General features: G+C 71.9%; 54 protein-coding genes (2 of these 54 cut by a window edge). 33 read left to right on the forward strand and 21 right to left on the reverse strand.

The features are described 5' to 3' along the window. The 8 genes from ACZ63F_RS14035 to ACZ63F_RS14070 form a co-directional block, all read left to right on the forward strand. A protein-coding gene (locus tag ACZ63F_RS14035) for a PhoH family protein (RefSeq protein WP_469710876.1) crosses the window boundary here: on the forward strand, positions 1-320 show its 3' portion. It extends 748 nt beyond the left edge of the window; only the last 320 of its 1068 coding nucleotides appear in the window; the start codon falls outside the window, past its left edge; it ends in the stop codon at positions 318-320. Positions 321-334: 14 nt separating this feature from the next. Continuing rightward, positions 335-832 (forward strand): rRNA maturation RNase YbeY, encoded by a 498-nt coding sequence (gene ybeY, locus ACZ63F_RS14040; protein WP_351954969.1) that lies wholly within the window; start codon positions 335-337, stop codon positions 830-832. A gap of 19 nt (positions 833-851) precedes the next feature. Continuing rightward, the gene (locus ACZ63F_RS14045) at positions 852-2153 is read left to right on the forward strand and encodes a hemolysin family protein (RefSeq protein ID WP_469710879.1); all 1302 of its coding nucleotides are present in this window, start codon (positions 852-854) and stop codon (positions 2151-2153) included. Then, entirely contained in the window at positions 2150-2509 is a 360-nt protein-coding gene (locus ACZ63F_RS14050; protein ID WP_469710881.1) for an MmcQ/YjbR family DNA-binding protein, read from the forward strand. The genes ACZ63F_RS14045 and ACZ63F_RS14050 overlap by 4 nt, the downstream gene beginning before the upstream one ends. Positions 2510-2552: 43 nt before the next feature. Then, a complete protein-coding gene (locus ACZ63F_RS14055) occupies positions 2553-2903 on the forward strand; it encodes a cytidine deaminase (RefSeq protein WP_469710884.1) in 351 nt (116 codons plus the stop codon). A gap of 438 nt (positions 2904-3341) precedes the next feature. Then, on the forward strand, positions 3342-3812 hold the full coding sequence (locus ACZ63F_RS14060) for a hypothetical protein (protein WP_469710886.1): 471 nt from the start codon (positions 3342-3344) through the stop codon (positions 3810-3812). A 155-nt stretch (positions 3813-3967) separates the two neighbouring features. After that, entirely contained in the window at positions 3968-5302 is a 1335-nt protein-coding gene (locus ACZ63F_RS14065; protein WP_469710888.1) for a beta-xylosidase, read from the forward strand. A gap of 95 nt (positions 5303-5397) precedes the next feature. Continuing rightward, complete coding sequence (locus ACZ63F_RS14070; RefSeq protein ID WP_469710890.1) at positions 5398-6462, forward strand: DUF916 domain-containing protein; 1065 nt, start codon at positions 5398-5400, stop codon at positions 6460-6462. On the opposite strand, the gene ACZ63F_RS14075 is transcribed toward ACZ63F_RS14070, so the two are convergent. Together ACZ63F_RS14075 and ACZ63F_RS14080 are read right to left on the reverse strand one after the other, a co-directional pair. Further along, the gene (locus ACZ63F_RS14075) at positions 6356-6694 is read right to left on the reverse strand and encodes a P-II family nitrogen regulator (RefSeq protein WP_093503192.1); all 339 of its coding nucleotides are present in this window, start codon (positions 6692-6694) and stop codon (positions 6356-6358) included. The genes ACZ63F_RS14070 and ACZ63F_RS14075 overlap by 107 nt on opposite strands. Continuing rightward, complete coding sequence (locus ACZ63F_RS14080) at positions 6691-8001, reverse strand: ammonium transporter (protein WP_469710892.1); 1311 nt, start codon at positions 7999-8001, stop codon at positions 6691-6693. Before ACZ63F_RS14080 ends, ACZ63F_RS14075 begins: the two co-directional genes overlap by 4 nt. Positions 8002-8144: 143 nt before the next feature. Here ACZ63F_RS14080 and era point away from each other — a divergent pair, with 143 nt between their 5' ends. Together era and ACZ63F_RS14090 are read left to right on the forward strand one after the other, a co-directional pair. Continuing rightward, positions 8145-9113: a GTPase Era gene (gene era, locus ACZ63F_RS14085; protein WP_469710894.1), complete on the forward strand. Its 969-nt coding sequence runs from the start codon at positions 8145-8147 to the stop codon at positions 9111-9113. 125 nt (positions 9114-9238) lie between these two features. Next, a complete protein-coding gene (locus ACZ63F_RS14090; protein ID WP_469711390.1) occupies positions 9239-9778 on the forward strand; it encodes an AMIN-like domain-containing (lipo)protein in 540 nt (179 codons plus the stop codon). Here ACZ63F_RS14090 and ACZ63F_RS14095 read toward each other — a convergent pair. Further along, entirely contained in the window at positions 9766-10626 is an 861-nt protein-coding gene (locus ACZ63F_RS14095) for a helix-turn-helix transcriptional regulator (protein WP_469710897.1), read from the reverse strand. The genes ACZ63F_RS14090 and ACZ63F_RS14095 overlap by 13 nt on opposite strands. A 122-nt stretch (positions 10627-10748) precedes the next feature. Here ACZ63F_RS14095 and ACZ63F_RS14100 point away from each other — a divergent pair, with 122 nt between their 5' ends. Further along, positions 10749-11606 (forward strand): NAD-dependent epimerase/dehydratase family protein, encoded by an 858-nt coding sequence (locus ACZ63F_RS14100; protein ID WP_469710899.1) that lies wholly within the window; start codon positions 10749-10751, stop codon positions 11604-11606. 242 nt (positions 11607-11848) lie between these two features. Here ACZ63F_RS14100 and ACZ63F_RS14105 read toward each other — a convergent pair whose 3' ends face one another. The 4 genes from ACZ63F_RS14105 to ACZ63F_RS14120 form a co-directional block, all read right to left on the reverse strand. Next, a complete protein-coding gene (locus ACZ63F_RS14105; protein ID WP_469710901.1) occupies positions 11849-13105 on the reverse strand; it encodes an MFS transporter in 1257 nt (418 codons plus the stop codon). Beyond that, on the reverse strand, positions 13102-14436 hold the full coding sequence (locus ACZ63F_RS14110; protein WP_469710903.1) for a GH1 family beta-glucosidase: 1335 nt from the start codon (positions 14434-14436) through the stop codon (positions 13102-13104). Before ACZ63F_RS14110 ends, ACZ63F_RS14105 begins: the two co-directional genes overlap by 4 nt. Before the next feature lie 71 nt (positions 14437-14507). Then, positions 14508-14774 carry a protealysin inhibitor emfourin gene (locus tag ACZ63F_RS14115; protein WP_469710905.1) on the reverse strand — a complete coding sequence of 89 codons (267 nt, stop codon included), beginning with the start codon at positions 14772-14774 and terminating at the stop codon, positions 14508-14510. 52 nt (positions 14775-14826) lie between these two features. Then, a complete protein-coding gene (locus tag ACZ63F_RS14120) occupies positions 14827-15912 on the reverse strand; it encodes a M4 family metallopeptidase (RefSeq protein WP_469710908.1) in 1086 nt (361 codons plus the stop codon). A gap of 320 nt (positions 15913-16232) precedes the next feature. Here ACZ63F_RS14120 and leuA point away from each other — a divergent pair, with 320 nt between their 5' ends. The 5 genes from leuA to ACZ63F_RS14145 all read left to right on the forward strand — a co-directional run bounded on the left by leuA (position 16233) and on the right by ACZ63F_RS14145 (position 21900). After that, positions 16233-17954 (forward strand): 2-isopropylmalate synthase, encoded by a 1722-nt coding sequence (gene leuA, locus ACZ63F_RS14125; protein ID WP_469710910.1) that lies wholly within the window; start codon positions 16233-16235, stop codon positions 17952-17954. 185 nt (positions 17955-18139) lie between these two features. Continuing rightward, positions 18140-18835 (forward strand): TerB family tellurite resistance protein, encoded by a 696-nt coding sequence (locus ACZ63F_RS14130; protein WP_469710912.1) that lies wholly within the window; start codon positions 18140-18142, stop codon positions 18833-18835. Positions 18836-19070: 235 nt separating this feature from the next. Then, on the forward strand, positions 19071-20276 hold the full coding sequence (locus tag ACZ63F_RS14135; RefSeq protein ID WP_469710914.1) for a sialidase family protein: 1206 nt from the start codon (positions 19071-19073) through the stop codon (positions 20274-20276). A 71-nt stretch (positions 20277-20347) separates the two neighbouring features. Next, complete coding sequence (locus tag ACZ63F_RS14140) at positions 20348-20881, forward strand: SigE family RNA polymerase sigma factor (protein ID WP_351954952.1); 534 nt, start codon at positions 20348-20350, stop codon at positions 20879-20881. After that, on the forward strand, positions 20878-21900 hold the full coding sequence (locus ACZ63F_RS14145; protein WP_469710917.1) for a hypothetical protein: 1023 nt from the start codon (positions 20878-20880) through the stop codon (positions 21898-21900). Before ACZ63F_RS14140 ends, ACZ63F_RS14145 begins: the two co-directional genes overlap by 4 nt. A 7-nt stretch (positions 21901-21907) precedes the next feature. Here ACZ63F_RS14145 and ACZ63F_RS14150 read toward each other — a convergent pair whose 3' ends face one another. Next, complete coding sequence (locus ACZ63F_RS14150; RefSeq protein WP_352353621.1) at positions 21908-22516, reverse strand: TetR/AcrR family transcriptional regulator; 609 nt, start codon at positions 22514-22516, stop codon at positions 21908-21910. Positions 22517-22830: 314 nt separating this feature from the next. On the opposite strand from ACZ63F_RS14150, the gene ACZ63F_RS14155 reads away from it, so the two are divergent. From ACZ63F_RS14155 to ACZ63F_RS14200, 10 genes are all read left to right on the forward strand, one after another. After that, positions 22831-24435 (forward strand): ABC transporter substrate-binding protein, encoded by a 1605-nt coding sequence (locus tag ACZ63F_RS14155; protein ID WP_469710920.1) that lies wholly within the window; start codon positions 22831-22833, stop codon positions 24433-24435. A gap of 4 nt (positions 24436-24439) precedes the next feature. Next, positions 24440-25399, forward strand: a complete 960-nt coding sequence (locus tag ACZ63F_RS14160; protein ID WP_469710922.1) for an ABC transporter permease — start codon at positions 24440-24442, stop codon at positions 25397-25399. Continuing rightward, the gene (locus ACZ63F_RS14165; RefSeq protein WP_469710924.1) at positions 25396-27411 is read left to right on the forward strand and encodes a dipeptide/oligopeptide/nickel ABC transporter permease/ATP-binding protein; all 2016 of its coding nucleotides are present in this window, start codon (positions 25396-25398) and stop codon (positions 27409-27411) included. The genes ACZ63F_RS14160 and ACZ63F_RS14165 overlap by 4 nt, the downstream gene beginning before the upstream one ends. Then, positions 27408-28415, forward strand: coding sequence for an oligopeptide/dipeptide ABC transporter ATP-binding protein (locus tag ACZ63F_RS14170; protein WP_469710926.1), 1008 nt, complete (start codon positions 27408-27410; stop codon positions 28413-28415). Before ACZ63F_RS14165 ends, ACZ63F_RS14170 begins: the two co-directional genes overlap by 4 nt. Then, positions 28415-29341, forward strand: coding sequence for a dihydrodipicolinate synthase family protein (locus tag ACZ63F_RS14175; RefSeq protein WP_469710928.1), 927 nt, complete (start codon positions 28415-28417; stop codon positions 29339-29341). The genes ACZ63F_RS14170 and ACZ63F_RS14175 overlap by 1 nt, the downstream gene beginning before the upstream one ends. Positions 29342-29454: 113 nt before the next feature. After that, positions 29455-29670, forward strand: a complete 216-nt coding sequence (locus ACZ63F_RS14180; protein ID WP_351954944.1) for a hypothetical protein — start codon at positions 29455-29457, stop codon at positions 29668-29670. Positions 29671-29719: 49 nt separating this feature from the next. Next, positions 29720-30469, forward strand: coding sequence for a DNA repair protein RecO (gene recO / locus ACZ63F_RS14185; protein WP_469710930.1), 750 nt, complete (start codon positions 29720-29722; stop codon positions 30467-30469). 43 nt (positions 30470-30512) lie between these two features. Then, the gene (locus ACZ63F_RS14190) at positions 30513-31364 is read left to right on the forward strand and encodes an isoprenyl transferase (protein ID WP_469710932.1); all 852 of its coding nucleotides are present in this window, start codon (positions 30513-30515) and stop codon (positions 31362-31364) included. Positions 31365-31452: 88 nt separating this feature from the next. After that, positions 31453-32805: a histidine-type phosphatase gene (locus ACZ63F_RS14195; RefSeq protein ID WP_469710934.1), complete on the forward strand. Its 1353-nt coding sequence runs from the start codon at positions 31453-31455 to the stop codon at positions 32803-32805. A gap of 23 nt (positions 32806-32828) precedes the next feature. Further along, positions 32829-33365, forward strand: coding sequence for a YcxB family protein (locus tag ACZ63F_RS14200; RefSeq protein WP_469710936.1), 537 nt, complete (start codon positions 32829-32831; stop codon positions 33363-33365). Position 33366: 1 nt separating this feature from the next. Here the strand turns inward: ACZ63F_RS14200 and ACZ63F_RS14205 are convergent, their stop codons facing one another. The 4 genes from ACZ63F_RS14205 to ACZ63F_RS14220 form a co-directional block, all read right to left on the reverse strand. After that, entirely contained in the window at positions 33367-33789 is a 423-nt protein-coding gene (locus ACZ63F_RS14205; protein WP_351954940.1) for a Fur family transcriptional regulator, read from the reverse strand. Between the two features lie 61 nt (positions 33790-33850). Next, entirely contained in the window at positions 33851-34753 is a 903-nt protein-coding gene (locus tag ACZ63F_RS14210) for a metal ABC transporter permease (RefSeq protein ID WP_469710938.1), read from the reverse strand. Next, entirely contained in the window at positions 34753-35517 is a 765-nt protein-coding gene (locus tag ACZ63F_RS14215) for a metal ABC transporter ATP-binding protein (RefSeq protein ID WP_469710940.1), read from the reverse strand. Before ACZ63F_RS14215 ends, ACZ63F_RS14210 begins: the two co-directional genes overlap by 1 nt. 26 nt (positions 35518-35543) lie before the next feature. Further along, entirely contained in the window at positions 35544-36500 is a 957-nt protein-coding gene (locus tag ACZ63F_RS14220; protein ID WP_469710942.1) for a metal ABC transporter substrate-binding protein, read from the reverse strand. Positions 36501-36663: 163 nt separating this feature from the next. Here ACZ63F_RS14220 and ACZ63F_RS14225 point away from each other — a divergent pair, with 163 nt between their 5' ends. Beyond that, on the forward strand, positions 36664-38046 hold the full coding sequence (locus ACZ63F_RS14225; RefSeq protein WP_469710944.1) for a glycine--tRNA ligase: 1383 nt from the start codon (positions 36664-36666) through the stop codon (positions 38044-38046). A gap of 211 nt (positions 38047-38257) precedes the next feature. Here ACZ63F_RS14225 and ACZ63F_RS14230 read toward each other — a convergent pair whose 3' ends face one another. Next, positions 38258-39304 (reverse strand): chitinase, encoded by a 1047-nt coding sequence (locus ACZ63F_RS14230; RefSeq protein ID WP_469710946.1) that lies wholly within the window; start codon positions 39302-39304, stop codon positions 38258-38260. Between the two features lie 169 nt (positions 39305-39473). On the opposite strand from ACZ63F_RS14230, the gene ACZ63F_RS14235 reads away from it, so the two are divergent. Next, a complete protein-coding gene (locus tag ACZ63F_RS14235) occupies positions 39474-40484 on the forward strand; it encodes an aldo/keto reductase (protein ID WP_469710947.1) in 1011 nt (336 codons plus the stop codon). Between the two features lie 26 nt (positions 40485-40510). Then, positions 40511-41113, forward strand: coding sequence for a TetR/AcrR family transcriptional regulator (locus ACZ63F_RS14240; RefSeq protein WP_469710950.1), 603 nt, complete (start codon positions 40511-40513; stop codon positions 41111-41113). Here the strand turns inward: ACZ63F_RS14240 and ACZ63F_RS14245 are convergent. The 3 genes from ACZ63F_RS14245 to ACZ63F_RS14255 form a co-directional block, all read right to left on the reverse strand. After that, on the reverse strand, positions 41100-41546 hold the full coding sequence (locus ACZ63F_RS14245; protein WP_469710952.1) for a hypothetical protein: 447 nt from the start codon (positions 41544-41546) through the stop codon (positions 41100-41102). The genes ACZ63F_RS14240 and ACZ63F_RS14245 overlap by 14 nt on opposite strands. Positions 41547-41735: 189 nt before the next feature. After that, complete coding sequence (locus tag ACZ63F_RS14250; protein ID WP_469710954.1) at positions 41736-42884, reverse strand: serine hydrolase domain-containing protein; 1149 nt, start codon at positions 42882-42884, stop codon at positions 41736-41738. A gap of 126 nt (positions 42885-43010) precedes the next feature. Beyond that, positions 43011-43229 carry a hypothetical protein gene (locus tag ACZ63F_RS14255; protein WP_294010988.1) on the reverse strand — a complete coding sequence of 73 codons (219 nt, stop codon included), beginning with the start codon at positions 43227-43229 and terminating at the stop codon, positions 43011-43013. Positions 43230-43559: 330 nt separating this feature from the next. On the opposite strand from ACZ63F_RS14255, the gene ACZ63F_RS14260 reads away from it, so the two are divergent. Further along, complete coding sequence (locus tag ACZ63F_RS14260) at positions 43560-45815, forward strand: SpoIIE family protein phosphatase (protein ID WP_469710955.1); 2256 nt, start codon at positions 43560-43562, stop codon at positions 45813-45815. A gap of 108 nt (positions 45816-45923) precedes the next feature. Here the strand turns inward: ACZ63F_RS14260 and ACZ63F_RS14265 are convergent, their stop codons facing one another. After that, positions 45924-47351 (reverse strand): MFS transporter, encoded by a 1428-nt coding sequence (locus ACZ63F_RS14265; protein WP_469710957.1) that lies wholly within the window; start codon positions 47349-47351, stop codon positions 45924-45926. A 101-nt stretch (positions 47352-47452) separates the two neighbouring features. Between ACZ63F_RS14265 and ACZ63F_RS14270 the strand changes: the two genes are divergently transcribed. Together ACZ63F_RS14270 and ACZ63F_RS14275 are read left to right on the forward strand one after the other, a co-directional pair. After that, a complete protein-coding gene (locus tag ACZ63F_RS14270) occupies positions 47453-48364 on the forward strand; it encodes a helix-turn-helix transcriptional regulator (protein ID WP_469710958.1) in 912 nt (303 codons plus the stop codon). 148 nt (positions 48365-48512) lie between these two features. Next, positions 48513-48857, forward strand: coding sequence for an SCO4225 family membrane protein (locus tag ACZ63F_RS14275; RefSeq protein WP_469710960.1), 345 nt, complete (start codon positions 48513-48515; stop codon positions 48855-48857). 13 nt (positions 48858-48870) lie between these two features. Here the strand turns inward: ACZ63F_RS14275 and ACZ63F_RS14280 are convergent, their stop codons facing one another. Beyond that, positions 48871-50322, reverse strand: a complete 1452-nt coding sequence (locus tag ACZ63F_RS14280) for an MFS transporter (RefSeq protein ID WP_469710962.1) — start codon at positions 50320-50322, stop codon at positions 48871-48873. Between the two features lie 132 nt (positions 50323-50454). Between ACZ63F_RS14280 and dusB the strand changes: the two genes are divergently transcribed. Beyond that, a complete protein-coding gene (gene dusB, locus ACZ63F_RS14285; protein WP_469710963.1) occupies positions 50455-51597 on the forward strand; it encodes a tRNA dihydrouridine synthase DusB in 1143 nt (380 codons plus the stop codon). Positions 51598-51714: 117 nt separating this feature from the next. Here the strand turns inward: dusB and ACZ63F_RS14290 are convergent, their stop codons facing one another. The 3 genes from ACZ63F_RS14290 to ACZ63F_RS14300 all read right to left on the reverse strand — a co-directional run. Next, positions 51715-53829 (reverse strand): sulfatase-like hydrolase/transferase, encoded by a 2115-nt coding sequence (locus ACZ63F_RS14290; protein WP_469710965.1) that lies wholly within the window; start codon positions 53827-53829, stop codon positions 51715-51717. Between the two features lie 273 nt (positions 53830-54102). Further along, positions 54103-56040 (reverse strand): amylo-alpha-1,6-glucosidase, encoded by a 1938-nt coding sequence (locus tag ACZ63F_RS14295; RefSeq protein WP_469710967.1) that lies wholly within the window; start codon positions 56038-56040, stop codon positions 54103-54105. Positions 56041-56104: 64 nt separating this feature from the next. Then, positions 56105-56256 carry the 3' portion of an MGH1-like glycoside hydrolase domain-containing protein gene (locus ACZ63F_RS14300; RefSeq protein WP_469710969.1) on the reverse strand. 1303 nt of this gene lie beyond the right edge of the window, so 152 of the gene's 1455 nt are visible here — the last part of the coding sequence; the start codon falls outside the window, past its right edge; its stop codon occupies positions 56105-56107.

Consider the following 56256-nt stretch of genomic DNA (forward strand, 5'->3'; position numbering starts at 1 on the left):
TCGACGAGGCCCAGAACACCTCCCCCGAGCAGATGAAGATGTTCCTCACCCGGCTCGGTTTCGACTCGAAGATCGTGATCACCGGTGACGTGACGCAGGTCGACCTGCCCAACGGCACCAAGTCCGGTCTGCGCCAGGTGCAGGACATCCTGGACGGCGTGGACGACGTGCACTTCTCCCGGCTGACGTCCCACGATGTCGTACGGCACAAGCTGGTGGGCCGTATCGTCGACGCGTACGAGAAGTACGACAGCTCGCACGGCACCGAGAACGGCACGCACAAGGGCGGCCGTCCGAAGTCCGCGCACAAGGGGAAGTAGACAAGCACAGCGCCATGTCGATCGACGTCAACAACGAGTCCGGAACCGAGGTCGACGAGCAGGCGATCCTCGACATCGCCCGCTACGCGCTCGCACGGATGCGCATCCACCCGCTCTCCGAGCTCTCGGTGATCGTCGTGGACGCCGACGCCATGGAGCAGTTGCACATCCAGTGGATGGACCTGCCGGGTCCGACGGACGTCATGTCCTTCCCGATGGACGAGCTGCGGCCGCCGTCGAAGGACGAGGACGAGCCGCCGCAGGGGCTGCTCGGCGACATCGTGCTCTGCCCGGAGGTCGCCGCCAAGCAGGGGGCCGAGGCCGAGACCCAGCACTCCATGGACGAGGAGCTCCAGCTGCTCACCGTCCACGGCGTGCTGCACCTGCTCGGCTACGACCACGAGGAGCCCGACGAGAAGGCCGAGATGTTCGGCCTGCAGGCGGCCATCGTGGACGGCTGGCGCGGGGAGCGGGGCCTGACCGGGCCCTCGCCGGCGCCGACGGTCTCGTAGCCGGGCGGGTCGTCGTCGTATGAGTCCGCAGATCGTCCTCGGCGCGGTCGCGCTGGTCGTCGTCGCCTGGCTGGCCGCCTGCGCCGAGGCCGGCATCGCCCGCGTCTCCAGCTTCCGGGCCGAGGAGGCGGTGAAGTCCGGGCGGCGCGGCAGCGCCAAGCTCGCCCAGGTCGCCGCCGACCCCACCCGCTACCTCAACGTGGCGCTGCTGGTCCGCGTCGCCTGCGAGATGGCGGCCGCGGCCCTGGTCACCTACGCCTGCCTCCAGGAGTTCCCCGCCACCTGGCAGGCGCTGCTCGTCGCGATCGGCGTGATGGTGCTCGTGTCGTACGTCGCCGTCGGCGTCTCCCCGCGCACCATCGGCCGCCAGCACCCGCTGAACACGGCGACGGCCGCCGCGTACGTGCTGCTGCCGCTCGCCCGGATCATGGGCCCGGTCCCGTACCTCCTCATCCTCATCGGCAACGCGCTCACCCCCGGCAAGGGCTTCAGGCGCGGCCCGTTCGCCTCCGAGGCCGAACTGCGGGCGCTGGTCGACCTCGCCGAGAAGGAGTCACTGATCGAGGACGAGGAGCGCCGCATGGTGCACTCGGTCTTCGAGCTCGGCGACACCCTGGTGCGGGAGGTCATGGTCCCGCGCACCGACCTCGTCGTCATCGAGCGGTACAAGACCATCCGCCAGGCCCTGACCCTCGCCCTGCGCTCGGGTTTCTCGCGCATCCCGGTCACCGGGGAGAGCGAGGACGACATCGTCGGCATCGTGTATCTCAAGGACCTGGTCCGCAAGACGCACATCAGCCGGGAGTCCGAGTCCGACCTGGTCTCCACCGCGATGCGGCCCGCGTTCTTCGTGCCCGACACCAAGAACGCCGGCGACCTGCTGCGCGAGATGCAGAAGGAACGCAACCACGTCGCCGTCGTCATCGACGAGTACGGCGGCACGGCCGGGATCGTCACCATCGAGGACATCCTGGAGGAGATCGTCGGCGAGATCACCGACGAGTACGACCGTGAACTCCCGCCCGTCACCGACCTCGGCGACGACCGCTACCGGGTCACCGCCCGCCTCGACATCACCGACCTCGGCGAGCTGTACGGCCTGGAGGAGTACGACGACGAGGACGTGGAGACCGTCGGCGGCCTGCTCGCGAAGGCCCTCGGCAGGGTGCCGATCGCCGGCGCGTCCGCCCAGGTCGAACTCCCCGACGGCCGCAGGCTGGCCCTCACCGCCGAATCGGCCGCCGGCCGCCGCAACAAGATCGTGACGGTACTGGTGGAGCCGGTGCCGGTACCCGACACCGCGGAGGACGACCCCGAGTGACCCCGGACCGGCTCCGCGCCTTCTGCCTCTCCTTCAACGCGGCCGAGGAGGACTTCCCCTTCAACCCGGACATCTCGGTCTTCAAGGTGCTCGGCAAGATGTTCGCGCTGAGCTGGATGGACGCGAAGCCTCTCAAGGTCAACCTCAAGTGCGACCCCGATGACGCGGTGCGGCTGCGCACCGACCACGAGGGGCTGATCGCGCCCGGCTATCACATGAACAAGCGGCACTGGAACACCGTGACCGTGGACGGCGGCCTCCCCGACCGGCTCGTGAAGGAGCTGATCGAGGACTCGTACGACCTCGTCGTCGCCGGCCTGCCGAGAGCGGAGCGGCTGCGGCTGGACCGGCCGTGAGCCGGGTTGACCGAGTCAAGCGCGGGGTTCGTATGCTCGGGGCATGACCGACAGCAACGCGCTCGATGCCGAGGACCGCAAGATCGTCACCCTGGCCCGCTCGGCCCGGGCCCGCAACGGGGTGCCCGAGGGGGCGGCCGTGCGGGACTCCACGGGCCGTACGTATGTGGCGGGGACCGTGGAGCTGGCCTCGCTGAAGCTGAGCGCGCTGCGGACGGCGGTGGCGATGGCGGTGGCGTCGGGGGCGGAGTCGCTCGAGGCGGCGGCGGTGGTTTCCGGGGCCGACGGGGTTTCGGCGGAGGATCTGGCGGCGGTGCGGGATCTCGGGGGGCCGGGGACGCCGGTGCTGCTCGCGGGGGCCGACGGGGAGGTGTGGCTCACCGTCCCTGCCTAGTCCTTGGCCCACCCGCCCACCCGACTCGCTCCGCTGAGAAGCGAGGTCTTCTCTGACTCCGTCGGGGGAGGGGCGGGGGCTGGTTGACCGAGGGTGGCTCAGGTGTGGGGGCGAGTGCGGGTGGTGTGTGGCTGGTCGCGCCGTTCCCCGCGCCCCTTTGTGGCGCGCCTGTGCTGGTCCCACCTGAACGGGCGCGGGGAACTGCGCGAGCAACCCCCCGTGCGCCCGCACTCGCCCACGTCGCCGAGCCACCCCTCTTCGCCGCACCCCGAGTCGGCCAGATTTCAACCTTGTCGGTCTGTGTCGCTGGCGTATCAATGGGACCGTACGTTCCGACGGACCGTCAGATTCGGCCCCGCGGTGTGTCCGCACCCACCCGGACCGGGGTCGCCATCCCCACATGGCATTCCCACGCAACGGGAAGGGAGCCCGATCCCCATGAAACGAACAGCCACCGGTGCGGCACTCGCGGCGGGGGCCCTCGCCGTCACGGCGCTGGCCTTCGCGCCCTCGGCCGCCGCCGTCACCCCGACCACCGCCACCGTCACCGCCAGCTGCGGCATCTTCGGCGGCGGCTCGGCCACGCTCACCGCGACCCAGAGCGGTACCTCGTCCACCATCACCCTCACCTCCAGCGCGATCACCGCCCCGCTCGCCCTGTCGGCGAACTCGATCACCTCCACGCTCACCATGGCCAACTCCACCGGCAGCGCCCGCGTGTTCAGCGGGACCGTGAACCCGGCCATGGCCGCCGGCGACCCGGTCACCGTCGGCCCGCTCCCCGGCACCGTGGCCTCGGGCGACAGCCTCGACTTCCACGGCGGCTCGCTGAAGATGGTCATCTTCGGCATCACCGTCACCTGTACGTCGAGCGCCGCCCAGTCGCCCGGACCGTTCGTCATGGACTGAGCCCGGCCGACGGGTTCGTTCCGGATGCCGCAGAAGCTGATGAACCGTCAGGTTTCTGCGGCATCTCCATTGACTTCTCACGCGGCCTCCACATCAATGGCCCCCTGTCGGCGCAGAGGAGCCGCTGCGCCCGCAACCCTCAGGAGGGGGCTTCCATGGGTTCACCCCCAAGATCACGAAGATCCCGACGGTGGCGCTGGATCTCACTGTTCGGGGCGACCGCCCTCGCGGTCACGGCGGGCGGCGCGCTGGCCTGTCCGGCCGGTGCCGCCGGGACGAACGTCGACTTCGCCACGCACTGCATCCCGCCCGCCGTCGCGGGCCTCCCGCCGATCGACGGCACCACCACCGCCGCCGTCTCGGTGGACAACACCAGCCCCAAGGTCGGCGACACGGTCACCGTGACCTACACCGTGGTCACGCCCGCCGCCAACAACCCCACCGCCCTCGCCCTGCCGGCCGACATCATGACGCCGACCGGGAAGGTGACGCTGGGCGGCGCGCAGACCGGGGACGTGACGGTGACCGGGCCGAAGAAGAACGATCCGGTACCCGGGTACGGGACCTTCCCGTCGTTCTCCATGACGGGCACGTTCACCGTGACCTCGCCGGGTGCCATCACCCTCTCGCCCGGCGACTACAACATCCACACCAGCTACATCCTGGAGCTGGACACCCCGTGCACGGTCACCAACCCGCCCGCCCCGGTGTCGGAGACCGTCACGGCGACCTCGACCACTCCGGTCAACAACCGTGCCATCAGCCTGAGTTCGGCCTCCGGGAACCCTGGTGACAGCGTGACCGTCAGCGGGCGGAACTTCACGCCAGGGGCCGCCGTGACCCTGGCCGGGCGGTCCGGGAGCAGCCAGACCGCCGACACGGCGACGGCCACCGCGGGCTCCGACGGTTCCTTCAGCGCTCCCCTCGTCGTCAACGACAGGACGACGACCGGGATCGTGGCGTACGAGGGGAGCGCGTGGAGCGACGGCACGGGGGCGGGACCCGCCGCCTACGTCGTCAACGACACCACGCCGGTGCCGCCGGGCAGCCAGAAGCTGACCACCACCGTCAAGGCGGGGACCCTGTCCATGTCCCAGGCCGGGGACTCCGTCGCGCTGTCGGCGGTCGACTTCGGGCAGGGCGGGGCGTCCACGGGCAGCCTGCAGACCGTCACCGTCAAGGACTTCCGTGGCGGGCCGGCCGGCTGGTCGCTCACCGGCAAGGTCACCGACTTCACCGGTCCCGGCGCCAAGATCGACGCCGGGAAGCTGAGCTGGACGCCGAGCTGCGCGACCAAGGCGGGCAGCCCCAGCACCTGTGCGGCCGGTTCGGCGGGCACCGTCGGCAGCTCCGGGGCGACCCTCGCCTCGACGCCGGACGCCACGCTCACCGGCGGTGAGTTCACGGTCGGCGCCGGACTCTCCATGGACGTGCCGGCGTTCACGCCCCCGGGGTCGTACTCCGGGGTCCTGACCCTGACGCTCACCTGAGCCGGCTGAGGTCAACTCCCTTGTGGCGGCCGGGCTTTCGAGGAACGAGAGACCCGGTCGCCGTCCGTCCCGCTTCCGACCGGGGGTCCGCACCCATGCGTCGCGTCAAGCCGTATGTCCTCCTCCTGAGCCTGATCCTCGGCGTCCTGTGCACGGCGGGTCCCGCGCGCGCCGCCGACAACGGAAGCTGGTCCGTCTACCCGGTCGCCTCGAAGATCGCGGCGCGGCCGTACTTCTACCTCTCCCTCGACCCCGGGCAGGCGATCACCGACAAGGTGGCCGTCGCGAACAAGACCGGCGAGCCGCTGACCTTCCGGCTGTACGCGGCCGACGCCTACAACACCGCGCGGGACGGCGGCTTCGCCGTGCGGACGGTCAAGGAGAAGATGCGGGGGGTGGGGGCCTGGGCCCGGATCGGGAAGGCGCGGGTCACCGTCCCGCCGCACAGGACGGTCACCGTGCCGTTCACCCTGCACGTGCCGAAGGGCGCCGAGCCCGGTGACCATCCCGGGGCGATCGTCGCGCTGGACGAGAAGGTCGATCCGGGCGCCGGTTCCCTGGCGCTCGGCGTGCAGCGGGCGGTCGGCGCGCGGGTCTACCTGCGGGTGAGCGGGCCGACGCTCCCGGCCCTCGCCGTCGAGAACGTGCACATCAGCCACCATCAGCCGCTCGTGCCCGGCCTCGGCGCCAGCACGGCGACCATCTCCTACACCCTGCACAACACCGGGAACGTCACCCTGGACCCGAAGGTGCGGCTGCGTGCCGAGGGCCTGTTCGGCCGGACGCTGCTCAGCCGCGACCTCACCGGGGTCCCGTCCGAGCTGCTGCCGGGGGAGCGGGCCGCGCTCACCGCGCGCTGGCGGGACGCGCCCCAGCTGGACTGGGGCAACGTGACGGTCACGGCCAGCGCGACCGGCACCAGGCAGTCGGCGAGCGCGTCGTTCCTCGCCCTGCCGTGGCTGGTCCTGGCCGTGGTGTTCGCCGCCGGGGCGGCGGCCGGCGCGCTGTTCGCCCGGTCGCGCCGCAGGGGCCGCAGACCGTTCGCCGGGTGGTTCAGAGGGCGTCGGGGCCGCGTTCGCCCGTCCGCACCCGTACGACCGTCTCCACCGGCAGCGCCCACACCTTCCCGTCCCCGATCTTCCCCGTCTGCGCGGCCTTGACGATCGCCTCGATCGCGGGCTCGGCGTCGGCGTCCTCGACGACCACCTCGATGCGGACCTTGGGGACCAGGTCGACGCGGTACTCGGCGCCCCGGTAGACCTCGGTGTGGCCGTGCTGCCTGCCGTAGCCGCTGGCCTCGGTCACGGTCAGGCCGTGCACGCCGAGCTCCTGGAGCGCGGTCTTCACCGCGTCGAGGCGGTAGGGCTTCACGATCGCGGTGATGAGCTTCATGGCTGGCTCTTGACCTTCTGGGCGGTGGGGAGGACGGAGTGGGCGACCGGGGCGCCGTGGCCCAGGACCCCGTGATCGTAAGCGGTCTCGGCGTGCACCGTAAGGTCCAGGCCGGTGTGCTCCTGGTCCTCGGCCGCCCGGAAGCCCATCGCCTTGTCGAGCAGCTTGCCGATGCCGTACGTCGCGGCGAACGCGTACGCCGCGACGGCCACGACCGCCACCGCCTGCTTGCCGAGCTGGGCGGGGCCGCCGCCGTAGAAGAGGCCCTCGGCGCCGCCGGTCATGGCCTTCTCGGCGAACAGGCCGATCAGCAGGGTGCCGATGATTCCGCCGACCAGGTGAACGCCGACGACGTCGAGGGAGTCGTCGTAGTCCAGCCTGAACTTCCAGCCCACCGCGTACGAGCAGACCACGCCCGCGGCGAGGCCGACGACGAGGGCGCCGAGCAGGGAGACCGAGCCGCAGGACGGGGTGATGGCGACCAGGCCGGCGACCGCGCCGGAGGCCGCGCCCAGGGTGGTCGGGTGGCCGTCGCGCTTCTGCTCGACGAAGAGCCAGCCCAGCAGGCCGGTGCAGCCCGCGGCGAGGGTGTTCAGGAAGACGGCGGCGGCCAGGCCGTTGGCGCCGAGCGCGCTGCCCGCGTTGAAGCCGAACCAGCCGAACCACAGCAGGCCGGCGCCGAGGATCACCATCGGCAGGTTGTGCGGCCGCATGGCGTCCTTCTTGAAGCCGAGCCGGGGGCCGAGGACCAGGCAGAGGGCGAGACCGGAGGCGCCGGAGGTGATCTCGACGGGCAGGCCGCCCGCGAAGTCGAGGGCGCCGAGGCGGTGCGCGATCCAGCCACCCGGGCCCCACACCCAGTGCGCGACGGGAACGTATACGAGCAGCGCCCAGACCGGTACGAAGACCAGCCAGGCCCCGAATTTCGCCCGGTCCGCGATGGCTCCGCTGATCAGAGCGGCCGTGATGATCGCGAAGGTGAGCTGGAAGGTGGCGAAGAGGAGGGTCGGGACGGTGCCCTGGACGCTGTCCGGGCCGAGGCCGCTCATGCCCGCGTGGGCGAGGTCCCCGAGGAGACCGGCCCCGAGGTCGTCGCCGAAGGCGAGCGAGTAGCCGCCCGCCAGCCACACCACCGTCACCAGGGCGATCGACACGAAGCTCATCATCAGCATGTTGAGGACGCTCTTCGTGCGGACCATGCCGCCGTAGAACAGGGCCAGGCCCGGGGTCATCAGCAGGACCAGGGCGGTCGCGGCGAGCAGCCAGGCGGTGTCACCGGTGTCGGCGTGCGCGGCGGACAGGTACACGGGCGTCTCCAACGTCGGTCGGGGCTCGTCAGAGGGTCACCGGTCCCCGTTTCCGGTTGCGTACGGCTGTGTTTCCGTGACGTTTCGTTGCGCCGGGGTTACCGAAATCTCACGGTGCGGCGGCGCCCCGACGATCAGGGAGAATGGGGGCCATGAGCGTTCGCAGCCAGTCAACCGAGCCGTCGGAATCGTCGGAGGCCGTCCACCGGGCGGGCTTCGCCTGTTTCGTGGGCCGCCCCAACGCGGGCAAGTCCACCCTCACGAACGCTCTGGTCGGGCAGAAGGTGGCGATCACCGCGAACCAGCCGCAGACGACGCGGCACACGGTACGCGGCATCGTGCACCGGGAGGACGCCCAGCTGATCCTGGTCGACACCCCCGGCCTGCACAAGCCGCGCACCCTGCTCGGCGAGCGCCTCAACGACGTCGTCCGCACCACCTGGGCCGAGGTGGACGTGATCGGCTTCTGTCTCCCGGCGAACGAGAAGATCGGCCCCGGCGACCGCTTCATCGCCAAGGAGCTGGCCGGGATCCGCAAGACCCCGAAGGTCGCGATCGTCACCAAGACCGACCTGGTCGACTCCAAGACCCTCGCCGAGCAGCTGATCGCCATCGACCAGCTCGGCAAGGAACTGGGCTTCGAGTGGGCCGAGATCGTGCCGGTCTCCGCGGTCGGCGACAAGCAGGTGAACCTGCTGGCCGACCTCCTCGTCCCGCTGCTGCCCGAGGGCCCGGCGCTCTACCCCGAGGGCGACCTCACCGACGAGCCCGAACAGGTCATGATCGCCGAGCTGATCCGCGAGGCGGCCCTGGAGGGCGTCCGCGACGAGCTGCCGCACTCCATCGCCGTCGTCGTCGAGGAGATGCTCCCGCGCGAGGACCGCCCCGCCGACAAGCCCCTCCTGGACATCCACGCCAACCTTTTCATCGAGCGCCCCAGCCAGAAGGGCATCATCATCGGCCCCAAGGGCAAGCGCCTGAAGGACGTCGGCATCAAGAGCCGCAAGCAGATCGAGGCCCTGCTCGGCACCCCTGTCTTCCTGGACCTGCACGTGAAGGTCGCCAAGGACTGGCAGCGGGACCCGAAGCAGCTGCGGCGGCTGGGGTTCTGAGGAGGCGGCGCCGGGAGTTGCCCCCGCGCCGCGATGGACTGCCCCCTGCGTACAACCTTCCGGACGGCCACCGGTCTGAACAGGTACACACCTGCGCGAACTACCGGGGGGTAGTCATGCGACGCATACGACGCATAGGGACGGCAGTGGCCGCGATGACGCTGGCGGGCGGAGGTCTGCTGGCCGGCACGGTTCCGGCGGTGGCCGCGCCGACGGCCGTGGACTGTGCCGTGACGTGGGGAAGCCTCGACAAGACCGCTGACGCCGCTGCCTCCAGGCGGCTGACCGACGTGCGGGCCGGCGAGCACGACTGCTACGACCGGCTGGTCTTCGACGCCCAGGGCACCTCGGCCGCCCCGGTCGGCTACTCCGTCCACTACGTCGACGTCCTGCACCAGGACCCGTCCGACGTCGTCGTTCCCATCAAGGGCGGCGCCGTTCTGGAGATCTCGCTGTTCGCCCCGCGCTACGACCCGGCGACCGGACAGCCCTACCCGGCGCTGCCGTCCGTCGACGTCACCGGGTACCGGACCTTCCGGGAGTTCAAGGTCACCGGCGGCTCCGAGGGCTACACCCAGGCGGGCCTCGGCGTCCGGGCCCGGCTGCCGTTCCGGGTCTTCCAGACGGCCAACCACCTCGTGGTGGACGTGGCTCACACCTGGTGACCCGGCAGAGCCCCGGTCATGTCCTGGAGCCCCACCACCCTGAGCAGTTGCAGCCGTTCGTACGACTCGGTGCCCGGACGGGCCGTGTGCACGACGAGGTGCTGGTGGGTGTCGGTGTTGACGAGGACCTCGCAGTCCAGCTCCAGGAGGCCGACGGCGGGATGCAGGAAGCGCTTGGTGGTGGCGCGGCGTACCGCCACCTCGTGTTCGGCCCACAGGCGGGCGAACTCCTCGCTGCCCGCGAGGAGTTCGGCCACCAGGGCGGCCGGGACCGGGTCGGTGGGGCGGGCCGCCGCCACCGCGCGCAGGTTCGCCACGTGCTCCCGGGCGCGTGCCGGGCGGTCCTCCGGCGGGAAGGGGCCGTGCTCCGACGGGTCCAGGAAGTAGCGGCGGAGCAGGTTGCGTTCGCGCGCCGGGCGGGCCAGGACGTCGCCGCTCAGCGCCCGTGACATGGCGTTCTGGGCGAGGACCTCGCCGCAGTCGGTGGTGACCAGCGCGGGGGTGTCGTGCAGCCGGTCCAGGACCAGCAGCAGCCCCGGGCCGACGTGGGTGCCGGTCGCCCCCCGGCGCGGGGGTTCCTCGCCGGCCAGGTGGAACAGATGGTCCCGTTCGTCGTCCGTCAGGCGCAGTGCGCGGGCCAGTGCCGTCAGCATCTGGCGGGACGGGTGCGGGCCCCGGGACTGTTCGAGGCGCGTGTAGTAGTCGGCGGACATGCCGGCCAGGGACGCCACCTCCTCGCGCCGCAGCCCCGGCGTGCGCCGCCGGGCACCGCAGGGCAGGCCGACGTCGGAGGGGTCCAGGCGGCTGCGGGCGTGCCGCAGGAAGTCGGCGAGTTCGGGGCGGTCCATGCCTCCAGGGTGGCCGCGGGCGCCCGGCTTATCCAGGGACTGCCGGTCCCCCGATCGGGAGGTCTCTCCCGGCGGTGCAGGTCCGGGGCGAGGGTGAGGGGACCAGAGCGAAGGAGAAGGTCATGATCACTCTTGTCACGGGTACGACCGGACAGGTCGGCCGGCGGTTCGCGCCGCGCCTCATCCAGCAGGCCCGGGCCGGTGAGCGGGTACGGGTCCTGGTGCGGGACGCGGCCCGTGGGGAGCCGTTCGCGGAGCTGGGCGCCGAGGTCGTCGTCGGCGACCTGCGCGACGAGGAGGCGCTCGGCAAGGCCGTCGCCGGGGTGGACGCCGTCGTGAACGTCGCCGCCGCCTTCCGCGGGGTGCCGGACGACGAGGCCCGCGCCGTCAACCGGGACGCGGCCGTCGCCCTGGGCAGGGCCGCGGTCTCGGCCGGAGTACGGCGGTTCGTACAGGTCAGCACCGGGCTCGTGTACGGCACGGGGCGGGGCCGCCCGCTGACCGAGGACGACGAGAGCCGGCCCGGCGGGGAGATGTGGGGCGCCTACCCCGAGTCCAAGGCGGCCGCCGAGCGGGAGCTGCTCGCGCTGGAGGGTGGCATGGAGGTGCGCGTCGGGCGGCTGCCCTTCGTCTACGGCGAGGGTGACCCGCACCTCGCCGACGTCATGCGCTGGGCGGCGCACTGGGCACCGGTGCAGCGGCTGCACATGGGGCACCACGCCGACGTCGGGCAGGGGCTGCTGCGTCTCCTGTACGCGCCGGCGGTGAACGGGCCGGTGTACAACATCGCCGACGACTCGCCCGTCACGGCCGTGGACCTGCACCAGATCAACGGCGTCGAGCTGCCCGAGGACATGGGCACCCGCAGCGACCCCGACCCCTGGCTCGGGATCATGTCCACCGGGAAGATCCGCCGGGATCTCGGCTTCCGGCCGATTTATCCGAGCGTCTGGACGGCCCGGGACGCCGGGGCGCTGTAGGGGGGCGGGCCCAGTGCGGCGTCGGGGGTGCCGGGGTGCGTCGTGTGCCGTCTGCGGCGCCGTTGTGGCTGGTCGCGCAGTTCCTCGCGCCCCTTACGGGGCGCTGCATGCCGGGGCGCTGTAGGGGTGCCCAGTGCGGCGTGGGGGGTGCCGGGGTGCGTCGTGTGCCGTCTGCGGCGCCGTTGTGGCTGGTCGCGCAGTTCCCCGCGCCCCTTACGGGGCGCTGACGCCGTCGGAGACGCTCAGTCGACCCCTCTGATGCGTCCCACCAGCCATGCGCCCGCCAGGCCGATCGCCGCCGAGACCAGGTACAGGGCGCGGTAGCCGCCGAGGTAGGTGACGATCGGGGCGGCGAGGGCGGGGGCGGCGACCTGGGGCAGGGCGTTGGCGACGTTGATGACGCCGAGGTCCTTGCCGCGGTCGAGGGCCTTCGGCAGGACGTCGGTCATCAGCGCGAAGTCCACGGAGGTGAACACCCCGAAGCCGACGCCCAGCACCGCCGCGGCCACGAGCGCCCCGGGCCAGGTCTGCCACACCGCCAGCAGGGCCGTCGCCACCGCCATCAGCATCCCCGACCAGATGACGAACGGCTTGCGGCGGCCCACCCGGTCCGACCAGAGCCCGCCGACCACGACCGTCGCCATCAGCGTCAGCCCGTTGACGGCGGTCAGGATCAGCACGCCCTGGTCGGGGTCGGAGTAGTGGAGGCGGTCGCGCAGGTAGTAGAGCAGGTAGAGCAGCACCAGCGCGTTGCTGAGGTTGATCAGGAAGCGGGTCAGCCAGGCCCAGCCCAGGTCCGGGTGGCGGCGCGGGCTCAGCCGGAAACCGGCCAGGAAGCCCCGCCAGGACCAGGGCGGCCGGTCCTCGGCCGCCAGCCGCAGGTCCGGGTGGCGCAGCACGTACGGCAGCACCCCCAGCGCCGTGAACACCGCGCACGCCACATAGCCCGCCCCGACGCCCCCGGCGGCCGTCGCGAGCCCGGTGCCGCCGACCACGCCGAGGATCTGCGCGGCCCCCAGCCAGCCGCCCACCGAGCCCCGCTGCAGCCGCGGCACCCGGTCCGGGACCGCCGCCGTGACCGCCGCGAACGCCGCGTTGAGGGTGAGCTGGACCAGGCACCAGCCCAGCATCATCGTCCCCATGCCGCCGGCGCCCGCGAGCAGCAGCAGGGACAGCGCCCCGCCCGCCGTACCGGCGACGATCCACGGGGTACGGCGGCCCCAGCGGGACGTCGTACGGTCCGACAGCGCGCCGAAGACGGGGTTCGCGGCCAGCGACACCACCGCGCCGACGCCGGTCACCCACGCCAGCATCGTCTCCTTCGACATCCCGGAACCGGGCGCGAAGTCCTTGGCCTGGGAGGCGAGCAGGATCTGCAGCGGACCGTACCAGCCCACCCAGATCGCCCCGTTGGCCAGCGAGAGCGCCGACGTCCAGCCCCGGCCGACCCGTTCGACCGGTTCCGCCAGGGCGGCGGCGGGTTCCCCGAGCGTCGTCATCTCTGGGCCCGCAGGAGGTCCCGGTACCAGGCGTACGACGACTTCGGCGTCCGCACCTGCGTCGCGTAGTCGACGTGGACCAGGCCGAAGCGGCGCGCGTACCCCTCGGCCCACTCGAAGTTGTCGAGGAGCGACCAGACGAAGTAGCCGCGCACGTCCACGCCGGCCTCGACCGCCCGGTGCAGCGCCCGGACGTGGCCGTCGAGGTAGGCGATGCGGTCCTGGTCGTCGAGCCCCTCGTAGGAGCAGCCGTTCTCGGTGATGACGACCGGCGGGAGGCGGTCGCCGTAGCGGTCGCGGAAGCCGGTGAGGAGTTCGGTGAGGCCCTCGGGGACGACCGGCCAGCCGAAGTCCGTCACCGGGACGCCCTCGATGTCCTGGACGGAGAAGGGGAGGTCGGCGGGGAGGGTGAGCCCGCCGAACTCGATCTCGGTGCCGTGCGGGGCGCCGACCTTGGTGGGGGCGTAGTAGTTGATCCCGTACCAGTCGAGCGGTTCGGCGATCACCTTCAGGTCGGCGGCGACGTCGCCGGGCATCAGGTCGCCCATGCCGTCCGGGTACTCGCCGAGCAGGACCGGCTCGGCGAACAGGCGGTTGAGCAGCAGGTCGTAGAAGGCGGCCGCCTCCAGGTCCGGCTGCTCCCGGGAGGCCGGCCAGGTCGGGCCGTGCGAGTTGGCGATGCCGATGTCTGCGACGCCGGCCGCGCGCAGCGCCCGAACCGCCAGGCCGTGCGCGAGGAGCTGGTGGTGGGCCACCGGGAGGGCGTCGAACATGAGCTGCTCGCCGGGGGCGTGGGCGCCCAGGGCGTAGCCGAACAGGGTCTGCTCAGCGGGCTCGTTGAGGGTGATCCACTTCGTGACCCGGTCGCCGAGCCGGTCGGCGACCGTGGCGACGTGGTCGGCGAAGTGCGCCGCCGTGTCGCGGTCCAGCCAGCCGCCCTTGTCCTGAAGGGCCGCCGGCAGGTCCCAGTGGAAGAGGGTCGGGACCGGGCGGACGCCGGCCGCGCACAGCTCGTCCACCAGCCGGTCGTAGAAGTCCAGGCCGCCCGCCGAGCGGACCCGCGGCCAGGAGACGGAGAAGCGGTAGGCGTCCACGCCGAGGCCGGCCAGGAGCGCCACGTCCTCGCGGTGGCGGTGGTAGTGGTCGCAGGCCACCGCCGCCGTCGAGCCGTCCTTGATCCGGCCAGGCTCCGCCTCGAACACGTCCCACACGGACGGCTCGCGCAGGTCGGCCGCGCCCTCGATCTGATGGGCCGAGGTGGAGACGCCCCAGAGGAAGCCGTCGGGGAACCGGGGGAAGGGGGGCACCGGATGGACCGCGTCTGTCGCCATGGCCGGGATCATCCTTACCCGCGGTAACATAAGTCAACGCCCGGGCGTGAACTACCCGTTACGGGTCCCGGTCACGCCCCTTCCTTCAACACCCTCGAGATCAGTTTGCGTTGCTCCTCCGACAGGCTCGGGTCGGCCGCGTACACCGTCCGTCCGTCCACCGTGATCTCGTACGCGAACCCGTCCGGCACGCCGGGTGGCGGGGCGCCCCGGCCGGCCGCGAGCGCGCGCTCGGCCAGCGCCTGCCACTCGACGGCGTCGGGCCGGCCCGAGGTGTCCACCTCGGCCCGGCGCTCGATGCCCGCGAACCCGCCCGTGCGCCTCACCTGAATACGCATGGGTCCCTGTGTAGTACGGAACCGGGGGGTGCGCACCCCCGCCTCCGCGCGGTCAGGAGGCCTGCACGCCCACCTGGGCCCAGGCCTTGAGGGCCGCCTCGCTCTCCTCGCCCGCCTGGTAGCGGGCCTTGGCCGCGGCGACCGTGAGCTTCGCGAAGTCGACGAACGTGGCCTCCGACCGCAGTTCGCCGCCGGTGAGGACGTCGTACCAGATCTGCCCGGCCCGCTCCCAGGCGTTGCCGCCGAGGGCGGTGGCGAGCAGGTAGAAGGCGTGGTTGGGGATGCCGGAGTTGATGTGCACACCGCCGTTGTCCCGGCTGGTCTTCACGTAGTGCTGCATGGTCGCCGGCTGCGGGTCCTTGCCGAGGCGGGTGTCGTCGTACGCCGTGCCCGGGGCCTTCATCGAGCGCAGCGCCACGCCGTGCACGCCGGGGGCGAGCAGGCCCTCGCCGATCAGCCAGTCGGCCTGGTCGGCGGTCTGGCCGAGGGAGTACTGCTTGATGAGCGAGCCGAAGACGTCGGAGACCGACTCGTTCAGGGCGCCGGACTGGCCGTAGTACTCCAGGTTGGCGGTGTACTGGGTGACACCGTGCGTGAGCTCGTGGCCGATGACGTCGACGGAGGTGGTGAAGTCGACGAAGATCTCGCCGTCGCCGTCCCCGAACACCATCTGGTCGCCGTTCCAGAAGGCGTTGTCGTAGTTGACGTCGTAGTGGACGCTCGCGTTCAGCGGCAGCCCGTTGCCGTCGATGGAGTCGCGCTCGTACGCCTTCAGGTACAGGTCGAAGGTGGCGCCGAGGCCGGCGTAGGCGCGGTTGACGGTGGCGTCCCGGCCGGGCTCGGTCCCCTCCGCGCGGACCTCGGTGCCGGGCAGGTCGGTGCGGTGCCCGGCGTCGTAGATCGTGCGGCGGGGCTGTGCCGTCGCGGGCGTCGGGCCGGCCACGGCGGTCGCGGTGCGGACCGCGGTCACGCGGCGGCGGGTGCGCTGGGCCGAGTCGTGCTGGAGGGTGCGCAGCGCGGAGTCGGCGAGTGCCTGGTCCTCGTGGGCGGCGAGGTGGTCGAGGATGTGCGGCGGCACGATCGTGCAGAAGACGGGCGTGCGGTGGATGACGGGCTCAGGGCCCCCGTTGGTCGTCATGCACCGCACCATCGCACCCAGTCACGATGCTGTCACCACCTGCAACCTTGATTGGTGAAATACCGTGACAATTGACCACCCTCCGTGACGGGGAGTGGTATGCCGCACGTTTTGTCCCTTTCCTCCCCGTGGTCCCGCATACTGATACGGCGCCCCGCCGCCGAAGGGGCTCGGCTAGCATGCGGAGCATCATGCGTTTCGGGCTGCTTCTTCTTAGCTGCCGCGGCGAGGGCCTGTAGTCCAGGTCGACTCCCTCCCCGCGGAGCTTCGCGTTGCGTCGTCGGCCGTCCTTCCGGACACCCACTAGGAGCCCCGCAATCATGGCCAACCGCCAGCAGCCCAGTTCCATGCCGGTCCACAAGTACGGCACGTACGAGCAGGTCGACATTCCCGACCGCACCTGGCCCGGGAAGCGGATCACCGAAGCCCCCCGCTGGCTCTCCACCGACCTGCGCGACGGCAACCAGGCCCTGATCGACCCGATGTCGCCCGAGCGCAAGCGCCGGATGTTCGACCAGCTGGTCAAGATGGGCTACAAGGAGATCGAGGTCGGCTTCCCCGCCTCCGGCCAGACCGACTTCGACTTCGTGCGCTCGATCATCGAGGAAGAGGGCGCGATCCCGGACGACGTGACGATCTCCGTACTGACCCAGGCCCGCGAGGACCTGATCGAGCGGACCGTCGAGTCGCTGAAGGGCGCCAGGCGGGCCACCGTCCACCTGTACAACGCGACCGCCCCCGTCTTCCGGCGCGTGGTGTTCCGCGGCTCCAAGGACGACATCAAGCAGATCGCCGTCGACGGCACACGCCTGGTGATGGAGTACGCCGAGAAGCTGCTGGGCCCGGAGACGGAGTTCGGCTACCAGTACTCGCCGGAGATCTTCACCGACACCGAGCTGGACTTCGCGCTGGAGGTCTGCGAGGCGGTGATGGACGTCTACCAGCCGGGTCCGGGCCGCGAGATCATCCTCAACCTGCCGGCCACCGTGGAGCGTTCCACGCCGTCCACGCACGCGGACCGCTTCGAGTGGATGCACCGCAACCTGTCCCGGCGCGAGCACGTCGTCCTGTCGGTCCACCCCCACAACGACCGCGGTACCGCCGTCGCCGCCGCCGAACTGGCGCTGATGGCCGGCGCCGACCGCGTCGAGGGCTGCCTGTTCGGGCAGGGCGAGCGCACCGGCAACGTCGACCTGGTCACCCTGGGCATGAACCTGTTCTCGCAGGGCGTCGACCCGCAGATCGACTTCTCCGACATCGACGAGATCCGTCGCGTGTGGGAGTACTGCAACCAGATGGAGGTCCACCCGCGCCACCCGTACGTGGGCGACCTGGTCTACACGTCCTTCTCCGGCTCCCACCAGGACGCCATCAAGAAGGGCTTCGACGCCATGGAGGCCGACGCGGCCGCGCAGGGTGTCACCGTCGACGACCTCGAGTGGGCGGTGCCGTACCTGCCGATCGACCCGAAGGACGTCGGCCGCTCCTACGAGGCGGTCATCCGGGTCAACTCGCAGTCCGGCAAGGGCGGTATCGCCTACGTCCTGAAGAACGACCACAAGCTGGACCTGCCGCGCCGGATGCAGATCGAGTTCTCCAAGCTCATCCAGGCCAAGACGGACGCCGAGGGCGGCGAGGTCACCGGCGCCGACATCTGGGCGGTCTTCCAGGACGAGTACCTGCCCAACCCGGAGAACCCCTGGGGCCGCATCCAGGTGAAGACGGGCCAGTCGACCACCGACACCGACGGCGTGGACACCCTCACCGTCGAGGCCACCGTCGACGGCGAGGACACCGTCCTGACCGGCTCCGGCAACGGCCCGATCTCCGCGTTCTTCGACGCGCTGCAGGGCCTGGGCATCGACGTACGTCTCCTGGACTACCAGGAGCACACGATGAGCGAGGGCGCCTCCGCGCAGGCCGCCTCCTACATCGAATGTGCGATCGACGGCAAGATCCTGTGGGGTATCGGCATCGACGCGAACACGACGCGTGCGTCGCTGAAGGCGGTCGTCTCCGCCGTCAACCGCGCTACGCGATAACCCCTCTGACCGGCGGTTTCGGGGCCCTGATCAGCTCTCGTGGCGATCAGGGTCCCGTCGTTTCCCGGCCATCTCGATGTGCAGGTCACGGACTGGTCTCGTACGGGGTACTGACTCCGGCTCCTCCATGTGGCTAACATCACGCCAGCGGTGGCGATGTTGCCACGGCGTTACGGAGGTGCGACGTGCTGCCAGTACGGGGACGAGACTGCCGAACCGCCAGGCCTGCCCGGATTCTGGGCACCCGCACCGCCTGGACACCCGTCGGCGACGGGGAGTTCTTCTGCCCCGGCTGCGGCGGTGACCGCAACTACCAGCGGCTCACCGGCCGACGCCGCTTCACCCTGCTCGGCGTGCCCGTGCTGCCGCGCGGCACCACCGGTCCGGTCGTGGAGTGCGCCGCCTGCCGCCACCACTACGGCACCGACGTCCTCGACCACCCCACCACCTCCCGCTTCTCGGCGATGCTCCGCGACGCCGTGCACACCGTCGCCCTCGCCGTCCTGGCGGCGGGCGGCACCTGCGCCCGTACGGCCCTGGAGGCGGCGGTGGGCGCGGTCCGCGCGGCCGGTTTCGAGGAGGTCACGGAGGACCAGCTGGGCGCGCTGGTCGAGGCCCTCGTCGCCGACACCGGGCGGGTCTTCGAGCAGCCGTACCGGGCGAGCCTGGCGATAGAGCTGCACGAGGCCCTGGACCCGCTCGCCCCGCACCTCGCCCCCGCCGGACGGGAGGAACTGCTCCTCCAGGGCGCCCGGATCGCGCTCGCCGACGGCCCTTACACCAACGCCGAACGCGAGGTCCTCGGCACGGTCGGCGCGGCCCTGACCATCTGCGCCGACGACGTGAGCCGGCTCCTGGCGGCGGCCCGCACACCGTCGTGAGCCCGGGGTGTCCGGCGCGCGGCGACCGGGACGGCCGTTCACCCGGGTGGCCGTACGGGCCCTGGCGGATCGTCACCGACCCGGGCCCCGGCCGCCGTTGACGCCCCGCGTCGCATTGCACGACGTCAGCCCGGTGCGCGGCGGCCCGACGTGATTTGCTCCACGGCCTGACGGCACGCCGGACCGTCCGTCCGGCCGGACGTCGCAGGAGTGCGGTGCGGGCGGCCGGAGCACCATGAGAAGCGTGAGTCATGTGTCTCCAGCGACCCGTGCGAGCCGGTTCTCGCTCGCCGCCGCTCTGCTGCTCGGGGCGTTCACCGCCGGGCCCAGGGCCTGGGCGGCGGCCGGCTGCGAGTCCTCCGTGCCGTATGTCTCCGGTGAGGGCGGCTACGTCCAGTTCCGCATTCCGGCCGTCGTCCGCAGCGGGCGCGGCACCCTGCTCGCGTTCGCCGAGGGCCGGCACTCCAGCACCGGGGACAGCGGCGACATCGACGTCGTGCTGAGACGCTCCGCCGACGGCGGCTGCACCTGGGGCCCGCTCCGGGTGGTGGCCGCCGGCGACGGGGACACCCGCGGCAACCCGGCGCCGGTGGTGGACCCGCGCAGCGGCCAGATCGTCCTGGTGACCTCGTACAACGACGGGTCGGTGAACGAGGACCAGATCATGCGCGGCCAGGTCACCGGGGCGCAGAGCCGCCGGGTGTACGTGCAGCGCAGCAGCGACGACGGCCGCCACTTCACCCGCCCGCACGAGATCACCGCCCAGGTGAAACCTTCCGGTTGGCGCTGGTACGCCACCGGTCCCGGGCACGCCGTCGCGCTCACCCGGGGACCGCACCGCGGCCGGCTGGTCGTCGCCGCCGACCACTCCGCCGCCCCGCGCCCCGGTTCCGCCGACACCGGCCGGGAGGCCAGGTACTACGGCGGCCACGCGATCTACAGCGACGACGGCGGCCACAGCTGGCACCTCGGCTTCGTCGACGACTCCTACACCGGCCACGACAACGCCAACGAGACGACCGCCGCCCAACTCCCCGACGGCCGTCTCTACTTCAACGCCCGCGACCAGAACGGCTCCAGCCCCGGCAACCGGCTGGAGGCCTGGTCGAGCGACGGCGGCGTGACCCTGGACGCCCCCTACTCGGTCCAGCCGACCCTGTCCAGGGTCCCCGTGGTCGAGGGCTCCGTCCTCCAGCTCCCGGGCGGCGAGGGCCCGCTGCTCTTCTCCGCCCCCTCGGTCCCCACGGCCCGCCGGGCCATGGCCCTGTGGACCAGCACGGACCAGGGCATCACCTTCGAGAAGTACCTCACCCTGTCCGACCTGAAGGCCGGCTACTCCGACCTGGTCCAGGTCGACAGGCGCACGGTGGGGGTGCTGTACGAGACGGGCACCAGGACGGCGTACGACACGATCGAGTTCCGGCGGGTCGCGGCCCCCTGAGCGCAACGGCCTTCGTCCGCCGGGCAACCGAATCCACGGATCCGGCGGTCTGGAGGGCGAGGGGGTGGCTGATGCAGGCCGAACTTGAGGCCCAGTTCCAGGAATTCGTCAGAGCACGGTGGTCGCAGCTGGTCCGGACCGCCTATCTGCTCACCGGTGACCCGCACCATGCGGAGGACCTGACGCAGACCGCGCTGGCGAAGGCCTACCGGTCCTGGCGGCGCGTCTCCCGGACCGACCATCCGGAGGCGTACGTCCGCCGCATGCTGGTCAGCTGCAACAGCGACCGGTTCCGCAAGCGCCGGGTCGCCGAGTCGCTGACCGACGCACCGCCGGAGCGCGCGGGGTACGACGACGCGGTGTCCCGGGCCGACGAGCGCGGCACGCTGCTCGCGGCCCTGGCCGGGCTGCCGCCGCGGCAGCGCGCGGTGGTGGTGCTGCGGTACTGGGAGGACCTGTCCGAGGGCGAGGTCGCCGAGGTGCTCGGCTGCTCCCCGGGCACGGTCAAGAGCCAGGCGTCCAAGGGCCTGGCGAAGTTGCGTACGGTTCCGGGGCTCGCGCAGGCCATGAGCCACGCGGCACCCGTGCAGGGAGGCAGCAGGTGAGCGGTCAGAAGCAGGGCGGGGCGGCCGAGCCGGAGTTCGAGGCGCGGGTGCGGGCGCTGCTGGCCGGGGACGCGTCCCTGGTCCGGCCGTCCCCGGTGCCGTACCCGGAGATCCGGCGCCGGGGCGTGCGGGAGCGGCGGCGGCGCCTGGCCGTGGGCGGCGCGGCGCTGGCGGCGCTCGCGGTGGTGCCGGTCGGGGCGTACGCGCTGGGCGGCACCACCACGACGAGCCCGGCCGGGCCCAGCCCCACGGTGCTGGCCAGCGAGCACCCGGCCCCGACGCCCACGGGGCCGACGAGTCCGACGGGCCCGGCCAGCGCGTCCGCCCCGGCATCGTCCGGGACCCCGTCGGCACCCGCGACGGCCTCGGCACCGTCCACGGCGCCGACGGCTCCGGGGCGCCCGGCGTCCGCCGCGCGGCAGCTGCTGGACGGGATCACCTTCGACCAGGCCGCCACCGGACTCGGCAAGTGCCTCGACTACAACAAGGCGCAACGCCTCACCAAGGATCCGAGCTACACCGACCTCGGCAGGCCGGCCGACTACCGGATCGTCCTGGCGATGCGCAGCACCGGGGACTCCAACGCACCGGGCGACGGCTACTTCGTGGTCGCGGTGCGGGAGAAGCCGGTGCCGGCCCGGCTCATCTGCACCGTCAAGGACGGCGCGGCCTCCGGCCTGAACACCAGCATCGGGGACCCCTTCGGCGGCGCGAAGACGCCCGTGGTCCCGGACATGAACAGCGGCAAGCTGTACCAGCAGACGGTCCTCGACAAGGGCGCCTGGAAGCTCCCGTTCCGCTGGGGGATCATCGGCGGCTACCGGCCGTCGGTGGCCACGATGACGGTCTCCTACGGCGGCGGCGCGGGCGAGGTGGTCCTCGACCACGGCTGGTTCGTCGCCACCGGCACCCTGCACAAGCAGGTCACCGCGGCCCCGCACCTGAAGGGCTACGACGCGGCGGGCAAGCTCGTCTACGACTCCGACCACGACGCGTCGTACGAGAAGACGCTGCCGTAGCGGCGGCTCAGCCGGTGCCGACCCCGTGCAGCAGGTTGGCGACCAGCCGGTCCGCGAACTCCTCGGTGAGGGGTTCGTCGGGCAGCAGCAGGCGGTGGTAGCAGGCCCCCCAGAGCTGGTCGACCAGGACCTGGGGGTCGGCGTCGGCGCGCAGCTGGCCGCGGTCCTGTGCGCGCCGCATCGCCGTCACGGCCAGTTCGCGGCGCGGCCCCGTGTAGCGCTGGAGCAGGGCGGCGGACAGGTCGGGGTCGGTCTGCGCCTGGCCGATGAGCCCGCCGATGACCCGGCCGGCCGGCGTCCCGGTGAGCAGCCGGACGAACGCGCGGACCTGGGACGTCAGATCGGCCGCGATGTCGCCGGTGTCGGGGAAGGCGAGGGCGGACTCGACGGCGTGGAAGTAGCCGTCGAGCGCGAGCGTGCCGCGCGAGGGCCACCACTTGTGGAGGGTCGTCTTGCTGACCCCGGCCTCCTGGGCGACCCGCTCGAAGGTGAAGGCCGCCAGGCCGTCGCGCAGGAGCAGCGCGCCCGCGGCGGCGAGCACGTCGGCCCGCACCTCGTCCGCGGGCCGCCGCCCGCGCCCCCGCCGCACCGGCGTTCCTTCCGTCCGCTGCTCCATGCGCTGCCTCCCGACCGCGTTCTCGCTTATATGGACTCAGCGTACATTAATTCCTTCGCGGGACACCGGGGCCGTGATGTGCCGCCGGCCGCCGGCCGCCGGCCGCTGGTCGGCTGCGGCGCCGTCGTGGCTGGTCGCGCAGGTGCGCGCGCCCCTTCGGGGGCGCCTGGCAACCCGGCGCCGCGGCGCCATTGGTCCCACCTCTGACGGTTTACGCCATTCGCGCTCCTTGCCTTGACCGTCCCCGAAGCCTTTTTTATGGTCGCGCTAACACCGGACGTCCGACGTCTCCTTTCCCCCACGCTGGAGGCACCGTGCGCGACGAGGCGACCCACGGCCGCAGGACGTTCCTGAAACACGCCGGGGTCCTGGGCACGGCCGCCTCGCTGACGACGCTGACGGCGTGCGGCCCCAAGTCCACGATCGACCTCGGCGGCAGCGGCTCCGACCGCACCCTCACCGCGGTGATCGGCTACGGCAACGACGGCAGCTGGGACCCCACCCAGACCGCGTCCGCGTTCGCGATGGCCGCCAACAACCACATCTACGAGGGCCTGGCCGACACCGACCCGATCACCCGCGCCCCCTACCCGGCGCTGGCGAACCGGCTGCCCGCCGACCCGAACGCCACCACCTGGCGGTTCACCCTGCGCTCCGGGGCCACCTTCCACGACGGGAAACCGGTCACCGCCGACGACGTCGTCTTCGTCTTCGACCGGATCCTCGACCCGGGCACCCAGACCCTCGCCCAGGGCTTCTTCGCGAGCTGGCTGAAGGAGGCCCGCAAGGTCGACGCCCGGACCGTCGACCTGGTGCTGAGGTTCCCCTTCCCGGACGGCGTCGCCCGCCTCACCCTCGCCAAGATCATGCCGGCGCACGTCTTCTCCCGGCCCGGCGCCTGGGACGACGCGATCAAGGGCCTTGCGGTCGGATCCGGACCGTACCGGCAGACCGGGCACCACCCGAAGTCCAACACCACCTTCGCCGCGTACGACAGGTACAACGGCCCCCGCAGGCCCGCCTTCCGGAAGATGAACTGGCTGACGATCGTCGACGCCGCCTCCCGCGTGGCGCGGATCTCCGGGGCCGACGCGGGCGCCCAGATCTCCGACAACATCCCCTACGCCAACATCCCCCGCCTGGAACAGGGCGGCCTCTCGGTCGGCGGCGGCGCCGGGATGAACAACGCGTTCCTGATGTTCAACACACAGCACAGACCCTTCGACGACGTCCGGGTCCGCCAGGCCCTGCACTACGCCATCGACAAGGCGAAGATCGTCGAGGTCGCCCTCAAGGGCCACGGAAAACCGGCGAGTTCGTTCCTGAACGAGACCAACCCCGCCTACCGCCGGGCGAAGACGGTCTACGACCACGACCCCGACAGGGCGAAGGCGCTCCTGAGGGCGGCCGGAGTCAGCGGCCTGCGCGTGAACATCCTCGCGTCCAACGTGAGCTGGCTCGTCGACTGCCTGCCCACCATCAAGTCGTCCTGGGACGCGATCGGCGTCGCCACCACCCTGTCCCCACAGGAGACCACGGCCGTGTTCACCAAGATGGACCAGAAACAGGACTACCAGGTCGTCGCCGCCGTCTCGAACCCCAACCAGTTCGGCCTCGACGCCGACCTGATCATGCACTACAACTACGGCCCCCGGAACCTGTGGATGGGCTACGCCCGCTGGGCCGGCAACGCCGTCGCCAGGCAGCTCTTCAAGGACATGGACGCGGCCACCCGCGAACCGGACCCGGACAAGAAGAAGACGATGATCCAGGACTACATCGACGTCGTCGCCGAACAGGCCGTCCTCTACCCGGTCGTCCACAACGAGCTGATCACCGCCTGGGACCCGCGCAGACTCACCGGCATAAGGGCCCAGCCCTACCCGGGCATCAACGTCCTCACCGCCAGGTGGGCCTGACCGCATGACCGCCGTCCTGCGCATCCTGCTGCGCCGCACCGCCCTGCTGGTGCCCCTGCTGCTCGGCATCGCCCTGTTCGTGTTCCTGGTGATGCGGTTCTCCGACGTCGACCCGGCGTCCGCGTTCTTCCAGGGCGCCAACCCCACCCCGCGGCAACTCCACGACTTCCGCGCCCGCAACGGCCTCCTCGACCCCCTGCCGCTGCGCTACGTCCACTTCGTCGGCGGCCTCCTCCACGGCGACCTCGGCACCAGCGCCCTCACCCGCACCCCGGTCCTCGACCAGGTCCTCACCGCCCTGCCGCTCACCCTCCAGCTGACCTTCCTCGGCCTCGGGATCGCCGTCGTCCTGGCCCTCGCCGGCGGCGTCACCGCGGCCGTCCACCGCGACCGCTGGCCCGACCAGATCATCCGCGTCCTGTCCCTGGTCGGCGTCGCCGCCCCCGCCTTCTGGCTGGCGCTGCTCATGATCCAGTACCTGGCCGTCGACCGGGGCTGGTTCCCGTCCGGCGGCTACATCAACCCCGAGGACTCCGTCACCGGCTGGCTGAGGACCATGGCCCTGCCCGCCCTCGCGCTCTCCCTCCCGGTGGCCGCCCAGCTCACCCGGATCGTCCGCACCTCGGTGGTCGAGGAACTCGACAAGGACTACGTCCGCACCGCGATCGGCAGCGGCCTGCCGCCCCACGTCGTGGTCGGCCGCAACGTCCTGCGCAACGCCCTGGTCAACCCGCTGACCGTGCTCGGCCTGCGGGTCGGCTACCTGCTCGGCGGCGCCGTCGTCATCGAGACCATCTTCGCCCTGCCCGGCATGGGCAAGCTGATGATCGACGCCGTCCAGAACGGCGACCCCGCCGTCGTCCAGGGCGTCGTCCTCACCACCGCGACCGGCTTCGTCGTCGTCAACCTCGTCATCGACATCCTCTACCTCCTGGTCAACCCACGCCTGAGGGAGGCCACATGACGACGTTCACCCGTGCGGCCCTCACCACCGCCCTCGCCCGCCCCGGCGTACGGCTGCGCAGGCTGTCACCGCTGTCCAAGGCGGCCCTCGCCTTCCTCACCGTGATCGTCCTGGTGGCCGTGTTCGCCCCCCTCCTCGCCCCCGACGACCCCCTTGCGCAGCAGGCCCCCGCCGACGGCACCGGACACCCCTCCGGCGCCCACTGGATGGGCCAGGACAGCCTCGGCCGGGACATCCTCAGCCGGCTGATGTACGGCGCCCGCTGGTCCCTCGCCATCGGCCTCGGCGCGACCGGCCTCGCCCTGGTCGCCGGCGCCCTGCTCGGCGCCCTCGCGGCCACCTCCCGCAAGGCCGTCGACGAGACCCTGATGCGCTGCCTGGACGTGGTGATGGCGTTCCCCGGCATCGCCCTCGCCGCCGTCCTCGTCGCCGTCTTCGGCGGCGGCATCACGGTCCTGATCTGCGCGATCGCCTTCCTCTTCACCCCGCCGGTGGCCCGGGTCGTGCGCGCCAACGTCCTCGACCAGTACGGCGAGGACTACGTCACCGCGGAACGCGTCATCGGCGCCCGCACCCCGCACATCGTCGTCCGCCACGTGGCGGTCAACTGCCTCGCCCCCGTCCTCGTCTTCTGCACCGTCCAGGTCGCCGAGGCCATCGTCTTCGAGGCCTCCCTGTCCTTCATCGGCGCGGGCGTCCGGCCCCCCGACCCCTCCTGGGGCAGCGTCATCGCCGACGGCAAGAACATGGTCCTGACCGGCGGCTGGTGGGCCACCCTCTTCCCCGGCCTGCTCATCCTCCTCACGGTCCTGTCCCTCAACCTCCTCTCCGAGGGCGTCTCGGACGCGTGGGCGTCCCCGGCGGCGCGGGAGGTGGAGCCGACGGAGCCCGTGCAGGTGGTCGAGCCCGGGGAGGCCCTGGAGCTGCCGTCCTTGACCGAGGCGGCCGACCGGCTACGACGGCGGGCCCGCCCCCTCCCCTCCCGGGAGGGCCCACCGGTCCTCTCCGTGCAGAACCTCACCATCGCCTTCCCGGACCGCCACCGGGGCACGAACATCGTCAACGGCATCAGCTTCGACATCCACCCGGGCGAAGTCCTGGGCCTGGTAGGAGAGTCGGGCTGCGGAAAATCCCTCACGGCCCTCACGATCATGGGCCTGCAACCGAAGACGGCGAGGGTGACGGGCCAGATCCTCTTCAACGCCGTCAGCCGAAGCGCCCCGTCAGGGGCGCGGGGAACTGCGCGAGCAACCCCCACTCACCCGCACCCGCTCACGGACCTCACCACCCCCCACCGCCGCCTCCTGGGCCACGAACTCGCGATGGTCTACCAGGACGCCCTGTCCTCCCTGAACCCCTCCATGACCATCAACGCCCAGCTCAAGCAGCTGACAAGGCGCGGCGGCCACCGCACCCCGGCCGAGCTCCTCACCCTCGTCGGCCTGGACCCGGACCGCACCCTGCGGAGCTACCCCCACGAGCTCTCAGGCGGCCAGCGCCAGCGCGTCCTCATCGCCATGGCCCTCTCCCGAGACCCCCGCCTGATCATCGCCGACGAACCGACCACCGCCCTCGACGTCACCGTCCAGGCCCAGGTGATGGAACTCCTCCTCCGCCTCCGCGAGGAACTCGGCTTCGCGCTGATCCTCGTCTCGCACGACCTCGCCCTGGTCGCGGACGTCACCGACCGGGTGGTGGTGATGTACGGCGGCCAGATCGTCGAGACCGGCGTCACCGCCGAACTGGTCGGCGCCCCCACCCACCACTACACGCGCGGCCTGCTCGGCAGCGTGCTGTCGCTGGAGTCCGGGGCCGAGCGGCTCACCCAGATCAGGGGCGTGGTCCCGTCGCCCGCCGACTTCCCCGCGGGATGCCGCTTCAGCGACCGCTGCCCCGCCGCGAGCGACATCTGCCGTACGACACCGCCCGGCCTCACCGGCACCCCCACCCATACCGCGGCCTGCCACCACCCGGCCGTCGACCTGGCGGCGAGTGCGGAGGCGGTCACATGAGCGCGGTGCAGCTGACCGGCGTCGACGTGGTCCACCGGGCCCGCGGCGGGGGCCTGTTCGGCCGGGACCGGGTGTACGCGCTGACCGGCGCCGACCTCACCGTGGCGCCCGGCGAGACCGTAGGCGTGGTCGGCGAGTCGGGATGCGGGAAGTCGACGCTGGCGAAGGTGCTGGTCGGCATCCAGCGGCCGACGGCCGGCACGGTCACCTTCCACGGCCGGGACCTGTGGGCGATGCCGCAGGGCGAACGCCGGACGACGGTCGGCGCGAGCACCGGCATGGTCTTCCAGGACCCGTCGACGGCCCTCAACCGCCGCCTGCCGGTCCGCCGCATCGTGCGTGACCCGCTGGACGTCCACGAGCGCGGCACGAAGGCCGAACGGGAGGACAGGGTGCGGGAGCTGATGAGCCTCGTGGGCCTGCCCCGGGCGCTCGCCGAGGCGCTGCCCGGCCAGCTCTCCGGCGGCCAGCGGCAGCGCGTCGCGATCGCCCGCGCCCTCGCCCTGGACCCCGACCTGGTGGTGGCGGACGAACCGACCAGCGCGCTGGACGTCTCGGTCCGCGCCCAGATCCTCAACCTCCTCCTCGACCTGCGTGAACGCCTCGGCCTCGCCATGGTCTTCGTCTCCCACGACATCCAGACGGTGCGGCGGATGAGCGACCGGGTGATCACCATGTACCTGGGCCGGATCGTCGAGGACACCCCGGCCGCCGACGTCACCGGCCACGCCCGGCACCCGTACACCAGGGCCCTGTTCTCGGCCACCCCGGGCCTGCTGAACCCGATCGACCCGATCCCGCTCACGGGGCCGGTGCCGTCGGCGACCAGGCCGCCGTCCGGGTGTCCTTTCCGCACCCGCTGCTGGCGGGCGGACGACGAGTGTGCCGTCCGCATGCCTGACTTCTCGGCCGCGTCACGGCCCGGTCACCGCTACCGCTGTCACCACCCCGTGGATCCTGTGGAGGAGGACCAGCCGAGCCACAGCCTGCCCAGGGAGACCTGATGACGCTGCCCACCCCGCTCACCGGTGTCGTACCGCCCGTCTGCACGCCCCTGACACCGGACCGCGAGGTGGACGCCGCCTCCCTGCGCAGGCTCGTCGACCATCTGACGGCGGCCGGGGTGGACGGCCTGTTCGTGCTCGGGTCGACGTCGGAGGCGGCGTACCTGACGGACGGGCAGCGCAGGCTGGTCACCGAGACGGTGGCCGGCCACGTGGGGGGCCGGCTCCCGGTCCTGGCGGGCGTCATCGACATGACCACGCCCCGGGTCCTTGACCACGTCGCGTCCGTCACGGCGGCCGGCGCGGACGCGGTCGTCGTCACCGCCCCCTTCTACACCCGCACCCACCCCGCCGAGATCGCCCGCCACTTCCGCCTGGTCGCCGAGCGGTCCCCGGTCCCGGTCATCGCCTACGACATCCCGGTCGCCGTGCACACCAAGCTCCCGGCCGACCTGGTCCTCGCCCTCGCCGCCGACGGGGTGCTGGCCGGGCTGAAGGACTCCAGCGGCGACCTGGCGGGCTTCCGCGAGGTCGTCACCGGCAGCAGGGGCCTGACCGGGTTCAGCGCGCTGACGGGGTCCGAGCTGACCGTCGACTCGGCCCTCGCGCTGGGCGCCGACGGGGCGGTCCCCGGCCTCGCGAACGTCGACCCGGACGGGTACGTCCGCCTGGACCGGCTCTGCCGCACGGGCGACTGGGACCGGGCGCGGGCCGAGCAGGAGCGGCTGTGCGGCCTCTTCCGGATGACCGGCGTCGGGGACCCGGCCCGGATGGGCGGCAGCTCGGCGGGGCTGGGGGCGTTCAAGGCGGCGCTGCACCTGCGCGGGGTGATCGACTGCCCCGCCACCGCCGAACCGCAGGTGCCGCTGTCCCAGGAGGAGACCGAGTGCGTGGCGAAGTACCTCGCGGGCGCCGGCCTGATGTGAACGCCACTCCGGAGCCCGGGACAGACTCCCGCCGAGTCTAGGCACGCAGCGCCACACCGGTGATGCGAAGCGTGAAATTGCCAGGGGCGGGGGAGCCAGGTGAGGTGAACGCGATGAACCTCCCCATCGGCTCCTGTGCCGTCGACACCCGTACCGGACGGCTGGGCATCGTCATGGGCCACGAGGGCCCCTACGTGCAGTTGCGGCCGTACGGGGGAGGCCGGGAGTGGGACGCGCCCCCGGACGCCGTACGCGTCGCCACCCAGGCCGAACGGCTCGGCGCGGCCACCGCACACGCCAACGCCCGCAGCCGCGGCGAGGCGTCCTGAAGTTCGCCTCGCCCGCCGCACCCTCCCGGCGGCAGGGCAGAATGGGCCCATGAGCCTGTTCCGCGACGACGGCATCGTGCTGCGCACCCAGAAGCTGGGTGAAGCGGACCGGATCATCACCCTGCTCACCCGCGGGCACGGCCGGGTGCGGGCGGTGGCTCGTGGGGTGCGGCGGACGAAGTCGAAGTTCGGGGCCCGTCTTGAGCCCTTCTCCCACGTCGACGTGCAGTTCTTCGCCCGGGGGAGCGAGCTGGTGGGGCGCGGGCTGCCGCTGTGCACGCAGAGCGAGACCATCGCGCCGTACGGCGGCGGGATCGTCACCGACTACGCGCGGTACACCGCCGGGACGGCCATGCTGGAGACCGCGGAGCGGTTCACCGACCACGAGGGCGAACCGGCCGTGCAGCAGTACCTGCTGCTCGTGGGCGGCCTGCGGACCCTGGCCCGCGGGGAGCACGCCCCGCACCTCGTCCTCGACGCCTTCCTGCTGCGCTCCCTCGCCGTCAACGGCTACGCGCCCAGCTTCGAGGCCTGCGCCAGGTGCGGCATGCCCGGCCCGAACCGCTTCTTCTCGGTCGCCTCAGGCGGCAGCGTCTGCGTCGACTGCCGGGTGCCCGGCAGCGTCGTACCCTCGCCGCAGACCCTGGTTCTGCTCGGCGCGCTGCTTACGGGAGACTGGGAGACGGCGGACGCGGCCGAGGCCCGGCACGTCCGGGAGGGCAGCGGGCTGGTGTCGGCCTACCTGCACTGGCATCTGGAGCGCGGGCTGCGCTCGCTCAGGTACGTGGAGAAAAGCTAGCGGGAAGAGCTAGCGGGAAAAGCCAGAGGGAGACGAGAAGCACATGGTCGTACGCGGGATCCTGGGACGCCAGCGCCGCGAGTACAAGGCGCCGGAACCGCACCCGTCCGGCGCCCGCCCGCCCAAGCTCCCGGGCGAGCTGGTCCCGAACCATGTGGCGATCGTCATGGACGGGAACGGCCGCTGGGCGAAGGAGCGCGGGCTGCCGCGCACCGAGGGCCACAAGGTCGGCGCCGAGCAGGTCCTCGACGTGCTCCAGGGCGCGATCGAGATGGGCGTGCGCAACATCTCCCTGTACGCCTTCTCCACCGAGAACTGGAAGCGCTCGCCCGAAGAGGTCCGCTTCCTGATGAACTTCAACCGCGACTTCATCCGCAAGTCCCGCGACCAGCTCGACTCGCTCGGTGTCCGGGTGCGCTGGGCGGGCCGGATGCCCCGGCTGTGGAAGTCGGTCGCCAAGGAGCTCCAGGTCGCCCAGGAGCAGACCAAGGACAACGACCTGCTCACGCTGTACTTCTGCATGAACTACGGCGGCCGGGCCGAGATCACCGACGCGGTGCAGGCGATCGCCGAGGAGGTGAAGGCGGGCCGGCTCGACCCGTCGAAGATCACCGAGAAGATCATCCAGAAGCACATGTACTACGCCGACATGCCGGACGTGGACATGTTCCTGCGGCCCAGCGGCGAGCAGCGCACCTCCAACTACCTGATCTGGCAGAGCGCTTACGCCGAGATGGTCTTCCAGGACGTGCTGTGGCCCGACTTCGACCGCCGCGACCTGTGGCGGGCGTGCGTCGAATTCGCCTCCCGCGACCGGCGGTTCGGCGGCGCCATCCCCAACGAGGAGCTGCTGGCCATGGAGGGCCGCACGGAGGACAATCCCGCCGGCATCTGACAGCCACCCGGAGTTCATGAGGGCCGTCGAGGATGCGGAAGATCCATCGCCCGCCACCCCCCGGTCTCCCGCCTCTGGAACGGTCCTCATGAAGCGCGTCATCCCCGTCCTCTCGCTCGGCGCCCTGCTCCTGACCGCGCTGCCCGCGCACGCCACGGACACCGGGCTCACCCACCGCGACAGTTACGGCACCAAGGCCGTGTACTCCCCCGGCCAAAACCCGCGCACCTACCAGCAGCCGCCGGCCGGCTACACCGCCGTCTTCACCGAGAACGTCTCCCGGCACGGCTCCCGCTCCGCCACCGACGGCGAGGACGGCGACACGGTCCTCGCGCTCTGGAACCAGGCGCGGGCCGACGGCCAGCTCACCGCGCGCGGCAAGAAGTTCGGCCCGGATGTGCAGGCGCTCGAAGCGGCCATGAGCGCGATCGGGTACGGCAACCTCAGCGGCCGCGGCAAGGACGAACTGCGCGCCACCGCCGTCCGCCTGGACAAGCGCCTGCCGTCCCTCTTCTCCTCGATCGCGAAGAACGGCGAGAAGATCGACGTCGTCAGCTCCGGCCAGGGCCGCGCGGTCGACAGCGGCACGGTCTTCGCCACCGCCCTCACCGACGCCGACCCGGCGCTGAAGGCTTCGCTGGGCACCGCCCGCATCGACAAGAACCTCCTCTACTTCCACAAGTCGGCCGGCGGCGCCGACTACCAGAAGTGGCTGGCGAGCGACGAGCGCCTGGCCGACACCCTCACGTCGATCACCGACCAGCCGGCCTCGCACCAGGCGGCCGCCCGGGTCCTCGGCAGGATCTTCAAGCCGGCGTTCGTCCAGCGCATCGTGAACGGCGAGTTCGCCGCCACCGCCGACGACATCACCGCCGCCACCGCCGTCTACAACCTCTACGCCATCGCGCCCGCCATGAGCGAGGAGAGCCCGGACGGCAAGGGCTGGGACTTCGACCGCTACCTCGCCCCGCGCGACGCTGCCTGGTTCGGCTACCTCAGCGACGCCGAGGACTTCTACGAGAAGGGCCCGAGCTTCTCGGACAGCGACATCACCTACAAGATGGCCCAGCCGCTCCTCGACGACCTCTTCAAGCAGGTCGAGGCCAAGCGGGACGGCACCAGCACGCTGGGCGCGGAACTCCGCTTCACGCACGCCGAGGAGATCATCCCGCTGGCCGCGCTGATGCGGCTGCCCGGCAGCGAGAAGGCGGCCACCCCCGGCGTCGACTACACCTACGCCGACAACGCGTGGCGCGGCGCCGAGGTCGCCTCCCTGGCCTCCAACATCCAGTGGGACGTCTTCAAGAAGGGCGACGACTACCTGGTGCGGATGCTCTACAACGAGAAGGAGATCGCGTTCAAGGCGGGCTGCAAGCCGATCTCGAAGCACAGCACGTTCTACGACCTGAACGAGCTGGAGAAGTGCTTCGACCGTAGCTGACGCGCGTCGCTACGATCCGCCCCATGGCCATGGACATGGGGCGGGACGCCGGACCGGGCGTGGTGGAGCTGGTTTACCAGCCGGCCGTGGAAGATTTCCTGGGTGCGCTGCGGGAACGCGAGCGGTTCCGGCGGCAGAGGTGGAGGCGGCACTGGGCCACCGGTGCCATGGTGTTCGCGTTCGCGCTGAACGCCTGGCTCACGGCGGCGGGGAGCGAGAAGCCCAACTGGCTCCTGCTGGTCTGGACGCCCCTGGGTGCGGCCCTGCTGTTCTTCGCGCCCTGGTTCCAGGCCCAGGCATGCCTCCGGGTCGCCGCCCGCAACGGCAGGTTCCGCGCGACCGTCGCCGACGCCGGGCTGACGATGGTCACCGACAACAGCACGACGTCCGTCAACTGGGCGGCGCAGCCCCGCTATCGGGAGACGAAACACGCCTTCATCACCTACAGCGACGACAAGAACGCCTCGTGCTTCACCGTGCTCCCGAAGCGCGCCCTTCCGGACCCCGCCGACGCCGACCGGCTGCGCGCGATCCTCGACCGGCACCTCACGCGCGTGTAGCTCAGCAGCTCTCCGCGGCCCCCGCGCAGTCCGCGCAGGTCCCGAAGATCTCGACGGTGTGGGCGACGTTGACGTACCCGTGCTCGGCGGCGATGGCCTCGGCCCACTTCTCCACCGCCGGGCCCTCCACCTCCACCGCCTTGCCGCACACGCGGCAGACCAGGTGGTGGTGGTGCTCCCCGGTGGAGCAGCGGCGGTACACCGACTCGCCGTCGGACGTGCGCAGGACGTCGACCTCGCCGGCGTCGGCGAGGTTCTGGAGGGTGCGGTAGACCGTCGTGAGGCCCACCGAGTCGCCCTTGTGCTTGAGCATGTCGTGCAGTTCCTGCGCGCTGCGGAACTCCTCGACCTCGTCCAGGGCCGCCGCCACGGCTGCCCGCTGACGGGTCGAGCGGCCCTTCACGGGCTGTCCAGCGGTCGTCACCGGTTGCCTCCTCACGTCACTGCCTCTGCCGGGCCATTGTGCCAGCCCCGGCCGAGGGTGTTCAGACGCCGACCTCGTCGGCAGCCTCCCTGGTGGCCGGAATCGCGCACTCCGCGGGATCCCCGGCGGGCCGTCGCGCGGCCGCCGCGCGGGCGCGTCGGCGCGCCAGCGGGGTGGCCAGCACGCTCAGCAGGACGAACGCCGCGATGGTCAGCAGGACGATCGTCGCGCCCGGCGGGACGTACTGGTAGTACGACGTGATCGTGCCCCCGATCGTCACCGTCACACCGATCGCCACGGCGATCGCGAACGTGGCCGCGAAGCTGCGGCTCAGCTGCTGGGCCGCGGCCACCGGGACGACCATGAGCGCGGAGACCAGCAGCAGGCCCACCACCCGCATCGCGACGGTCACGGTCACCGCCGCCGTGATCGCCGTCAGCAGGTTCAGCGCCCGCACCGGCAGGCCGGTCACCCGGGCGAACTCCTCGTCCTGGCTGACCGCGAACAGCTGCCGGCGCAGGCCGAGGGTGACCAGCAGGACGAAGGCCGCCAGCAGGCAGATCGCGGTCACGTCCGACTCGGACACCGTCGACAGCGAGCCGAAGAGGTACGACATCAGGTTGGCGTTGGAGCCGCCCGGCGCGAGGTTGATCAGCATCACGCCGCCGGCCATCCCGCCGTAGAAGAGCATCGCGAGGGCGATGTCGCCACGGGTGCGGCCGTACCAGCGGATCAGCTCCATCACGATCGCGCCCAGGACGGACACCGCCGTCGCCATCCACACGGGGGACGTGGAGAGCATGAAGCCGAGGCCGACGCCGGTCATCGCGACGTGGCCGATGCCGTCGCCCATCAGGGCCTGGCGGCGCTGGACCAGGTAGATGCCGACTGCGGGGGCGGTGATGCCCACCAGGACGGCGGCGAGCAGGGCCCGCTGCATGAAGGCGTAGTTCAGGAAGTCCATCAGCTCAGCAGTCCCGTGCGCAGTGGTGTGTGCTCGTCGTGGGGGTGGACGTGGTCGTGGCCGGGGAGGGCGTGCTGGCCGACGGCGCGGGGCGGCGGGCCGTCGTGGAGCACGCAGCCGTCGCGGAGGACGACCGCCCGGTCGATCAGGGGTTCCAGCGGGCCCAGTTCGTGCAGGACGAGGAGGACCGTGATGCCCTGTTCGACCTGGTCGCGCAGGGTCCGCGCGAGGATCTCCTGGCTGGCCAGGTCGACGCCCGCCATCGGCTCGTCCATGATCAGCAGTTCGGGCTCGGCGACCAGCGCCCGGGCGATCAGCACCCGCTGGTGCTGGCCGCCGGAGAGCGCCTCCACGTTGTCCTTGGCCCGGTCCGCCATGCCGACCAGGCCGAGCGCGTGCCGTACGGCCGCGTGGTCGGCCCTGCGGAAGAGGCCGAAGCGGGTGCGGGAGAGGCGGCCGGCGGAGACGACCTCGGTGACCGTCGCCGGGACCCCGCCCGCCGCCGTGGTGCGCTGCGGGACGTAGCCGACCCGGGACCAGTCCCGGAAGGCGCGGCGGGGGGTGCCGAACAGCTCGACCTCGCCGCCGCTCGCCGGCACCTGGCCGACGATCGTGCGGATCGCGGTCGACTTTCCGGAGCCGTTCGCGCCGAGCAGCGCGACCACCTCACCGCGGTGCACGGTGAGGTCGATGCCGCGCAGGACGGGGCGCGAGCCCAGCTCGGCGGTCACACCGCGCAGGGATATGACGGGCTCGCCGCTCATGTCGTCGTCTCCTGTCCCGTGGCGTGTCACTTGGCGCCCAGTGCCTGCTGGAGCGCCTTGAGGTTGGCTTCCTGGACCGCGAAGTAGTCCCGGCCGCGGGACTTGGCGGTGATGCCCTCGATCGGGTCGAGGACGTCCGTCTTCAGTCCGGCGTCGGCGGCGATGGTCTTCGCGGTCTTGTCGCTGACGAGCGTCTCGTAGAAGACGGTGGTGACGCCGTCGGCCTTCGCCATGGTCTCCAGGTCCCTGACGCGGGCCGCGCTCGGCTCCGACTCGGGGTCGAGGCCGTTGATGGCCTCCTCGGTCAGGCCGTAGCGCTCGGCGAGGTAGCCGAAGGCGGCGTGGGTGGTGATGAAGACCTTGGACCTCGTGTCCGCGAGGCCGTTCCTGAACTGTGTGTTCAGGTCGTCCAGCTTCTTCACCAGGGCCGCGGTGTTCTTCCGGTAGTCGGCGGCGTGGTCCGGGTCGGCCTTCTCGAAGGCCTTGCCGACGCCCTCGGCGACCTGGGCGTAGCGCACCGGGTCGAGCCAGATGTGCGGGTCGAGGCCGGACAGCTCCTCGTCCGTGGAGGTGTCGTGGGAGGCCGCGTGGCCGCCGACCTCGTTGCCGTGCTTCTCCAGCGTGGTCAGGGAGGCCGCGTCGATCTTCGTCCCGACGGACGACTGGGCGACCGCGTCGTCGACGGAGGGCTGGAGGTTCTTCAGGTAGAGGACCGCGTCGGACTTCTCGATCCCGATGATCTGCTTGGGGCTGATCTCCAGGTCGTGCGGCTCCTGGCCGGGCTGGGTGAGACTGGTGACGTGGACGTGGCTGCCGCCGATCCGATCGGCGAGGAAGGCCATCGGATAGAACGACGCGACGACGTCGAACTTCCCGGTCCGGGCCGCCGTGGCGTCGCCGCCGCAGGCCGTGAGGGTGGCTATGCCGAGTGCGGTGACGGTGGTCGCGGCGGCCGCGGGTATGAGGCGTCGTCGTACGTTCATGAGAGTCATTTTCAACAAACATGGAAACCGTTGTCAACAAGCTGGGGTGAGAGGCCGGTGAGGGGAACCGATTTGGTTGAGGGGGAGGACCCGCCGGTACCCTGAAGCATTCGCTCTGAAGCGTCTTTGCTTCGTCGCCCGTCGTCGTAATGAAGAGAGCACCGTGGCCGCCGACAAGATCGACACCATCGTCAGCCTGAGCAAGCGCCGTGGCTTCGTATTCCCGTGCAGTGAGATCTACGGCGGCCAGCGTGCCGCCTGGGACTACGGTCCGCTGGGTGTCGAGCTCAAGGAGAACCTGAAGCGCCAGTGGTGGCGCTACATGGTGACGTCGCGCGAGGACGTGGTCGGTATCGACTCGTCCGTCATCCTGGCTCCCGAGGTCTGGGTGGCCTCCGGTCACGTCGCCACCTTCACGGACCCGCTGACCGAGTGCACCTCGTGCCACAAGCGGTTCCGCGCGGACCACCTGGAGGAGCACTACGAGGCCAAGCACGGCCGCCTCCCGGAGAACGGCCTGGCGGACGTGAACTGCCCGAACTGCGGCAACAAGGGCCAGTTCACCGAGCCCAAGCAGTTCTCGGGCCTGCTCTCCACGCACCTCGGCCCGACCCAGGACAGCGGCTCGGTCGCCTACCTGCGCCCGGAGACCGCGCAGGGCATCTTCACCAACTTCGCCCAGGTGCAGGTCGCCTCGCGCCGCAAGCCGCCGTTCGGCATCGCGCAGATGGGCAAGTCCTTCCGCAACGAGATCACGCCCGGCAACTTCATCTTCCGCACCCGCGAGTTCGAGCAGATGGAGATGGAGTTCTTCGTCAAGCCGGGCGAGGACGAGAAGTGGCAGGAGTACTGGATGGAGCAGCGCTGGAACTGGTACACCGGCCTGGGCCTGCGCGAGGAGAACATGCGGTGGTACGAGCACCCGAAGGAGAAGCTCTCCCACTACTCCAAGCGCACCGCTGACATCGAGTACCGCTTCCAGTTCGGCGGCAACGAGTGGGGCGAGCTGGAGGGCGTCGCCAACCGCACCGACTACGACCTGAACGCCCACTCCAAGGCCTCCGGCCAGGACCTCTCCTACTTCGACCAGGAGGCCCAGGAGCGCTGGACGCCGTACGTCATCGAGCCGGCGGCGGGTGTCGGCCGGGCCATGCTGGCGTTCCTGCTGGACGCGTACGTCGAGGACGAGGCGCCGAACGCGAAGGGCAAGCTGGAGAAGCGCACAGTGCTGCGCCTCGACCACCGCCTCGCTCCCGTCAAGGTCGCGGTCCTGCCGCTGTCCCGCAACGCCGAGCTGTCCCCGAAGGCCAAGGGGCTCGCCCAGGCGCTGCGCGGGCACTGGAACATCGAGTTCGACGACGCCGGTGCGATCGGGCGGCGCTACCGCCGCCAGGACGAGATCGGTACGCCGTACTGCGTGACCGTCGACTTCGACACGCTCGAGGACAACGCGGTCACCGTCCGTGAGCGCGACTCCATGAAGCAGGAGCGGGTCTCTCTCGACCAGATCGAGGCCTACCTCGCCGGCCGCCTCCTGGGCTGCTAGCCCACACCCCTTCCGCCTTCTTCGCCCACCCTCCCACCCGACTCGCTCGGCTGGAGGGTGGGCGTTTTGGGTCCCGGCACATCACGAGCACCGGGCACACCAGCCCACCTGGGGACGCGGGGAACTGCGCGACCGGCCCCCCACCGGCCCGCAGCCGTCCACCGGCCGGTCCGGCGCCGGCCCGCGGGGGCCGGTCGGCCGGTTCTGTGGGTCAGCGGTGTTGCAGGGACTTCACGTTGTCGCCGAAGGTCCAGTTCTTCGAGCCGTCCCAGTTGATCGACCAGGTCATGAGGCCCTTGAGGGACGTGCCGTAGTGGTTCCAGGCCTGGGAGACCAGGGGCGGGGACATGTAGCCGCCGCCCGCGCCGGACTGGGCGGGCAGGCCGGGGACCTGTTTGTCGTACGGCACCTTGATCGTGGTGCCCTGCACGACCAGGCCCTTGTTGAGGCAGTCGGTCTGGGCGGTGAACCCGGCCACCGTGCCGGCCGCGTACGAGTCGCCCGAGCAGCCGTACATGCTGCCGTTGTAGTACTGCATGTTGAGCCACCACAGGCGGCCGTTGTCGGCGTACTTCTTGACGATCGGCAGGTAGGCGCCCCAGATCGAGCCGTAGGTGATGCTGCCTCCGGTGACGTACGCCGTCTCCGGAGCCATCGTGAGGCCGAAGTTGGACGGCATCTGGGCGAGGATGCCGTCGATGATGCGGACCAGGTTGGCCTGGGACGTGGACAGTTGGGTGATCGAGCCGCTCCCCACCAGGCCCGTCTCGATGTCGATGTCGATGCCGTCGAAGTTGTACTTCTTCAGGATCGGGACGATCGTCGACACGAACCTGTCGGCCACGGTGGCGGAGCTGAGGTCGATGCCCGCCGCCGCCCCGCCGATGGACAGCAGGATGGTCTGGCCGGAGGCCTTCGCCGCGCACATCTCCGCGGGCGTGGCCACCTTCACGCCGGCGTCCATGCCGTCCTCCCAGAGGGCCGTCCCGTCGGAACGGATCACCGGGAAGGCCGCGTTGATCACGTTGTAACCGTGGGCGGCGATGGCGGAGTTGGTGATCGGGGTCCAGCCGAACGGCGGGTGGACGCCGTTGGCGGCGCCGTCCCAGTTCTCCCAGTAGCCCTGCAGCACCTTGCCCGCGGGGCGGGACTTGACCGCGCAGGTGTCGGCGGCCGAGGCGGGGGCGGCGGCGGGGAGCTGGGTGAGCGCCGCGGTCGCGAGCGCGGCGGCGAGCAGGGCGAGGGTGCGTCGGATCATGCGGGGCCTCCCGGTGGGGTCGGGGCGCGGCGCGAGTGTCGTAGACATGACAGTGCTCTGGTCCAGACCTACCGTCAAGAGGTCTGGACCATTTCATGAGCGGCGGGCGCGTCACGGGTATGGAATGACAGATATTGAAATCTGTCAGCTGTCATGCCAGAGTGGAGCCATGACGAAGCACACCCGTTCCCTCGGTTCCACCGGCCCCCAGGTCTCCGCCCTCGGCCTCGGCTGCATGGGCATGTCCGCGCTGTACGGCGAGGCCGACCGCACCGAGTCGATCGCCACGATCCACGCCGCCCTCGACGCCGGCGTGACCCTGCTCGACACCGGCGACTTCTACGCCATGGGCCACAACGAGATGCTGATCGGCGAGGCCCTGCGCACCGCCCCCGCCGAACTCCGGGAAAAGGCGCTGACCAGCGTCAAGTTCGGCGCCCTGCGCGACCCGGACGGCGGCTGGAACGCCTACGACGGCCGCCCGGCCGCCGTGAAGAACTTCGCCGCCTACTCCCTGCAGCGCCTCGGCGTCGACCACATCGACGTCTACCGGATCGCCCGCGTCGACCCGGACGTGCCGATCGAGGAGACGGTCGGCGCCATCGCCGAACTGGTCGAGAAGGGGCACGTCCGGCACATCGGCCTCAGCGAGGCGAGCGCGGCGAACATCCGGCGTGCCGCCGCCACCGCACCCATCTCCGACCTCCAGATCGAGTACGCGATCATCACCCGCGACATCGAGCGGGAGATCCTGCCGACCACCCGTGAGCTGGGCATCGGCATCACCGCGTACGGCGTGCTCTCCCGGGGCCTGATCTCCGGCCACTTCACCCGTGACCGGCAGCTCGGCGCGGGCGACTTCCGGGCCTTCTCGCCGCGCTTCCAGGGCGACAACCTCCAGCACAACCTCGACCTCGTCGAGGCGCTGCGCAAGATCGCCGACGAGAAGGGCGTGACGGTCGCGCAGATCGCCATCGCCTGGGTGCTCTCCCGAGGCGAGGACATCGTGCCGCTCGTCGGCGCCCGCACCCGCGAGCGGCTCACCGAGTCGCTGGGCGCCCTGGACGTCACCCTGGACGCGGCCGACCTGGCGGCGATCGAGGAGGCCGTACCGGCGGACGCGGCGGCGGGCACCCGCTACCCGGCCGCGCAGATGAGCCATCTCGGCACCGAGCACTGACCGCGGCGCCAGGTACCGTCTAGGCCATGGCAGCGACGTCCCCGACCCCGACCCCGGCCCTGACCGCCGAGCGCATCCTCGAGGCGACCGAGGAGGTGCTGCGCCGGCACGGCCCGGCCAAGGCCACCGTGGTGGACGTGGCCCGCGCGCTCGGCGTCAGTCACGGCAGTGTCTACCGGCACTTCCGGACCAAGGCGGCGCTGCGCGAAGCGGTGACGAAGCGGTGGCTGGACCGGACCTCGGAGCAGCTGTCCGGCATCGCGGCCGGGGACCGGGACCCGGAGGTCCGGCTGCGCGCGTGGCTGCGGGCCCTGTTCGACGCGAAGCGCCACAAGGCGGGTGCCGACCCGGAGCTGTTCGCCACCTACATGGTGCTGGTCGACGAGAACGGGCCGGCGGTCACCGAGCACATCGCCGACCTGACCGGCCAGCTGACCGCGATCATCGCGGACGGGGCCGGGACCGGTGTCTTCACCGTGCCCGACCCCGCCGCCGCGGCCCGTACCGTCTTCCAGGCCACCGGCCGCTTCCACGACCCCGGCTACGCGCGGGAGTGGGTGCGGCCGGAGGCCGAGGAGGACTTCGGGTCACTGGTGGAGCTGCTGGTGCGGGGGCTCAGCTCACCTTGACCGTCACGGTCGGCGAGTAGACCTTCTTGCCGACCGCCGCGACCCGCAGGTGCTCGGTGCCCGGGTTGCTGAGCTTCGTGGTCAGCGAGTACGAGCTGCCGTTCTTGACCTTCGCGGTCGCCTTGAGCGGGATCCACTTGCCGCCCTTCTGGTGCTGGAGCACCAGGGGCCAGCCGACCTTCAGGCCGGAGGTGCGGCCGGTCACGGTCACCGAGTCACCGGGCTTGACCGAGGTGGCGTTCGCCCTGGCCGAGATCGAGGCCGTGGTCGTCGGGCTGGGGCTCGGCTTCGGCTTCGGCTTGGCGCTCATGGTGGGCGACGGGGCCGGCTTGGCCTCGGTGGCGAACGCCCCGGCGGAACCGGCCGACAGCAGGGCCACGGAGAGCGCACCGGCCGCGAGGGCCCGGGAGATCTGGCGCTGGGTGGTGTGCATGGATGTACTCCTGTCGAGGGACGGGGGGACGTCTCAAGGCTTGGCCGGGACGCGTCGGACGGCGACCCGGGCGGCCCGGGAAGCGGTGCGCGCCGCGCCCTCGGATTCGGTAAAGACCGCAGGTGGCAACGGGTGCCCTGACCTTGTGGTTCCTCCCCGGAAGCTCACCCGAACGGCGTAACGCGCGAGCTAGGCGGTGGCCCGCCAGAAGTCCCGCATGAAGGAGGTCGTCGCCGGACCCGTCATCGCCGTCTGTGTCAACAGGACCGTGACCGTGCCGGTGGCCGGGACGAGGTGTGCGGCGGTGCCGGTGCCGCCGACCCAGCCGTAGCGGCCCGGCACCGACCAGGGCTCGGCCGGGGCGACGTCGACCGAGCCGCCGTACCCCCAGCCCTGGCCTTCCAGGAAGAGGGCGGCGCGCTCGCGCTGGGCCGCCGTCAGGTGGTTGGTGGTCATACGGCTCACCGAGGTGGCGGTCAGCAGCCGGCGGCCGTCCGGGGCGGCGCCGGCGTTCAGCAGCAGCCGGGCGAAGGCCAGCCAGTCGTCGGCCGTGGAGACGAGGCCGCCGCCGCCCGAGCAGAACCGCGGCAGGCTGCTGTACGCGCCGTCCGGGGAGTCCGTCAGGCGCAGGGTGCCGTCCGCGGCGGGGGCGTAGGCGGCGGTGAAGCGGTGCCGTTTCGACGCGGGCACCTCGAACGCCGTGTCCCGCATGCCCAGCGGCTCGAAGATCCGCTCCGCAAGGAGATCGGGCAGCGTGCGGCCCGACACCCGGGCGGCCAGGATGCCCTGGAGGGCGGACGCGGTGCCGTACAGCCAGGCCTCGCCCGGCTGGTGCAGCATCGGCACCTGGGCGAGCAGACCCAGCCAGGTGTCCGGGTCCGGCCAGTCCCGGAAGGGGATGCCGTGGTCCTGCACCTTGAACAGGGCCTGCGCGGCGGGCAGGGCGAAGTCGTCGGGCAGACCCCAGCCGGCGCGGAAGCTGAGCAGGTCCTCGACGGTGATCTGGCGGACCGCCGGCACCACGTCGTCGACGGGGCTCGTCGGCGTCCGCACCACCATCGGTTTCGCCAGCTCCGGGAGCCAGTCGGCCACCGGGTCGCCGAGCCCGATCCGGCCCTCGTCCACCAGCATCAGCAGCGCGGCGGCGGTGATCGGCTTGGTGACCGACGCGATCCGGAACACCGAGTCCCGGGCCATCGGGGCGGACCCCTCGACATCGGTGTGCCCGACGGCCACCACCTCGACGTCGTCGCCGCGGGCCACCAGACCCACGGCTCCCGGGACGGTGCCGGCCTCGACGTGGCGGCGCAGGGTGGCGTGCAGCGGGGAGGCGGTCATGGGTCGTCCTTCCGGTGGGCGCGGTGTCGCCGGGTACGACTCCCACGCCCGCGGAAAGTCATCGCGAGGGCAGGCCCGCACGCCCGCGGAACGTCATCGCGAGGGCAGGCCCGCACCCGCGGAACGTCATCGCGAGGGCTGGGTGCCCGCGGGGTCCACGGTGGCCTGGTGGGCCTCGGCCAGGTGCTCCTCCGCCTTCAGCCACGGCAGGAACTGCGCGCCCTTCTGCCAGCCGCAGGTGCCGCATTTGATCGTGCGCTGCACCCCGGTGCGCTGCACCCGGACCACGTGCTCCCGGCCGTGCTGGTCCCAGCGGCTGACCTTGCTCTCGTCGATCTGCGACATTGACGCCTCCGGAGTCGGTGCCCGGTCTGCTGTTCGGCACGTGTCGACGGCGGTCGACGGCAAGGAGTGTGCAGCAAGTCCAACATCAACGGGGATTTCTTCACCGGGTTTTGTCGAGGATGTCCCCGGAGTTCACACGGCGCCGCAGACCAGGCCGCGCGGGACGAGCAGGAGGTCAGGGCGGCCCGGGGGGTGCCTTCGCGGACGTCCCGGTCCCAACCTCCGGATCAAGAGCCGGACTTGGTGTACCGGCGGAAACCCTGGACAGGGAATTGACCCTGGCTCAAGATGAAAGCGACCTTGTGAAGCGGCCACCGGCACGGAGAGGCGATGCTGCCGGATCCTCAACGTTTCCTGGCCGTTGCCGGCCGCCGGATCGCGCGTGCCGAAGGCGCGGCCCAGGCCGTCCGTGAGCTGTACCGGGTGACGGTCCCGGACCTGGCGGACGGGATGTTCGTCTACCTCGGCGACCACCCGCCGGACGGGTCGGAGCCGGAGCGCCTGGAGTTGGACGGGGTACCCGCCGAACTCGGCGGCGCCATGGGCGGATCGCCCCCGCGGTCGACACCGGTGGCGCCCGACGGCGCGCTCGCCGCGCTGCTGCGCTGCGGCAGGGCGCGCGGTCGCGGCCCGGACGACGTGGACGAGGCCCTCCGTGAACTCCTGGGCACGGCACCCCGGCTCCCGCAGGGCAACCGGGTCCTGCTCGCCCCGCTGCGCGCCCCCGACGCCGTGGTGGGCGTCGCGGTGTTCCTGCGGCGCCCGGACCGGGAGGACTTCGTGGACGACGACATCGCCCTGGCCGACGCGCTGTCGGCGCAGACCGCGCTCGGCGTGCGCGAGGACACCCTCGCCGCCGTGCCGCCCGCCGCGCCGAAGGCCCCGGACGAGGACCGCCTGCGCTACGTCGGCGCCGCCACCCGGCGGATCGCCCGCGGCTTCGACACCGACGAGATCGTGCTCGGCCTGTGCCGGGCCGCCGTACCGACGTACTCCGACGCGGCCCTCGTCTACCTGCGCGACCCGCTGCCGGTCGGCGACGAACGCCCCAACGGCCCGGCCGTGCTGCGGCTGCGCCGCACCGACCGGCTCAAGGGCCCCGGCGCCGAGCTGGTCTGGCCCGTGGAAACGGTGGACGACGAGCAGCAGGACGACCTGGACGCCTCCGACTGGAGCGAGGTGGTGCCCGGCGGCGCCCTCGCCGAGGTGCTGCGCGGGGTCCGGCCGGTGTTCGCCGACACCCCGCCGACCCGCGACGCGCTCGGCGAACTCGTCGGCGCGGACAGCGCGCTGAACGACTGGGTCGGCTCGCACGCGATCCTCGCCCCGTTGCGCGGCCGCCGCCGGGTCACCGGCGCCGTCGTCTTCCTGCGCCGGCCCGAGCGCCCGGCGTTCGAACCGGCCGACCTGCTGGTCGCCGCCCAGCTCGCCACCCACACCGCGCTCGGCGTCGACAAGGCCGTCCTGTACAGCAGGGAGGCCTTCATCGCCGACCGGCTGCAGCGCGCCATGCTCCCGCAGACGCTGCCCCGGCCCACCGGCGTCCGGCTCGCCTCCCGCTACCTGCCGGCCGCCGAGACCGCGCGGGTCGGCGGCGACTGGTACGACGCGATCCCGCTGCCCGGCAGCCGGGTGGCGCTGGTCGTCGGCGACGTCATGGGCCACTCCATGACCTCGGCGGCGGTCATGGGCCAGCTGCGCACCACCGCGCTGACCCTGGCCGGCCTCGACCTGCCCCCGCAGGAGGTCCTGCACCACCTCGACGAACAGGCGCAGCGGCTCGGCACCGACCGCATGGCGACCTGCCTGTACATCGTCTACGACCCCGTATCGCACCGCATCACCGTCGCCAACGCCGGCCATCCGCCGCCGATCCTGCTGCACCCGGGCGGCAAGGCGGAGGTGCTCACGGTGCCGCCCGGCGCCCCGATCGGCGTGGGCGGCATCGACTTCGAGGCGGTCGAGCTGGACGCCCCCACCGGAGCCACCCTGCTCCTCTACACCGACGGCCTGGTCGAGTCCCGGCTGCGCGACGTGTGGACCGGCATCGAGCAGCTGCGCGAGAAGCTGGCCGCCACCGCCCAGCTGACCGGGCCCGACCGGCCGCCGCCCCTCGAGGCCCTGTGCGACGAGGTGCTCGACATGCTCGGCCCGGGCGACCGGGACGACGACATCGCGCTGCTCGCCGCCCGCTTCGACGGCATCGCGCCCAGCGACGTGGCGTACTGGACCCTGGAGCCGGAGGCCGGCGCCCCCGGCCGGGCCCGCCGGCTCACCCGGCAGGCCCTGGCCGGCTGGGGCCTGGAGGACCTCACCGACACCGCCGAGCTGCTGGTCAGCGAGATCGTCACCAACGCCGTACGGCACGCCTCCCGGCCGATCAGCCTGCGGCTGCTGCGGACGGACGTGCTGCGCTGCGAGGTGGGCGACGACGTGCCGCAGCTGCCGAGGCTGCGGCAGGCGAAGGCGACCGACGAACACGGGCGCGGGCTGTATCTGGTGCACCGGCTGGCGCGGAGGTGGGGTACCACCCGGCTGGGGACGGGCAAGATCGTCTGGTTCGAGCTGGGCGGCAGCGGAGGCTGAGTGCGCCGCCGGGGGTGCCCCGATATGCCGTCTGGCGACTGCGGCGCCGTCGTGGCCGGCCGCGCAGTTCCTCGCGCCCCTTCGGGGCGCTGCCCAGCCCCAGACCGGTCAGCCCACCGTGCGGGGCAGGCGCAGGCTGAGGAGGCCGGTCAGCACCGCGAGGGCCAGCTGGACCAGCAGGGTGGTGACCAGGGCATCCCGCATGCCCTGGTGCGGGACCAGGGAGAGGAACAGGGTGCCCAGGGTGGCCACGCCGAGGGCGAGCGCCGACTGCTGGGTGGTGACCATCACGCCACTGCCCACCCCGGCCCGTGCCGGCGGCACCTCCGACATCACGAGCCGCAGCACGTTGGGCAGTTGCAGGGCCTGACCGGCACCGGCGACGGCGACTCCGGGCAGCAGCCCGGTGAAGTCCAGGTGCGGCCAGTCCCGCCGGGCGGCGAGCACGATGAGGACGATGCCGGCCACCTGGATCACCGACCCGGCGGTCACCACCCGGCTGCCGTACCGGGCGATCAGCCGCGGCCCGGCGAGCGAGACGAACAGGAAGGCGACCGCCATCGGGGCGAGCGCCATCCCGGCCGCGACCGGACCCAGGTGCTCCCCGGTCTGCAGGGCCACGGCGATCACGAACATGAAGCCGCTGAACCCGATCGAGAACGGCAGCATCAGCACCAGTCCCCGGCGCAGCGAGGCGAGCTCGAACAGGCTCGGCGGGACCAGCGGCGTACGGCCCGCCCGGTCGGCGCGGCGCTCCACGGCGTAGAAGGCGACGGCCACGCCCGGGAACGCGGCCAGCGACAGCCACGTCCACAGCGGCCAGCCCGCCGCACGGCCCTCGGTGAGCGGGGCGAGGAGGGTGAGGAGGGAGAACGCGAGGAGTACGGTCCCGGGTCCGTCGACCGGCTCGGGCTGCTGCGACCTGGTCTCCGGCACGAACCGGGCGCCGAGCACCAGCCCGACGACCACGACCGGCACGTTGACCAGGAACACGGACCGCCAGCCGGTGCCCGCGATGTCGGCGGCGACCAGCACCCCGCCGAGTATCTGACCGGCCACCATGGAGAGGCCGGCGGTGGCGCCGTACAGGCTCATGGCGCGGGCCCGGCGGCCGCCGCGGGTGGCGGCCTGGATGGTGGCGAGGACCTGCGGGAGCATCGCGGCGGACGCGGCGCCCTGGGCGACCCGGGCGGCCACCAGCGTCCAGGCACTGGGCGCGAGTCCGCAGGCCAGCGAGGTCAGCCCGAAGGCGGCCATGCCGCCGAGGAAGAGCCGGCGGCGCCCGAACAGGTCGCCGAGCCGCCCGCCGAGCACCAGCAATACGGCGTAGGCGACGCCGTACCCGGCGACGACGAGTTCCAGGACCGCCTCGCCCGCGTGCAGGTCGGCGCCGATGGTGGGCAGGGCGACGTTGACGATGAAGAAGTCGATGAGCGGAAGCGCGGCGGCCAGCAGGACGGTGAACAGCCCCGGGCCGCCGAGCGCCGGTGGCGTGGACGGGGACCGTACGGGCGCTGTGGTGACGGTTTCGGTCATGCATCCGAGCCTGCGGCCGGTCCCAGACTGGTACCAGAGTCTCCTTGTCCTGGTAGGAGAAGTACCTGGCAACAGGATCGGCGACCGGGCAGGCTGGAGGTATGACGACGACGGCACAGGAGAAGACGGCCCCGCGGCAGACATCCGCCGCCCAGGGCCGGGGTGCGGACATCCGGCGCCACGAACTGGCCGCGTTCCTGCGCAACCGGCGGGAGCGGATCACCCCGGAGGAGGTGGGCCTGCCGCGCGGTACCCGCCGCCGCACGCCCGGCCTGCGCCGGGAGGAGGTCGCCCAGCTCTCCGCGGTGGGCGTCACGTGGTACACCTGGCTCGAGCAGGCCCGGGACATCCAGGTGTCCGTCCAGGTCCTGGACGCCCTCGCCCGCACCCTGCGGCTCGACGCCACCGAGCGCGCCCACCTCTTCCAGCTGGCCGAGGCCGTCGACCCGACCCCGGCCGCGAGCTGCACGGGCGTCACCCCGGCCCTGCAGGAGATGCTCCGCGCCCTGGAACCCCTGCCGGCCTCCGTCCAGAACAGCCGCTACGACATCCTCGCCTACAACCGCACCTACGCCCGTCTGCTGTGCGACCTCGACGCGGTCCCGCCCGAGGACCGCAACTGCATGATCCTCGTCTACACCAACCCCGAGTGGTGCCGCTCGATCGTGCACCTGGAGGAGACCCGCCGCCTGATGGCCGCGAAACTCCGCGCGTCGATGGCCGGCCATCTCGCCGAGCCGGCCTGGAAGATGCTGGTGAAGCGGCTGGCCGCGGAGTCCGCGGAGTTCCGCGAGAACTGGGAGCGCTACGAGGTGGTGAACCCGGGCTCCAGGACCAAGGAGTTCCTCAACCCGTATGTCGGCCACCTCACCCTGGAACACACGGACCTGTTCCTGAACCCGGGGTCCGGGGCGCGGATGGTGACCTACGTCCCGGCCGACGGGGACACCCGGGAGCGCCTGGAGCGGCTGCACGACCTGGCGCTGACGGGTACGGCGAAGCCGAACTCCTGACCGGGCCACGGTAATTCGTTCGCACAACTGAGTACGCGTACTCAGGACCGGGGTGCCGTCCGCCACGGACCATGTAGTGGGGAGAGGAAGCGGCGCAGCGACGCAACGACGTACGACGAACCGACGACCGGCCACGGGGGAGAAGACGATGGAATCCGGCCCGGCCCGCACCGTTGTCCGGCTGATGCTCACCAACCACCTGTCGGTGGCCTACCTGGTCCTGGTCGCCGTCGTCATCGCCAAGGCCGTCGTCGACTCCGCGCACGCGGACGAGCACGGCTCCGACTACGCGTGGCTCTGGCCGCCGCTGGTCACGTTCCCGGTCTTCCCGCTGCTCGCGGCGCTCGGCAGGACGGCCTGGCGCACGGACACCCCGAACTGGTTCTTCGTCGCCACCGTCGTCGTCTCGGCCCTGCTGCAGTCCCTGGCCCTGGGCGCCCTGCGGCAGGCCGTCCTGGCCCGGCACCGGCGCTCGGAGATCAGCTGCTCGTGACGCGGCGGGCCGGCTAGACGCGCTCCGCGCTGCCCACGGCCGCGCGGATCTCAGGGGCCGCCAGCCGCTCCGCGGCCCGCTCCGCCGTGGCGCGGGCCCAGCCGCCGTTCGTCACGGCGCCCAGGAGCAGGACCGCGAGGCCGCAGCCGGCCAGGATCCACCAGCCGGGGCGGGCGGCGCCCACGAAGCTGTGGGCGTACGACGACGAACCGATCCCGGAGGCCAGCACCGCGCCGATCACCGCGACGCCCAGGGTCTGGCCCAGCTGGCGGCTGGTGGAGGCGACCGCGGCCGCGACGCCCGCCTGGGACCTCGGCATGCCGGAGACCGCGGTGTTGGTGATCGGGGCGTTCACGAAGCCGAAGCCGATGCCGAACAGGACGTAGCCGAGGAAGAGGGTGGTGTCCGAGGTCTCCGCCTGGAACGCGGCGAACAGCACCGCGCTCGCGGTCATGGCGACGCCGGCGATCACCAGTGGCAGCCGCGGGCCCCGGCTGCCGACGAGGCGGCCGGCCAGCGGGGCGCACAGGAACATCGGGACCGCCATCGGCAGCATCCACAGGCCCGCGTGCAGGGCGTCCAGGTTGCGCACGTTCTGCAGGTACAGCGTGGAGAGGAACAGGAAGCCGCCGAGGGACGCGAACGCGCTGATCGCGATCACGGTCGCGCCGCTGAACGGTGCCGAGCGGAAGAACCGCAGGTCGATCAGGGGCTCGTCGCGCCGCGGCTCGTACCACAGGAGGCCCAGCAGGGCGGCGAGGGCCACCGCGGCGAAGGGCAGGACGGTGTCCGTGCCCGCCGTCGGCGCCTCGATGATCGCGTACGTCAGCGAGCCGAACAGGGCGATGACCAGCACCTGGCCGACCGGGTCGGGGCGGCGGGCCTTCGGTGCCCGGGACGCCGGCACGAAGCGCAGGGTCAGCAGGACGGCCGCCAGGCCCACCGGGAGGTTGACCCAGAAGATCGCCCGCCAGCCGACCGACTCCACGAGCAGGCCGCCGACCAGTGGCCCGGCGGCCATGGATATGCCGACCACCGCACCCCACACGCCGATCGCCCGGGCCCGCTCGCGCGGGTCGGTGAAGGTGTTGGTGATGATCGACATCGCGACCGGGTTGAGCATCGAGCCGCCCACCGCCTGGACCATGCGGAACGCGATCAGCGAGTCGAGGTTCGGCGCGAGGGAGCAGAGCAGGGAGCCGATCGAGAAGACGACCAGGCCGGTCATGAAGACCTTCTTGCGGCCGACCCGGTCGCCCGTGGAACCGGCGAGCATCAGCAGCGAGGCGAGGACCAGGGTGTACGCGTCGATCGTCCACTGCAGGCCCGCGGTCGAGGCGTGCAGTTCGCGCTGCATGGACGGCAGGCCGACATTGAGCGCGGTCGTGTCGAGACTGACGATCAGCAGGCTCATACAGCAGATCGCGAGGACGAGCATGCGGCGGCGGGGGCTGAGCTCGGGCATGGGTCCCATCGTACGCCCGTTTCGATAGTGCGTCTAACTAATGAGTGATACATGATCGTGACGCGGGGTGCCGGAGAGGCGGTTGTCCACAGGGCCCGGCGAGCACCGCCCGGCGTACGGGACAATGGGGGAATGCCCGAGTCCACGTCACCCCTCCAGGTCGGCCCGCACACCGTCCGGCCGCCGGTCGTCCTCGCCCCCATGGCGGGGATCACCAACGCGCCCTTCCGCACCCTGTGCAGGGAGTTCAGCGCCGGCAAGGGGCTGTTCGTCAGCGAGATGATCACGACCCGGGCGCTGGTCGAGCGCAACGAGAAGACCATGCAGCTGATCCGTTTCGACGAGACCGAGAAGCCCCGGTCCATCCAGCTGTACGGCGTCGACCCGGCCACCGTGGGCAAGGCCGTCCGCATGATCGCGGAGGAGGACCTGGCCGACCACATCGACCTCAACTTCGGCTGCCCGGTCCCGAAGGTGACGAGGAAGGGCGGCGGGTCGGCCCTCCCGTACAAGCGGAACCTGCTCCGCGCCATCCTCCGCGAGGCCGTCTCCGGCGCCGGTGACCTGCCCGTCACCATGAAGATGCGCAAGGGCATCGACGACGACCACATCACCTACCTCGACGCCGGCCGGATCGCCGTCGAGGAGGGCGTCACCTCCATCGCCCTGCACGGCCGCACCGCCGCCCAGCACTACGGCGGCACCGCCGACTGGGAGGCCATCGCCCGCCTGAAGGAGCACGTCCCGGAGATCCCCGTGCTCGGCAACGGCGACATCTGGTCGGCGCAGGACGCGCTCAGGATGGTCCGCGAGACGGGCTGCGACGGGGTCGTGGTCGGCCGCGGCTGCCTGGGCCGGCCGTGGCTCTTCGCGGACCTCGTCGCCGCCTTCGAGGGCCGCCCGGAGGACGTCCGCGAGCCGTCGCTCCGCGAGGTCGCCGACGTCATGGTCCGGCACGCCACCCTGCTCGGCGAGTGGCTCGGCGACGAGTCCAAGGGCGTCGTCGACTTCCGCAAGCACGTCGCCTGGTACCTCAAGGGCTTCGCGGTCGGCAGCGAGATGCGCAAGAAGCTCGCCGTCACGTCCTCGCTGGCCGACCTCCGCGCCGGCCTGGACGAACTGGACCTCGACCAGCCCTGGCCCACGGGCGCCGACGGCCCCCGCGGCCGCACGTCCGGCAACAACCGAGTGGTGCTGCCGGACGGCTGGCTGAAGGACCCCTACGACTGCGCGGGCATCACCGAGGACGCGGAACTGGACACGTCCGGAGGCTGAGCGCGCCCGCAGGGGCGCTGGGGGTACCCCCGGCCGAAGGCTGGGGGAGAAAATGCGCGACCGGCCACGACGGCGCCGCGGCCGCACGACGACGACCGCGGCATCTCCACCGCACGCTCAGTTGGTCTTCGGGTGCGGCGTGGAGCCGTACGCCGCCAGGAACTTGTCGCGGAACGCGCTCATCTTCCACACCGGGGCGTTGTGCGCCGGCCGCAGACCGTCGGTCCAGTTCCAGGAGTCGATCGCGTCAAGCACCTTCGGGTCCTTGGCGACGATCGAGATCGGCACGTCACGGCTGGCGTGGTTGCCGCTGACCCGGGCGATCGGCTGGTGGTCGCCGAGGAAGACGAGCACCGTGTTGTCGTTGCCGTAGCGCTCCAGCCACTCGGTGAGCGCGGTCACCGAGTACTGGACCGACTTGCCGTACTCCTGGCGGGACTTGGTGGTGTCGGCGATGACGTCGGACGCCTTGTTGCCGGCCTTCTGGATGGCGTTGAAGACCGAGCCGTCGCCCAGCTGGTCCCACGGCACCATCTTCGGGATCGGCGCCCACGGCTGGTGGCTGGAGGTCAGGATCAGGAACGACATCCGGGACTTGCCGTCGGCCGGCTTCTTGCTGTGCACCCGGTCCTGGAACTGCTGGAGCGCGTACTGGTCGGGCATCGTCGACCAGCTGAACTTCGGTCCCTTGTAGCCGAGCTGGAAGGCGTTGTAGACCTTGTCGAGGCCGTAGTAGCTCTGCTCAGGCCAGCCCTTCTGGATACCCGGCATCACGCCGACCGTGTCGAAGTCACCGGTCTTCTGGAACGCCTTGGTGATGCTCAGGTGGTCGCTGGCCATCACGGTCCGGTACCGCTGCTGGTTGCTGACCCACAGGCCCGACATGGTGGTGGAGTGCCCGAGCCAGCTGCTGCCGCCGTAGGTCGCCGACGTCAGCCAGCCGCTCTTCGCGTGGTAGCCGGCCTTCGCGAGGGCCTGGGTCCGCACGGCGAGGGTGTTGTCGACGCCGGGTGCCTCGATCGGGTCCTCGATGGCGCTGCGGCCGTAGCTCTCGATGAACGTGAAGACCACGTCCTTGCCGCGCAGGCTGGTCAGCAGCTGGTCGGGCGGGGTGTTCCCGAAGGCGTCCACCTTGGCGACCTTCCGGAAATCCGCCTCGTCGCGCAGGGTGTCCCGCACCTGCTGCGACCTGACCTTCAGCGCGATGGCGGTGCGGTCGGAGGCCAGCGGCACCCCGTTGAATCCCTGGAGGCCGAAGGAGGAGCAGGTGATCCAGACGACGCCGGCGATCAGCGTGCCCCGGGTGGCCCGCCCCGGATGCCGGGCCAGCAGATTGCTCAGCCGTACCGTCGCCAGGGCGAGCAGGACGAACAGCAGCAGCAGGAGGACGACGGCGCTGACGCTGACGGCGACGGTGGCGGTCCGCCCCAGCGTGTCCTCCAGGTACGACTCGGCGTCGCTGAGCAGGCTCCAGTCCAGGACGGGGTTGAAATTCCGGCCGAGGTATTCGTAGAACCCCATGTCCATGAAGTTGATCAGGGTCAGCGCGCCGAGTACGACACCGAACACCACGGCCAGCACGATCCGGGGCCGCCGGGGCAGCACCAGCGCGACGGCGGCGGCGACGACCCCCTCGGACGGTATCCGCAGGAACTTCGCCGGCCCGAACCCGACGAGGGAGTTCGGCATCACCAGCGCCGCGATCACGAGCACCGCGCAGAGCACGGTGACGCCGATCGACAGCGCGGAGGAAGCGGTGGGATGCGCGTCCCGCCAGGCCTGCCGCCGCTCCCGGACCCGCCCACTCCAGGCGGCCCACCCGCGCGGACGAGGACCAGGGCCGTCTTCCGGGACGGGGACGCTCTCGGATCCTGCGTCGGCGTCGGCGGCGGCCTCGGTGCCACCGGCGGAGGCTTCGGCCCCGGTGCCGGCTGCGGCGGCTTCGGACTCGGGCTCGGTCCCGTCGGCGGCTTCCGGTTCGGTGCCGGCCTCGGTCTCGGACGCGGCTGCGGCTGTCTTTTCGGGCGCGGTCGCGGTGTCGGTCTCGGCGGTCGCCTCGGTCTCGGCGGTCGCCTCGGTCGCGGCGTCGCCCGGCTCGGCGACGGGCGCCGACTCGGCCGTGGCCGCCGCCGGCTCGGACTTCGGGGCCTCGGACTCCTCCGGCGGGGTTTCGCGTTCGGACGGCCCGGACGGGGTGTCCGATGGCTGGCGAATGCTCGTGTGCTGAGACAACCCGGAGGTCCTTCCGTGCGAGACCCGTGAAACGGAGGCGGGCCAACGCTCGGAGGCCGGACCCGCCACATGTCCGTACGGCCCTCATTAGGCCCGTGTTCAGGCCATTCGGCAAACACCGGGCAAACACAACGCCCCGTCCAAGGCAAGGCCCTCTCGGCATACGGCTGCGGGAAGCGCCCCGAAAGGGGCGCTGGGGGTGCCCCCGGCCGAAGGCCGGGGCAGGAACCGCGCGACCAGCCCCCACGCACCCGCACCCGAGCAACGACCCCCCTACGCCCCGCCCACGGCAGTCAGCAGCGCCAGCGGAGCCGCCGCCGACCTGGACTCCCGCACGCACGCGTGCGGATACGGCACCGGCTCCGGATGCGAGTCCCTCCCGTACCCGGCCAGCACCTCCGGCAACCGGTGCCCGCCCGCCGTCGCCGCGTCCACCAGCCCGTGCGCCACGGTCCGGGCCTCGTCGTGCAGCCCGTACCGGGCCAGCCCCAGCGCGATCAGCGCGTTGTCGTGCGGCCACACCGACCCGCGGTGGTACGACAGCGGGTGGTACGCCGCCTGCCCCGCGGCCAGCGTCCGCACCCCCCACCCCGAGAAGAAGTCCGGCTCCAGCAGCCGCCGTCCGACCACCTCCCCGTACTCCTTGTCCAGCAGTCCGGACCACAGCAGATGCCCGGCGTCCGAGGCGAGCGCGTCGACCTGCCGGCCCTCCCCGTCGAGGGCCAGCGCGGGGAAGGCGGCCTCCCGCATCCAGAAGTCCTGCTGGAACCGGTCCCGCAGATCACCGGCGGCCTGCGCGAGGAGCGCCGCGTACGTCTCGTCGGCCCACACCGTCCGCGCCAGCCACGACGTCCGGCGCAGCGCGTCGTACGCGTACCCCTGTGCCCCGGCCGCCATCACGGTCCCCATCGGCCGGCTGCCGTCGGCGGAGCAGATCGCGCCGGGGGAGTCCTTCCAGTTCTGGTTGGCGAGGCCGCCCTTGTCCGCGCGGTAGACCAGGTAGCCGCGCGAGGTCAGCCCGCCGTGGTCGAGCATCCACCCGACGGCCGCCCGGGCGTGGCGTTCGAGCCGCCGGGCCATCTCGGCGTCCCCGGTCCGCTCGACGTACGCGCCCAGCAGGATCAGGAACAGCGGGGTCGCGTCGACCGAGCCGTAGTAACGCCCGTACGGCACCTGACCGAAGTGGGCCAGTTCGCCGTGGCGCACCTCGTGGACGATCTTCCCGGGCTGGGCCACGGAGTGCGCGCCGGTCTCGGTGGCCTGGGTGGCGGCGAGGGCGGGCAGGGTGGCGGCGGCCAGGCGGGGGCGGTAGGGCAGGGCGAAGAGGGAGGTGAGGAGGGCGTCGCGGCCGAGCAGGGTGAGGAACCAGGGGGCCCCGGCAGCGGGGACCCTGAGCTCCTCGCCGTCCGGTCCGGTGGCCGGCACCTGGAGCGCGGCGAGGTCGGAGAGGCCGCGGGCGCAGGCCGCAGCCAGCTCGGGCCAGCCGGTCGGGAAGGCGACGCCCTCCACGAACTCGCCCTCCAGCGCGAGGAGCTGTTCGTTCAGCGCGGCCGGGTCGCGGGGCACCCGCAGGGCCCGCTTGTCGCCGTGCGGGCGCGCCATGACCCGGACCAGCAGCTCGGTGGTGCCGTGCGGTGCCAGCTCCAGCGTCCACACCATCCGCCGGGCGCCGGTCCCGGTCTCCTCCACGCCGTCCGGGGCCGGCTCGGCGGTGATCGTCGTACAGGACCGCCACTCGCCCCGGCGGTAGCCGAACTCCAGCCCGTCGTCGAGGACGTGGCGGGAGCGGACGGCGCCGGACTTGGCGTAGGTGCGGTGGTCGGCGCGGAGCTCGAACTGGTCGGTGAAGTCGGCGTCGGCGGTGATCGCGAGCCGGATCGTGGTCGGCACCGGACGGTTGCTGGTGACCCGCAGGGATTCGACGAACGAGCCGTCACCGACGGCCTGTTCCCGGAAGAGCGTGTGCGCGGGCGGTTCCTGGCGGCCGCCGCGCGGGACCAGGACACAGCGCGTGCCGTCCCCGTCGGCGACCGGCGTGAGCACCTCGGGCAGGGCCCCGTCCACCGTCAGCTGCCAGCGGCTGAGATGCCGGGCGTCCCGTACGAATAACCCGTCCGGGGAGCCGCCGCCCCGCACGCCGCTGATGTCGCCGCGGTCGTCCACAGCCGCGAACGTCGTGCCGTGCACGAGCAGATGATGCCGGTCCGCCATCCCCGGTCCCCTCCTTCGTCCCTCTGGTCGAACGTGCGGTGTCCGCCGAGGACACCCCGTTTTGTCAGCTCTTGTGCAGGTTTTGACGTTCGGTATGTGGCTCTTCGTGCGACGTGGTGTGCGGTGCCGCGGGCCGCCGGTGGTGCAGGTCCAGCGCGAGCGCCGCGGTCCAGCTGAACCCGGTCGCGCCGCAGGCCTCGCCGGTGTACGGGTCGA

It is taken from the genome of Streptomyces sp. NPDC104761 (assembly GCF_055583445.1).

Excerpts from the sequence above, each read along its gene's own strand:
- ybeY (WP_351954969.1), top strand. The coding sequence starts at position 335 with ATGTCGATCGACGTCAACAACGAGTCCGGAACCGAGGTCGACGAGCAG.
- ACZ63F_RS14045 (WP_469710879.1), top strand. The coding sequence starts at position 852 with ATGAGTCCGCAGATCGTCCTCGGCGCGGTCGCGCTGGTCGTCGTCGCC.
- ACZ63F_RS14055 (WP_469710884.1), top strand. The coding sequence starts at position 2,553 with ATGACCGACAGCAACGCGCTCGATGCCGAGGACCGCAAGATCGTCACC.
- ACZ63F_RS14060 (WP_469710886.1), top strand. The coding sequence starts at position 3,342 with ATGAAACGAACAGCCACCGGTGCGGCACTCGCGGCGGGGGCCCTCGCC.
- ACZ63F_RS14065 (WP_469710888.1), top strand. The coding sequence starts at position 3,968 with ATGGGTTCACCCCCAAGATCACGAAGATCCCGACGGTGGCGCTGGATC.
- ACZ63F_RS14070 (WP_469710890.1), top strand. The coding sequence starts at position 5,398 with ATGCGTCGCGTCAAGCCGTATGTCCTCCTCCTGAGCCTGATCCTCGGC.
- ACZ63F_RS14075 (WP_093503192.1), bottom strand. The coding sequence starts at position 6,694 with ATGAAGCTCATCACCGCGATCGTGAAGCCCTACCGCCTCGACGCGGTG.
- era (WP_469710894.1), top strand. The coding sequence starts at position 8,145 with ATGGGGGCCATGAGCGTTCGCAGCCAGTCAACCGAGCCGTCGGAATCG.
- ACZ63F_RS14095 (WP_469710897.1), bottom strand. The coding sequence starts at position 10,626 with ATGGACCGCCCCGAACTCGCCGACTTCCTGCGGCACGCCCGCAGCCGC.
- ACZ63F_RS14100 (WP_469710899.1), top strand. The coding sequence starts at position 10,749 with ATGATCACTCTTGTCACGGGTACGACCGGACAGGTCGGCCGGCGGTTC.
- ACZ63F_RS14105 (WP_469710901.1), bottom strand. The coding sequence starts at position 13,105 with ATGACGACGCTCGGGGAACCCGCCGCCGCCCTGGCGGAACCGGTCGAA.
- ACZ63F_RS14110 (WP_469710903.1), bottom strand. The coding sequence starts at position 14,436 with ATGGCGACAGACGCGGTCCATCCGGTGCCCCCCTTCCCCCGGTTCCCC.
- ACZ63F_RS14115 (WP_469710905.1), bottom strand. The coding sequence starts at position 14,774 with ATGCGTATTCAGGTGAGGCGCACGGGCGGGTTCGCGGGCATCGAGCGC.
- ACZ63F_RS14120 (WP_469710908.1), bottom strand. The coding sequence starts at position 15,912 with ATGACGACCAACGGGGGCCCTGAGCCCGTCATCCACCGCACGCCCGTC.
- leuA (WP_469710910.1), top strand. The coding sequence starts at position 16,233 with ATGGCCAACCGCCAGCAGCCCAGTTCCATGCCGGTCCACAAGTACGGC.
- ACZ63F_RS14135 (WP_469710914.1), top strand. The coding sequence starts at position 19,071 with ATGAGAAGCGTGAGTCATGTGTCTCCAGCGACCCGTGCGAGCCGGTTC.
- ACZ63F_RS14140 (WP_351954952.1), top strand. The coding sequence starts at position 20,348 with ATGCAGGCCGAACTTGAGGCCCAGTTCCAGGAATTCGTCAGAGCACGG.
- ACZ63F_RS14150 (WP_352353621.1), bottom strand. The coding sequence starts at position 22,516 with ATGGAGCAGCGGACGGAAGGAACGCCGGTGCGGCGGGGGCGCGGGCGG.
- ACZ63F_RS14160 (WP_469710922.1), top strand. The coding sequence starts at position 24,440 with ATGACCGCCGTCCTGCGCATCCTGCTGCGCCGCACCGCCCTGCTGGTG.
- ACZ63F_RS14165 (WP_469710924.1), top strand. The coding sequence starts at position 25,396 with ATGACGACGTTCACCCGTGCGGCCCTCACCACCGCCCTCGCCCGCCCC.
- ACZ63F_RS14170 (WP_469710926.1), top strand. The coding sequence starts at position 27,408 with ATGAGCGCGGTGCAGCTGACCGGCGTCGACGTGGTCCACCGGGCCCGC.
- ACZ63F_RS14175 (WP_469710928.1), top strand. The coding sequence starts at position 28,415 with ATGACGCTGCCCACCCCGCTCACCGGTGTCGTACCGCCCGTCTGCACG.
- ACZ63F_RS14180 (WP_351954944.1), top strand. The coding sequence starts at position 29,455 with ATGAACCTCCCCATCGGCTCCTGTGCCGTCGACACCCGTACCGGACGG.
- recO (WP_469710930.1), top strand. The coding sequence starts at position 29,720 with ATGAGCCTGTTCCGCGACGACGGCATCGTGCTGCGCACCCAGAAGCTG.
- ACZ63F_RS14190 (WP_469710932.1), top strand. The coding sequence starts at position 30,513 with ATGGTCGTACGCGGGATCCTGGGACGCCAGCGCCGCGAGTACAAGGCG.
- ACZ63F_RS14195 (WP_469710934.1), top strand. The coding sequence starts at position 31,453 with ATGAAGCGCGTCATCCCCGTCCTCTCGCTCGGCGCCCTGCTCCTGACC.
- ACZ63F_RS14200 (WP_469710936.1), top strand. The coding sequence starts at position 32,829 with ATGGCCATGGACATGGGGCGGGACGCCGGACCGGGCGTGGTGGAGCTG.
- ACZ63F_RS14210 (WP_469710938.1), bottom strand. The coding sequence starts at position 34,753 with ATGGACTTCCTGAACTACGCCTTCATGCAGCGGGCCCTGCTCGCCGCC.
- ACZ63F_RS14215 (WP_469710940.1), bottom strand. The coding sequence starts at position 35,517 with ATGAGCGGCGAGCCCGTCATATCCCTGCGCGGTGTGACCGCCGAGCTG.
- ACZ63F_RS14220 (WP_469710942.1), bottom strand. The coding sequence starts at position 36,500 with ATGAACGTACGACGACGCCTCATACCCGCGGCCGCCGCGACCACCGTC.
- ACZ63F_RS14230 (WP_469710946.1), bottom strand. The coding sequence starts at position 39,304 with ATGATCCGACGCACCCTCGCCCTGCTCGCCGCCGCGCTCGCGACCGCG.
- ACZ63F_RS14235 (WP_469710947.1), top strand. The coding sequence starts at position 39,474 with ATGACGAAGCACACCCGTTCCCTCGGTTCCACCGGCCCCCAGGTCTCC.
- ACZ63F_RS14240 (WP_469710950.1), top strand. The coding sequence starts at position 40,511 with ATGGCAGCGACGTCCCCGACCCCGACCCCGGCCCTGACCGCCGAGCGC.
- ACZ63F_RS14245 (WP_469710952.1), bottom strand. The coding sequence starts at position 41,546 with ATGCACACCACCCAGCGCCAGATCTCCCGGGCCCTCGCGGCCGGTGCG.
- ACZ63F_RS14250 (WP_469710954.1), bottom strand. The coding sequence starts at position 42,884 with ATGACCGCCTCCCCGCTGCACGCCACCCTGCGCCGCCACGTCGAGGCC.
- ACZ63F_RS14255 (WP_294010988.1), bottom strand. The coding sequence starts at position 43,229 with ATGTCGCAGATCGACGAGAGCAAGGTCAGCCGCTGGGACCAGCACGGC.
- ACZ63F_RS14260 (WP_469710955.1), top strand. The coding sequence starts at position 43,560 with ATGCTGCCGGATCCTCAACGTTTCCTGGCCGTTGCCGGCCGCCGGATC.
- ACZ63F_RS14265 (WP_469710957.1), bottom strand. The coding sequence starts at position 47,351 with ATGACCGAAACCGTCACCACAGCGCCCGTACGGTCCCCGTCCACGCCA.
- ACZ63F_RS14270 (WP_469710958.1), top strand. The coding sequence starts at position 47,453 with ATGACGACGACGGCACAGGAGAAGACGGCCCCGCGGCAGACATCCGCC.
- ACZ63F_RS14275 (WP_469710960.1), top strand. The coding sequence starts at position 48,513 with ATGGAATCCGGCCCGGCCCGCACCGTTGTCCGGCTGATGCTCACCAAC.
- ACZ63F_RS14280 (WP_469710962.1), bottom strand. The coding sequence starts at position 50,322 with ATGCCCGAGCTCAGCCCCCGCCGCCGCATGCTCGTCCTCGCGATCTGC.
- dusB (WP_469710963.1), top strand. The coding sequence starts at position 50,455 with ATGCCCGAGTCCACGTCACCCCTCCAGGTCGGCCCGCACACCGTCCGG.
- ACZ63F_RS14295 (WP_469710967.1), bottom strand. The coding sequence starts at position 56,040 with ATGGCGGACCGGCATCATCTGCTCGTGCACGGCACGACGTTCGCGGCT.